The sequence below is a fragment of the Candidatus Chloroploca mongolica genome, assembly GCF_004762035.2.
GTDB classification, from domain to species: Bacteria; Chloroflexota; Chloroflexia; order Chloroflexales; family Chloroflexaceae; genus Chloroploca; species Chloroploca mongolica.
Window position 1 is genome coordinate 249,106 of record NZ_SIJK02000001.1, and the last position, 57,671, is coordinate 306,776.

Annotated in this window: 40 protein-coding genes (1 of these 40 running past the window's edge); 30 read left to right on the forward strand and 10 right to left on the reverse strand. The window is 60.9% G+C overall.

Annotated features, from left to right (window positions below):
- Positions 1 to 59 precede the first annotated feature (59 nt).
- From EYB53_RS01175 to ssnA, 10 genes are all read left to right on the forward strand, one after another.
- Positions 60 to 785: a peptidylprolyl isomerase gene (locus tag EYB53_RS01175; protein WP_135475856.1), complete on the forward strand. Its 726-nt coding sequence runs from the start codon at positions 60 to 62 to the stop codon at positions 783 to 785.
- A gap of 4 nt (positions 786 to 789) precedes the next feature.
- Complete coding sequence (locus EYB53_RS01180) at positions 790 to 1,080, forward strand: hypothetical protein (protein ID WP_135475857.1); 291 nt, start codon at positions 790 to 792, stop codon at positions 1,078 to 1,080.
- A gap of 64 nt (positions 1,081 to 1,144) precedes the next feature.
- A complete protein-coding gene (locus EYB53_RS01185; protein WP_135475859.1) occupies positions 1,145 to 1,861 on the forward strand; it encodes an esterase family protein in 717 nt (238 codons plus the stop codon).
- A 10-nt stretch (positions 1,862 to 1,871) separates the two neighbouring features.
- The gene (locus tag EYB53_RS01190) at positions 1,872 to 3,080 is read left to right on the forward strand and encodes a YgeY family selenium metabolism-linked hydrolase (RefSeq protein ID WP_135475862.1); all 1,209 of its coding nucleotides are present in this window, start codon (positions 1,872 to 1,874) and stop codon (positions 3,078 to 3,080) included.
- 180 nt (positions 3,081 to 3,260) lie between these two features.
- Positions 3,261 to 4,238, forward strand: coding sequence for an ornithine carbamoyltransferase (locus tag EYB53_RS01195; protein ID WP_135475864.1), 978 nt, complete (start codon positions 3,261 to 3,263; stop codon positions 4,236 to 4,238).
- A gap of 16 nt (positions 4,239 to 4,254) precedes the next feature.
- Positions 4,255 to 5,163, forward strand: coding sequence for a dihydroorotate dehydrogenase (locus EYB53_RS01200; RefSeq protein ID WP_135475866.1), 909 nt, complete (start codon positions 4,255 to 4,257; stop codon positions 5,161 to 5,163).
- A gap of 267 nt (positions 5,164 to 5,430) precedes the next feature.
- The gene (locus EYB53_RS01205) at positions 5,431 to 6,702 is read left to right on the forward strand and encodes a 4Fe-4S binding protein (protein ID WP_135475868.1); all 1,272 of its coding nucleotides are present in this window, start codon (positions 5,431 to 5,433) and stop codon (positions 6,700 to 6,702) included.
- The gene (locus EYB53_RS01210; RefSeq protein WP_135475870.1) at positions 6,699 to 7,028 is read left to right on the forward strand and encodes a hypothetical protein; all 330 of its coding nucleotides are present in this window, start codon (positions 6,699 to 6,701) and stop codon (positions 7,026 to 7,028) included. Before EYB53_RS01205 ends, EYB53_RS01210 begins: the two co-directional genes overlap by 4 nt.
- A gap of 431 nt (positions 7,029 to 7,459) precedes the next feature.
- A complete protein-coding gene (locus EYB53_RS01215) occupies positions 7,460 to 10,195 on the forward strand; it encodes a molybdopterin-dependent oxidoreductase (RefSeq protein ID WP_135475873.1) in 2,736 nt (911 codons plus the stop codon).
- 107 nt (positions 10,196 to 10,302) lie between these two features.
- A complete protein-coding gene (gene ssnA / locus EYB53_RS01220) occupies positions 10,303 to 11,640 on the forward strand; it encodes a putative aminohydrolase SsnA (RefSeq protein ID WP_135475875.1) in 1,338 nt (445 codons plus the stop codon).
- A 144-nt stretch (positions 11,641 to 11,784) separates the two neighbouring features.
- On the opposite strand, the gene EYB53_RS01225 is transcribed toward ssnA, so the two are convergent.
- Together EYB53_RS01225 and EYB53_RS01230 are read right to left on the reverse strand one after the other, a co-directional pair.
- The gene (locus EYB53_RS01225) at positions 11,785 to 12,540 is read right to left on the reverse strand and encodes an SIMPL domain-containing protein (RefSeq protein ID WP_135475877.1); all 756 of its coding nucleotides are present in this window, start codon (positions 12,538 to 12,540) and stop codon (positions 11,785 to 11,787) included.
- Between the two features lie 106 nt (positions 12,541 to 12,646).
- Positions 12,647 to 13,153 carry a DUF8738 domain-containing protein gene (locus tag EYB53_RS01230; protein WP_135475879.1) on the reverse strand — a complete coding sequence of 169 codons (507 nt, stop codon included), beginning with the start codon at positions 13,151 to 13,153 and terminating at the stop codon, positions 12,647 to 12,649.
- 183 nt (positions 13,154 to 13,336) lie between these two features.
- Between EYB53_RS01230 and EYB53_RS01235 the strand changes: the two genes are divergently transcribed.
- A complete protein-coding gene (locus EYB53_RS01235) occupies positions 13,337 to 14,818 on the forward strand; it encodes a ComEC/Rec2 family competence protein (protein WP_135475881.1) in 1,482 nt (493 codons plus the stop codon).
- Positions 14,819 to 14,886: 68 nt separating this feature from the next.
- Here EYB53_RS01235 and EYB53_RS01240 read toward each other — a convergent pair whose 3' ends face one another.
- The 3 genes from EYB53_RS01240 to EYB53_RS01250 all read right to left on the reverse strand — a co-directional run bounded on the left by EYB53_RS01240 (position 14,887) and on the right by EYB53_RS01250 (position 19,087).
- On the reverse strand, positions 14,887 to 16,089 hold the full coding sequence (locus EYB53_RS01240) for a lycopene cyclase family protein (protein WP_135475883.1): 1,203 nt from the start codon (positions 16,087 to 16,089) through the stop codon (positions 14,887 to 14,889).
- Positions 16,090 to 16,117: 28 nt separating this feature from the next.
- A complete protein-coding gene (gene rho, locus EYB53_RS01245; RefSeq protein WP_135475885.1) occupies positions 16,118 to 17,365 on the reverse strand; it encodes a transcription termination factor Rho in 1,248 nt (415 codons plus the stop codon).
- A 462-nt stretch (positions 17,366 to 17,827) separates the two neighbouring features.
- Positions 17,828 to 19,087 carry a lycopene cyclase family protein gene (locus tag EYB53_RS01250; protein ID WP_135475887.1) on the reverse strand — a complete coding sequence of 420 codons (1,260 nt, stop codon included), beginning with the start codon at positions 19,085 to 19,087 and terminating at the stop codon, positions 17,828 to 17,830.
- 382 nt (positions 19,088 to 19,469) lie between these two features.
- Here EYB53_RS01250 and EYB53_RS01255 point away from each other — a divergent pair, with 382 nt between their 5' ends.
- On the forward strand, positions 19,470 to 19,931 hold the full coding sequence (locus EYB53_RS01255) for a hypothetical protein (RefSeq protein ID WP_135475889.1): 462 nt from the start codon (positions 19,470 to 19,472) through the stop codon (positions 19,929 to 19,931).
- Between the two features lie 75 nt (positions 19,932 to 20,006).
- Here EYB53_RS01255 and EYB53_RS01260 read toward each other — a convergent pair whose 3' ends face one another.
- Positions 20,007 to 20,513, reverse strand: a complete 507-nt coding sequence (locus EYB53_RS01260) for a CIA30 family protein (protein WP_205712550.1) — start codon at positions 20,511 to 20,513, stop codon at positions 20,007 to 20,009.
- A 305-nt stretch (positions 20,514 to 20,818) separates the two neighbouring features.
- Here EYB53_RS01260 and EYB53_RS01265 point away from each other — a divergent pair, with 305 nt between their 5' ends.
- The 11 genes from EYB53_RS01265 (at position 20,819) to EYB53_RS01320 (ending at position 38,043) form a co-directional block, all read left to right on the forward strand.
- A complete protein-coding gene (locus EYB53_RS01265; protein WP_135475893.1) occupies positions 20,819 to 23,515 on the forward strand; it encodes a hypothetical protein in 2,697 nt (898 codons plus the stop codon).
- Between the two features lie 79 nt (positions 23,516 to 23,594).
- Positions 23,595 to 24,230 (forward strand): cyclase family protein, encoded by a 636-nt coding sequence (locus EYB53_RS01270; protein WP_135475895.1) that lies wholly within the window; start codon positions 23,595 to 23,597, stop codon positions 24,228 to 24,230.
- A 43-nt stretch (positions 24,231 to 24,273) separates the two neighbouring features.
- Positions 24,274 to 25,728 carry a circadian clock protein KaiC gene (gene kaiC / locus EYB53_RS01275; protein WP_135475897.1) on the forward strand — a complete coding sequence of 485 codons (1,455 nt, stop codon included), beginning with the start codon at positions 24,274 to 24,276 and terminating at the stop codon, positions 25,726 to 25,728.
- A gap of 9 nt (positions 25,729 to 25,737) precedes the next feature.
- Positions 25,738 to 26,070 (forward strand): circadian clock KaiB family protein, encoded by a 333-nt coding sequence (locus EYB53_RS01280; protein ID WP_135475899.1) that lies wholly within the window; start codon positions 25,738 to 25,740, stop codon positions 26,068 to 26,070.
- 152 nt (positions 26,071 to 26,222) lie between these two features.
- Positions 26,223 to 27,662 (forward strand): hypothetical protein, encoded by a 1,440-nt coding sequence (locus tag EYB53_RS01285; protein ID WP_167857192.1) that lies wholly within the window; start codon positions 26,223 to 26,225, stop codon positions 27,660 to 27,662.
- A gap of 15 nt (positions 27,663 to 27,677) precedes the next feature.
- Positions 27,678 to 28,307, forward strand: coding sequence for a hypothetical protein (locus EYB53_RS01290; protein WP_135475903.1), 630 nt, complete (start codon positions 27,678 to 27,680; stop codon positions 28,305 to 28,307).
- Positions 28,308 to 28,367: 60 nt separating this feature from the next.
- Positions 28,368 to 28,916: a shikimate kinase gene (locus tag EYB53_RS01295; RefSeq protein ID WP_135475906.1), complete on the forward strand. Its 549-nt coding sequence runs from the start codon at positions 28,368 to 28,370 to the stop codon at positions 28,914 to 28,916.
- Between the two features lie 4 nt (positions 28,917 to 28,920).
- Positions 28,921 to 33,075 (forward strand): DNA mismatch repair protein MutS, encoded by a 4,155-nt coding sequence (gene mutS / locus EYB53_RS25465; protein ID WP_371879046.1) that lies wholly within the window; start codon positions 28,921 to 28,923, stop codon positions 33,073 to 33,075.
- Positions 33,076 to 33,093: 18 nt separating this feature from the next.
- Positions 33,094 to 34,083, forward strand: coding sequence for a 3-oxoacyl-ACP synthase III family protein (locus EYB53_RS01310; RefSeq protein WP_135475908.1), 990 nt, complete (start codon positions 33,094 to 33,096; stop codon positions 34,081 to 34,083).
- Positions 34,084 to 34,462: 379 nt separating this feature from the next.
- Positions 34,463 to 36,571, forward strand: coding sequence for an alpha-galactosidase (locus tag EYB53_RS01315; RefSeq protein ID WP_135475911.1), 2,109 nt, complete (start codon positions 34,463 to 34,465; stop codon positions 36,569 to 36,571).
- Positions 36,572 to 36,843: 272 nt separating this feature from the next.
- Positions 36,844 to 38,043 (forward strand): hypothetical protein, encoded by a 1,200-nt coding sequence (locus tag EYB53_RS01320; RefSeq protein WP_135475913.1) that lies wholly within the window; start codon positions 36,844 to 36,846, stop codon positions 38,041 to 38,043.
- Positions 38,044 to 38,226: 183 nt separating this feature from the next.
- On the opposite strand, the gene EYB53_RS01325 is transcribed toward EYB53_RS01320, so the two are convergent.
- From EYB53_RS01325 to EYB53_RS01340, 4 genes are read right to left on the reverse strand one after another with little or no spacing between them, the layout of a single operon-like run.
- Complete coding sequence (locus EYB53_RS01325) at positions 38,227 to 39,384, reverse strand: Wadjet anti-phage system protein JetD domain-containing protein (protein ID WP_135475915.1); 1,158 nt, start codon at positions 39,382 to 39,384, stop codon at positions 38,227 to 38,229.
- Positions 39,381 to 42,719 (reverse strand): ATP-binding protein, encoded by a 3,339-nt coding sequence (locus EYB53_RS01330; RefSeq protein ID WP_135475917.1) that lies wholly within the window; start codon positions 42,717 to 42,719, stop codon positions 39,381 to 39,383. The genes EYB53_RS01325 and EYB53_RS01330 overlap by 4 nt, the downstream gene beginning before the upstream one ends.
- Positions 42,700 to 43,281 carry a DUF4194 domain-containing protein gene (locus EYB53_RS01335; RefSeq protein WP_135475919.1) on the reverse strand — a complete coding sequence of 194 codons (582 nt, stop codon included), beginning with the start codon at positions 43,279 to 43,281 and terminating at the stop codon, positions 42,700 to 42,702. The genes EYB53_RS01330 and EYB53_RS01335 overlap by 20 nt, the downstream gene beginning before the upstream one ends.
- Positions 43,271 to 44,734, reverse strand: coding sequence for a DUF3375 domain-containing protein (locus EYB53_RS01340; RefSeq protein WP_135475921.1), 1,464 nt, complete (start codon positions 44,732 to 44,734; stop codon positions 43,271 to 43,273). Before EYB53_RS01340 ends, EYB53_RS01335 begins: the two co-directional genes overlap by 11 nt.
- Before the next feature lie 617 nt (positions 44,735 to 45,351).
- Between EYB53_RS01340 and EYB53_RS01345 the strand changes: the two genes are divergently transcribed.
- The 7 genes from EYB53_RS01345 to EYB53_RS01375 all read left to right on the forward strand — a co-directional run.
- Positions 45,352 to 45,606 carry a GlsB/YeaQ/YmgE family stress response membrane protein gene (locus EYB53_RS01345; RefSeq protein WP_216863535.1) on the forward strand — a complete coding sequence of 85 codons (255 nt, stop codon included), beginning with the start codon at positions 45,352 to 45,354 and terminating at the stop codon, positions 45,604 to 45,606.
- A gap of 107 nt (positions 45,607 to 45,713) precedes the next feature.
- Positions 45,714 to 46,013, forward strand: coding sequence for a CsbD family protein (locus EYB53_RS01350; protein WP_135475923.1), 300 nt, complete (start codon positions 45,714 to 45,716; stop codon positions 46,011 to 46,013).
- A 126-nt stretch (positions 46,014 to 46,139) separates the two neighbouring features.
- Complete coding sequence (locus EYB53_RS01355) at positions 46,140 to 46,523, forward strand: hypothetical protein (RefSeq protein ID WP_135475926.1); 384 nt, start codon at positions 46,140 to 46,142, stop codon at positions 46,521 to 46,523.
- Positions 46,524 to 46,743: 220 nt separating this feature from the next.
- Entirely contained in the window at positions 46,744 to 47,169 is a 426-nt protein-coding gene (locus tag EYB53_RS01360) for an FAD-dependent oxidoreductase (protein ID WP_167857193.1), read from the forward strand.
- Positions 47,117 to 48,268 carry an FAD-dependent oxidoreductase gene (locus EYB53_RS01365; protein WP_135475930.1) on the forward strand — a complete coding sequence of 384 codons (1,152 nt, stop codon included), beginning with the start codon at positions 47,117 to 47,119 and terminating at the stop codon, positions 48,266 to 48,268. The genes EYB53_RS01360 and EYB53_RS01365 overlap by 53 nt, the downstream gene beginning before the upstream one ends.
- A 289-nt stretch (positions 48,269 to 48,557) precedes the next feature.
- Complete coding sequence (locus tag EYB53_RS01370) at positions 48,558 to 48,938, forward strand: hypothetical protein (protein WP_135475933.1); 381 nt, start codon at positions 48,558 to 48,560, stop codon at positions 48,936 to 48,938.
- Between the two features lie 239 nt (positions 48,939 to 49,177).
- On the forward strand, positions 49,178 to 57,671 hold the 5' portion of the coding sequence (locus EYB53_RS01375; protein WP_254150820.1) for a glycoside hydrolase family 94 protein. 146 nt of this gene lie beyond the right edge of the window; the window shows 8,494 of its 8,640 coding nt (coding positions 1-8,494); the start codon lies at positions 49,178 to 49,180; its stop codon lies beyond the right edge, outside the window.

Below are 57,671 nucleotides of genomic sequence, written 5' to 3' on the forward strand. Positions count from 1 at the left end.
AGCAGCAACGGTGCTCTCGCATCCAGTGAAAGGTAATCGAAGGTAATCAAGGAAACTTTATGAGTCAGTCACGTTCCAAAAATCCTGCCCCTCAACGGCCGGCGAATCCCATGCCCGGTGTCTTCTCGGCAGTCATTGTGGTTCTTGTCCTCATTCTTGTTGGCGCGGTTCTGCTCAACCGTTCTGGTGGGGGAAGCGCCTCGGTCGCACCAACGGCTGAACCCTCAGTTCCTGGCGAGACCCAGGCAACCCTGCCAACGGCTACCACCTACACCTTTAGTGCGCCGCCACCCTTGACCATCGATCCTGCCGGCAATTACCTGGCGACGATCATTACGCCACGTGGTGCGATTATCGTTGAACTCTTGCCCGACATTGCCCCGCAAACCGTCAATAACTTTGTCTTTCTGGCCCGCAACGACTTCTATAATGGGCTGACCTGGCACCGCGTATTGCCTAGTTTTATGGCCCAAGGTGGCGACCCCTCGGGTGATGGGACAGGTGGCCCAGGGTATAGCATTCCCGGCGAATTCACCGATCAGATCCTCTTTGATCAACCCGGCCTCCTCGCGATGGCCCGTTCAGCCGATCCGGATAGTGCTGGCTCGCAGTTCTTTATCACGACCGGTGCTGCGCCACACCTTAATAGCCAGTATACAATCTTTGGGCGCGTCATTGAAGGCCAAGAGATCGTCAATGGCATTCCGCTCCGTGACCCTCAGAACCCCGCCGACCTCAGCCGTCCCGGTGAGATGATCCTCGGGATAACGATTAGCGAAGAGTGAGCCGATGCTCCCGATCCCTCCGTTAATAACGATCAGTGTCTTTCGCCGCAACTATGGGCTGCGGTATACGGATTTGCCCGTGGATCACCGTGACGAACACGACGTGCTCATTGATTGCACCGGCAACTATACCCGACCCACGCATTATGATCTCCGCCCTGGTGATCTCGTGCGCTGGAAACATGAAGAACGTTTTATGGAAGCCGTCATTCAAGCCGTCTCTCGTGAGCCTGAAGCAGTGCGGGTGAGTCTCACGGGGGCGCACCTGTTGCCCGAGGATTTCTTTCCGTATTAGCTTGTTTCATCAGCACAATACCCGGTTGAGCACATAGTCTAGATATCTTGCGGGAGGTAGGAGCTTGCAGCGCACGTATCATCGTTGGCACAGCCCGTCGCTTGGGCGTGAGATGGAACTGGTCGTGTTTGGGCATAGTGGGGCACCGGTCATTGTCTTTCCGACCTCACACGGGCGTTTCTATGAGTTCGAAGATCGTCAGATGGTCGCTGCGCTTGAGTATCAGATCAACTCGGGTTGGTTTCAACTCTTCTGTGTTGATAGTGTTTTTGGGGAGAGTTGGTACAATTATGCGGTTGATACTGATGCGCGGATGTGGCGCGAAGAGCAGTACGAACACTATTTGTTGACCGAGTTGCTACCGTTGATTCGTGCACTGAATCCGAATCATTTCTTGATCGCCACCGGCTGTTCGTTTGGGGCGACCGAGGCCGTCATTTTTGCCCTGCGTCACCCTGGCGTGGTCAATCGCGTCATTGGCATGAGTGGTCTCTATGACCTGCGTCGCTTCTTTAGCCACTATACCCAGGGCCTCTATTTTCATAATCCGGTTGATTTTGTGCCGAATATCGGTGATGCCTGGACACTCGATCGCCTGCGCTCGACCGAGATCATCCTGGTGACTGGGCGCGACGACCCCAATGCCTGGTCGAACGAATTGCTCTCAAGGCAACTCTGGGAGCGCGGCATCGGCAATGCGCTCCGGCTCTGGGATGGCTGGTGCCACGACTGGCCCTATTGGATGCAGATGATCAATCGGTATATTGGTGGTCATCCCTAAAGGAACGCCTATGCCTTCCCCTTCCCAACTCGCACAACTGCAAGCCGCAGTTACGGCACGACGCGAGACGTTGATCGGTTTTTTACGTGAACTCTGTGCGATCCCAAGCATGGAGAGCCAGCTTGGGCCAGTCGGCGAGCGGGTGGCCGCTGAAATGCGCGCCCTCGGCTTCGCAGACGTGCGTTTTGATGTGATGGGCAACATCCTCGGGCGCATGGGGCACGGGCCAACCGTGATTGTCTATGATAGCCACCTTGATACGGTTGGTATCGGCGACCCGAATGCATGGCAATGGGATCCTTTTGAGGGCAAGATCGAGGACGGCGTGCTCTATGCACGCGGGGCCTGCGACGAGAAGGGTTCGACCCCTGGGATGATCTATGGCATTGCCCTGGGGGTGGAACTCGGCCTTATTGATCCTGACCGCTTTACCATGTACTACTTTGGCAACATGGAAGAGTGGTGCGACGGCATTGCCCCCAATAGCTTTGTCGAAGTTGACCCCAAGATCCGCCCTGATTTTGTTGTCATCGGCGAGCCAACCTGTATGCAGGTCTACCGCGGCCACAAAGGGCGACTCGAACTAAAGATCACCGCCCGCGGCAAGAGCGCCCACGCTGCCTTGAACCACCTTGGCGACAACGCGATTTACAAATTGCTCCCGATCATCCAGGCGATCAGCACGCTCGAACCTGCACTGGGCGATCATCCCTTCCTCGGGCACGGCAAAATCACCGTCAGTGACATGCACGTCAAAACCCCTTCGCTCAACGCCGTCCCCGACGAAGCCACGATCTTCATTGACCGTCGTATGACGTTTGGCGAAACCAAAACGATGGTCGTGGCGCAACTCGAAGCGCTGATCCCTGCCGAGCAGCGCGACAGCATCGTCATCGAAGAACTCTTCTATGACGAGCCGAGCTACACCGGTTTTGTTTTTCCCGTCGACAAATATTTCCCGGCGTGGGCGATCGAAGAAGAACATCCCCTGGTGCAGGCTGGCCTGCACGCCCGCGAGGCCATCGGGTTGCCCGCCGCACCGGCAGGCAAATGGAACTTTAGCACCAACGGCATCTACTGGGCGGGCAAGGCCGGTATTCCCTCGATCGGCTTTGGCCCTGGTGACGAAGTTACGGCCCATACCACCAACGATAGCGTCAGCCTCGACGAAGTGGTTCAGGCAACTGCCTTTTATGCCTTATTGCCGGCCTTGCTCTAAGACCAATACCTTGCACATAAGGTTGACCCGTGTTGACGCAAAGACGCGAAGGCGCGAAGGTTTGATGTATCTGGATGCACAGCTTTGCGCCTTTGCGTCTTTGCGTCAACCAATCAGTTTTGTTTGCAAGGCCCCACCGTTGGGAGGGGGGGAGTAGCAGATCCAGGAGAATGACAAGCAATGCAAACGAACCTACGCGGACGCGACCTCATCACGACTCAGGAATGGACGAAAGACGAAATTGATACGATCATCGAGCTGGCGATGGATCTCAAGCGTGCCCGGGCCGTCGGGCGCGAGCATAGCTACCTGCGCGACAAAGTGCTTGGCATGCTCTTCTTCTTTAGCAGCACGCGGACCCGAGCGAGTTTCGAGGCGGGCATTGCCCAACTCGGCGGCCACGGGGCCTTCATTGATAGCGTCACAACGCAGATCAGCCACGGCGATACGGCCCGTGAAATCGGCGAGATCTATGGGCGCTACTTCGATGGCATTGCGATTCGCCAGTGTGACTGGGGCGTCGGCAATGCCTATATCCGTGAGGTCGCCGCGGCGAGTCGGGTTCCTGTCTTGAATATGCAGTGCGATATCTACCACCCCTTTCAGATCCTGGCCGATCTGCTGACGATCATCGAGAAAAAAGGCGATCCACGCGGCAAGACGATTGCCGTCAGTTGGGCCTACGCCAGTAGCTACCAGAAGCCGCTCAGCGTGCCCCAGGATCTCATCCTGCTGATGGGCCGGTATGGGATGAATGTGCGCCTTGTGCATCCGCCTGAGTATGCGCTCATGCCTGAGATTGTCGACCAGGCCCGCGAAAATGCGCGACGGGCTGGCGGAAGCTTCCAAATCATGGACAATATGGATGATGGCTTTGCCGGGGCCGATATTGTCTACCCGAAGAGCTGGGGGTGTTGGCTGACGACCGAAGATACTGCGGCCAGTGCGGCGATTGGACACAAGTATACCAACTGGATCGCCGACGAACGACGGATGGCGCTCGCCCAATCCGATGCGATCTATATGCACTGCCTCCCCGCCGACCGCAATATCGAAGTCACCGATGCGGTACTTGATGGGCCACAATCGGTTGTGTATGATGAGGCTGAAAATCGCCTGCATGTGCAGAAAGCCGTGATGGCCCTGACAATGCGCTAGACGAAGGGATCTCGTTATGGCCGATCTTACCGTCGAAGTCTGCGGCCTCCGCTTTCGCAATCCGGTCTTGCCAGCGGCAGGGCCAAATGTGCGCGATGGGCGCATGCTGACCGAAGCGGCGCACGGTGGCGCCGGCGGGCTCGTTGCCAAGACGATCTCGGTTGATGCGGCCCCCGTGCCAATGCCGCATATGGCCGAAGTACGCGGCAGTATGCTCAATACCGAACTCTGGTCGGAAATGCCCCCCGAACGCTGGCTCTCCTATGAATACGCAGTGGCCCGTCGCGCCGCCGACGAGGCCGGGATTCCCTTGATCCTGAGCCTCGGCTATAGTGGCGAGGAGATCGCCCAGCTTGCGCCGCTGGTGCGCCCCTGGGCCGACGCGGTTGAGCTTTCGACCCACTATCTCGGCGAGGATGCGACGCCGATGATCCAGGCGATTGCCGCCGCCAAAGCAGCCCTTGATGTCCCTGTTTTTGTGAAGATGAGCCCACTTGGGCGCGAGATGCGGGCGGCCGCACGGGCAGCGCAGGACGCCGGGGCCGACGCGATTGTGGCGACCAATTCGCTTGGCCCGGCCTTCGGGCTCGATATCGAGACAGGCTACCCCTTGTTGGGGGGCAGCGATGGCTATGGCTGGCTCTCGGGCCCAGCGATCAAGCCTCTGTCGGTGCGCTGTGTCTATGACATTGCGCAAGCGGTTGACCTGCCCATCATCGGTGTTGGTGGGATCAATCGTGGTGAGGACGCAGTCGAATTCCTGATGGCCGGCGCGAGTCTCGTGCAGGTCTGTACCGCCGCGATCATCCGTGGCTCGACCGTCTATGGCAAAATTGCGAGCCAGCTTGGCGACTGGCTTGACCAGCACGGCTATCCATCACCTCATGCTATTCGCGGCCTGGCGATTAAAAAAACTGTTCCGTAGGGTGTGAACGACGTGTGCTGATGATGTGACGCAAAGACGCAAAGGCGCAAAGGCGCAATGTCTGGCGTCTGTGAACGACGTGTGCTGGCATTCCCGGGAGCGAGGGCGTCCCGCCCTCGAACACACCCACAGGGCGGCGCAAGACCGGAAACCGTCATCGTTCCTTTGCTGGCTTGCTTACTAGCGAAGCAGTGGGGGTGAGGGCTGTCGCTCTCACCAAGAATACGTTTGAGGGCGATAGCCCTGACATTGTGGAGGAGCCAGGCTATGGCCGATCTTTCTGTTGAACTCTGCGGACTCACCTTTCGCACGCCGATTATGCCCGGTTCGGGGCCGAATGTGGCCGATGGGACACTGTTGCGGGCTGCTGCCGAGGGTGGTGCCGGCGGGTTGGTGACCCATACCGTTTCGACGTTGCCAGCCCCCGCGTTGACGCCCTATCGCGAGGTGCGCGGCGGGATGCTCAATAATCAACTCTGGTCAGCCCACCCCGTTGAACGCTGGATCGACCGTGATTACGGCGAGGCCCGTGCGGCGGCGCACGCGGCTGGCATTCCGCTTATCATCAACATTGGGTATACTACCGCCGAAATCGCCACGCTGACCCCGAAGGTTGCTCGGTTTGCCGATGCGCTTGAGCTGTCACTCCACTATGCACGCACCTCGGGCGATCTGATGACCGATCCGGCTACGGCAGCCTATGCCGCCGCGCATCAACCCGCCGATTATCTGAGCCGCAGCCCCGAGATGCTCTTTGAGACGATCCGTATGGCAAAACGCCTGGCCCCGCTCCCCCTCTTCGTCAAACTCCCGATCCTTGGCAACGAACTGGTGGCGGTGGCACGGGCATGTGAAGAAGCAGGGGCTGATGCCATTGTCGCGGTCAATGCCTTTGGCCCATGTATGAGCATTGATATTGAGACCGCCGAGCCGGTGCTGACTGGGGACGGGATGGGTTGGTTGTCGGGGCAGGCGCTCAAGCCGCTGGCTTTGCGTTGCATCTTTGATCTTGCCCGCGCCGTCTCGCTTCCTATCATCGGCTGTGGTGGCGTCAATCGCCCCGAAGATGCGGTTGAAATGCTGATGGCCGGAGCCAGTGCCGTGCAAGTCTGCACCGCCGCCCTCCAGCGCGGGCCAAACATCTATGGCAGCCTCGCCGCTGGCGTAGAGGCCTGGCTTGATCAACGAGGCTATGCCTCGGTGCAAGCCATTGTGGGCCTCGGGGTGAAGCGCTGGCGCACCCTCGTTGCCCATCGCCAGAGCGTGCCTGTGCTCTACCAAGAGGAGGAGTGCATTGGCTGTAAGCTCTGTGAACGTAGCTGTCATTATGATGCTATCTATATGGTTGATAAACTTGCCGAATTCAACCCTGAGCGCTGTTTTGGCTGTGGCCTCTGTGTGACGCGCTGCCCAACCGATGCGCTATTGATGCCGCAGGTGACCCAGAGTGGGGTGCTGCATCCGCTGTTTGGAACGTCGGTGGAAGCCGGACGCGGTGGCGCTGGCCATGCCATTGAAACCACGGGGAGACAGGTATGACCCTTTCGCTGCGCACTCCTGCCGATCTGTTTGCCGAAGAGGATGACACGTTGCTTGCCACTGGCATCGCCGTAATCTGGGCCGATCCCGCTGGTTGGGGCGGCTGCTTTGAGCCTGAGACACCCGTTGAGGCGCTGCGCGAAGCGCTTGGCGCCGCCCCGCGCCGGGTACGCCTTGCCACTGATGACGGACGCCTGCTCACCGGCACCCTCAGCCTCTCCACCTTCCTCGCCGACGGCGTCCATCCCATCAACATCGAAGGCCACGGAACCTTTGATAGCGCAGGGTTTCACGCCTTTTCTGCGGCAGCGTTGCAAAATGAGTAGTGTGTAACAAAAGTTTTCTACTCTCGGGATTGGCTTCGACAAGCTCAGCCAACGAAAGTTTTCTGCTCTCGGTAGTGGCTTCGACAAGCTCAGCCAACGTTCGACAAGCTCAGCCAACGTTCGACAAGCTCAGCCAACGGCGGACGATGGGCGTTGCGAACGGACGGAAGCTGAGCCTGTCGAAGCTCCCGTTGGGATCAAGAAACGTAGGTTACACACTAATGAGGAGCCTGTGAACGAAATTCCCTCATGATTTTACGCAAAGACAAGGTTTCAGAAAGCGCCTTTGAGCGTGACCGTTGTAGTGCCGACTTTAGTCGGCCTCAGCCGACTAAAGTCGGCACTACGTAGGGCGCAAAGGGTTTTGTGACATTCCTGGGAGCGCGGGCGTCCCGCCCGCGCTCCCAGGGTGCGAAAGCGAGGAGCAAGCGATGGATCCAGCGACAACCTATACCCTGATCGTCAATGGTCGCCCCTGTGAGGTCACCGTCACACCTAAAACCACGTTGATGCAGGTGCTCCGTGAGCAGCTGCATCTGACGGGAACCAAAGATGGCTGTTCGACCGGGCATTGTGGCAGTTGCATGGTGCTGAAAGATGGCGAGCCGGTACGCTCGTGTCTGGTGCCGATGAGACGTGCTGACAACGCAACGATTACGACGATTGAGGGGGTGCGTCAGCCTGATGGCAGCCTCCACCCCGTGCAGCAAGCCTATCTTGACCAGGGGGCGACCCAGTGCGGTTTCTGTACTCCTGGCTTTGTTATGTCAAGTATAGCACTGCTCGCACAGAAGCCTGATCCAACCCTCGAGGAGATCTACGCGGCGCATCGCTGGAACATCTGCCGTTGCACGGGCTACAACGCGATTATTCGTGCCGTGCAGCAAGTCGCGGGGCAGCCATTGCCGCCGCCGCCCCCCGTCAAAGCACCGTTGCAGGTGGTCAGCCAGTATGTGCCACGCCCTGATGGTGAAGCGAAAGTGGATGGCACTGGCCGCTATGCTGCCGATCTTTTTGTCGAGGGCATGTTGCATGCGAAAACGCTGCGGAGTAGCGAAGCCCATGCGCGGATCGTGAAGATCGATCCAACTGCTGCCCGCAACCTGCCCGGGGTCGTGGCCGTTTTGACTGCCGACGATATCCCAGGGCGCAAAGACTGCGGGGTTCACGAGATCGACTGGCCGGTGCTCTGTTACGACAAAGTGCGCTATGTTGGCGATGCCGTCGCGTTGGTGATCGCCGAGAGCGAGGCGCTCGCCGACGCTGCCCTTGGTTTGATCAGCGTGACCTATGAACCCTTGCCGCTTGTCACTGGCCCCAAAGAGGCCGCCGCCCCCGGCGCACCGCTGATCCATGAGGGCCGCGAGCAAGGCAATTTCCTGGCGCACTACAACCTTGAACTCGGCGATGTCGAGGCCGGCTTTGTCGCCGCCGATGTCATCATCGAGCGCGAATATCGCACCCAGACCGTTGAGCACGCTTTTATCGAGCCCGAGGCGGGCCTGGCGGTGCCCGACGCCAATGGGCGCATCACTGTCTACTGTGGTGGGCAGATCCCCTTCAACGATCGCAAACAGATCGCGGCGACGCTCAATCTTCCCGAAGAACGCATCCGCGTGGTCAATTGTCTGATCGGCGGGGCCTTCGGCGGCAAAGAGGACGTCTCGGTACAGATCCTGGCGGCGCTGGGCGCACAGGCCACCGGTCGCCCAGTAAAAATGGTCTTTAGCCGGGAAGAGTCATTGCGAGTGCATCCCAAACGCCACGCCACGATCATCAGGATGAAGACCGGGGCGAAACGTGACGGCACCCTGGTGGCGCACGAGGTTGAGATCTATGGCGATGGCGGCGCCTACGCGAGCCTCAGCGGGCACGTGATGCTGCGCGCCACGACGCACGCCGCCGGCCCCTACGAAGTCGCGCATGCACGCGTCAATACCTATGCGATGTACACCAACAACGTGCCCTCAGGGGCATTTCGGGGCTTTGGGGTCACGCAGAGCGGCTTTGCGATGGAGTGTCAACTCGATGTGCTGGCGGAAGAACTCGGTCTCGCACCACTTGACATCAGGCGCAAAAACATCCTAGCCTATGGCAAACAGACCCTGGCCGGCCAGGTGCTCACCGAAAGCTGCGGCCTCGGTGAATGCCTGGAACTCGTCGCCGCTGAGGTAGCGCAGCGACCTGTCATAGCAAGCGACGGTGACAAACGGCGCGCGTGGGGCTTTGCTTGTGCCTACAAGAACACCGGCTATGGCAGCGGCGCCTACGATGCCGCCGGCGCCGAAGTTGAACTCTTTGCCGACGGACGCGCCATTGTGCGGGCGGGCGCAGCGGAAATCGGACAGGGCTTGCCAACCGTGCTGGCCCAGATCACCGCCGAAGAACTTGGCGTGCCGTATAACCAGATCGAGGTACTGCTCGCCGATACCGACTTGACCCCCGACGGCCAGGCGACCACCGCCTCGCGCCAGACCTACGTGACGGGCAATGCGGTGCGTCACGCTTGTCAAGAACTACGCACCCTGTTGCGCGGGACTGCCGCCGAAATGCTTGATGCCGCCCCTGACAGCCTGATCTTTGCCGAAGGATGCGTACGGAGTGGCACAAACAGCGCCCCACTGAGCGAAGTCGTGCGCGTGGCCCGGCACGAAGGGCGCACCCCCAAAGTCGGCTATCAATACGTCGCCCCAAAGGTCGCCCAGTACCAGCATGTCGCCTTTGGCTTCGCCGCCCAGGCCGTGCTTGTTGAAGTTGACATCAAAACCGGCGAAACCAGGGTTCTGGACGTCATTGCGGCCAGCGACGTTGGGCGTGCGATCAACCCATTGGGCTTGCAAGGCCAGATCGAAGGCAGCATCTCGATGGGGTTGGGCATGGCCTTGCAAGAGGACTTCGTTATGGAAGAAGGCCAGGTCAAAACCGACACCCTGCACAAATGCAAACTCCCCCAGATCAACCAGACCCCTGCGGTCACCCTCTTCTTTGTTGAAGACGAAACGCAGGAAGGCCCGTATGGCGCCAAAGGCGTCGGCGAACTCAACTCGATCCCAACGGCACCAGCGATCATCAACGCCATCTACAAAGCCACTGGCATCCGCTGCTACAGCCTGCCTGCGCACAAAGCTTGGCTGAAAGCAGCCTTAGAGGCAACACCTTGCACATAAGGTTGCCCCGTGTTGGCGCAAAGGCGCAAAGGCGCAACGCATTACCCTCGACTCGGAGTGCCGACTGACGTCGGCACTCCGAGTCGAGGGTAAAAAGGAACAAGCATATGCTCATTACAAACGCGACCGTCGTGACATGTGATGCCGATCAGCGGGTGATTCCTGTTGGTGCGGTCTATTATGAAGAGGATCGGATCGTGGCGGTTGGCTCGATGGCCGAGCTTGAGGCGGCCTATCCTGCGGTTGAGCGGCTTGATGCCCATGGCAAGCTGGTGATGCCGGGGATGATCTGTGCGCATACCCATTTTTATGGGGCGTTTGCGCGCGGTATGGCGATTCCAGGGCCAGCCCCGGCCAATTTTATGCAGGTGCTTGCACAGCTCTGGTGGAAGCTGGATCGGGCGTTGACGCTCGAAGATTGCCAGTATAGTGCGCTCGTTGGTCTGGTCGATGCGATCCGCCACGGGACAACGACGCTGATCGATCACCACGCCAGCCCGTCGGCGATTGATGGTTCGCTGGATGCGCTTGCTGACGCGGTGACAGCGTCGGGGCTGCGGGTGGCGCTCTGTTATGAGGTGACTGATCGCAATGGACCAGAGGGAAGTGTCGCCGGGTTGGCCGAGAATGTGCGGTTTCTGCGCCGCTTGCGTGAGCGGCCCGATCCAAAGCTTGGGGCCGCCCTGGGTTTGCACGCTTCGTTTACCCTGGATGAGGAAACGCTCACCCGTTGTGCCGAGGCAGCACACGAGCTTGAGGCGTGTGTGCATATTCATCTCGGAGAAGACCCGGCGGATCAGGCCGACAGCCTGGCGCGTTGTGGCAAACGGGTCGCCGCCCGCCTCGATGACTATGGCTTGCTTGGGCCAAAGACATTGGCTGCGCACGCCATCCACGTTGACCAGGGCGAACTCGAATTGTTGCAGGCTACCGGCACAATGCTGAGCCATCAGCCGCGGAGCAATATGAATAACGCCGTTGGCACCGCCGCCATCGAGCAGATGCTCGCAATGGGGTTAACGGTCGGGCTTGGCAACGATGGCTTCACGAACAACATGTTCACCGAAATCCACGCCGCCTACCTGCTGCACCGCGCCAGTAGTGGCGATCCGCGCACCTTGCCAGGGGATCGCCTGCTGAATATGGCTGTGGCAACCAACGCTCGCATTGCCTCGCGTTTCTTCCCGCAGGCGGTCGGGGTGCTGGCACCGGGGGCCGCCGCCGATCTAATCCTGCTCGACTACTACCCCTATACACCGCTCACCAGTGGCAACTACCCGTGGCAGATCGTCTTTGGCCTTGACGGTAGCCAGGTGACACACACGATCTGTGGCGGCCAGATGCTGATGCGTGACCGCGAAATCCTCACGCTGGACGAAATTGCCATTGCCGCCCATGCCCAACATCTTGCCCCAGCGATCTGGGATCGGGTCGCGTCCCTATAACAGTGAGCGTTGTGTGCGCTCAGGCCAGCATAGCTGGCCTGGGCGCACTACTTTTCAAATAAGCTCACGCGAAGGCGCGAAGACGCGAAGGGTTCGCTCACCTACGCGAAAACCTTTGCGCCTTTGCGTCAAATAGACAAGCCTTTAACGCAATTCATACGTCAACTGCACCTGCGCCGTGATCACCTGCTCGCCGGGTTGCACCGGGACTGGAGCACCAAGAGCTTCGCCGCGGGCACTCATCGCCATGTCGAGCATTGGGAAGGGCGAGGCCGAGCCGACGTTTTCGGTGATAACCAGCACCGTTCCGAGGGTTGCACCGCTGGTACGCGCCATCTGATCAGCCCGGTCGCGCCCATCAAGGATGGCGGCATCGCGAGCCTGGGCCTGGGCCGTCTTGAGATCGCTCAGGCCAAAATTGATCCCGTAGATCCGATTGGCCCCTGACTGCACAACCTGATCGAGCAGCGTGCCGGCATTATCGAGATCGCGGATCGTCACCATCACCATGTTGCTGACTTGATACCCTGTCACCGCACGGCCATTGGTATCATAGGTTGGTGAAATCGAGAAGCCGCTCGTCTGCAGATCTTTGTCGTCAATGCCAAGCTGCTTCATCTGATCGATGATCGCCTGGGCCTGCGCCGTATTCTGCGCCAAGGCCTCCTGGGTTGTTGGGGCACTTGTTTCGACCCCAATCTGGACGGTCGCCATATCGGGGGCCACCCGGACTTCGCCATTGCCAATCACCGTAATCTGGCGCATCCCGGCAACCCCTGCTTGCGCCTGGGCTGGGGTTGGTTGTTGCAGACTCATCGCGGCAAAGGCACCCCCGGCAAGGGCCAACACCAGCACGGCCCCGAGTAAAACCCCGATCAGGGTTGTTGAACGTGTTTGCATGATTGTTTCTCCTCTTCTATTTGAAATTCCTGGGGCACGGCGGCGCCGTGCCCGCACGGTGGTAGGGGCACGGCACCGCCGTGCCCCTACCGGCGCCACCGTGCCCCTACCGGGTCGGCGCAACGGTTGGTGGTTCGCCGACGGCATTTTCACAGAGCCGGAAGGCATCTCGGCTATCGACGCGGTAATCGTAGAAAACACCGGCTACATCAAAAACAACATGGTAGCCCTCAACGAGGGCCTGGGTATACATCATGCCTGGCTCGGGGCAGCCCAGTGAGCCATCCGACCAGACAACAGCCTCGTCGCGGACAACAACAATCGCCTCGCGCTCGGCACCTGTTCGGGCGATCACATCGGCCAGCAAGCGTTCCAGCAACTCGGCGGGGGCCTCACCCGTCACCGGCGGGGCCGTTGGTGGGATAGGCACTGGCGTTGCGCGTGGTTGTGGTGGAAGCGTTGCCTCGGGGACAGGCAGGGCCTCAGGGATGGGTGTACCTGTCGCTGGTTCAGGCGCAACTATTGTTGGCACGCCCGGTGCTGTACCGGCATCGAGACTCCCACATGCCGTGAGCACAAACAGGGCGATAATTATCAGACCAGATAAACGCATAGCAGACCTCCCTTTCCTATGCTTCTCTTCATAGGGTAGGACGTTGTGCCACCGCGATTCGTTCCGCCTTCATTCGCGAAAAAAAGTCAGCTACGCTGACTTTTTTTCGCGAATGAAGGCTTCCTCAACGTATCTTTTTGCCACCACCAGCGGTAGATCAGTCGGGCGCTAGAAAGAGGTGTTATGCTGATCCGCCTTGTGATAGCCTGGTTGTTAGGCATTGTTATTGCTGACATCCTAACCCCATCACTCGTGTTGATGTGGAGCATTGCGGGGGGCGCGTTGCTCGGTGTAGGTCTGTTTCGCCGGCAGCCGAACCTACGCCTGATGGCACTACTGGCACTCGTGGGGAGCCTGGGCGGGCTTCGCTACCAGACCGCGATCCCTCCCCCTGGGGCGGATCATGTTGCGATGCTGATTGGCCGTGGTGAGCAGACAATGATCGGCTGGGTTGCCGCTGATCCGCGGCGCAGCGATGATGGTCAACGGCTTGTCTTGCAGATAGAGGCAGTCCGCGTAGGAGACCAGGCCCGCCGGGCCCAGGGCCTGGTGCAACTTACGGTGGCACCGTATCCAGCTTACCGCTATGGACAGCGCCTGCTCGTCACTGGAGCCTTGCAACAACCGCGGCCTGCCGAACGTCCAGGAAGCTTCGATTACCGCGCCTATCTAGCGCACCGGGGCATCTTTGCGATCCTCAACCAGCCAGCGAAGCTTACCGTGCTCGAGGGTGACGCAGGATTGCCCCCACTGCGGATGCTGCTGCAATTTCGCGAGCATTGCCGCCAGTTGATGATCCGCATGCTCCCTGAACCGCAGGCGGCCATCGGGGTCGGCATTCTGCTAGGCATTCAATCGAGCATCCCGGACGAGACCTACACCACCTTTTCGGTGACCGGCACCAGCCACATTCTCGTCGTCTCGGGCTGGAACTTCACGATTGTTGCCACGTTGCTTGCAGGCGTCGCCACACGGCTCCGTCTGGGGCGCGGATCAGCCCTCGGTCTCGCCCTGAGCGTCATGTGGATCTACGCCTTTTTTACCGGTGCCTCAGCGGCGGTCTTACGAGCCGCAGTTATGGCAAGCCTGGCGGCAATTGGGCGGGCGGCGGATCGTGAGCGCGAACCGTGGCACCTGCTGGCGGGCGGGTGTGGTTTGCTTACCATCGCCGACCCGCATGCCCTCTGGGATGTTGGCTTTCAACTCTCGGCGCTGGCGACGGCGAGTCTATTTGCGTTTGCCCGCCCCATCGAACAGCGGCTCGCCCGTCACCGTCCCTTTAGATGGGCGGTCTTCGCCCCGCTCAGCGAAGCCTTCACGGCCACCATGGCGGCACAGGTACTGACCTTACCCTTGATCCTCTACCAATTTGGCAACCTGAGCCTCGTCGCCCCGCTCGCCAACATTCTGCTGGTGCCGATCGTGCCGTATGCGATGGCTGCATGCACCCTGGCCCTGCTCGCCGGATTGATCTGGCTCCCCCTGGGGCAATTCCTCGGCCCGATCGCGTGGCTCCCGGTTGCGTGGTTGACCGAAGGAGCACGGATACTTGCCATGCCCGCGTGGGCGGCGACCCAGATTCCGCCCTTTCCGCTCTGGATCGTGCTCGGCTCCTATGGGATCATTCTTATAGGCTGGATGCGGCGCCGAAGGAGCGTGCCTTGAGCGGGTTTAGCAACACGAAAGGCCAGCAATGCTGGCCTTTCGTGTTGACACGCGAAGCAGATGCGCGCCTAATCCGGAACGGGATACGGGCCATCGCCGCGACGCAACGGATCAATGAAATGATCGCGGAGGCGGATCCCAAGTAACTCAATTGCTGTAGCCAGAAACGCGGGCACATTGACCGTACCCATCAAGATTACATCTTCGAGCAGCATCGTCTCTTCATCGAGAAAACGGAGCACATGGCAAGGATCATTCCGCGAGAAGAGCTGGCTAAAGAAATCGGCCCCGCGCTCACGCCCGGTATCAAGCACCTTGAGCAAGACACTATCCATCGCCGCATGGCGATTCCAGGCGCGTTCGCGATAGAAAGGCTGCCCCGTCAAGGCCATGCTCGCGGCGATGCGAGCAGACTGGCGTTGGATCCGTTGGAAGGTATACCCGGTCGAAGCCTTGGTTTGCCCTCCGGCGGTGCCAATATTGAGCACATGGGGGCTAGGGCGGCGCACCAGGGGCGCATCACTCATCGGAATAACCCCGAATTCGCAATGCTCAATCGCATAACTCGTCAAGCCAAGGCGTTCGCTGATATAGTGTTTGAGTTGGCGGTCATACTCCTCTTGCGGCACCAGCGTAGGCGAAAAATAGGTAAACTCAACCAGGGCCGTATAGGGATCAAAGGGCAGCACATAGACAAAGCGCACATCGTGCTCTTGCGGTACACGGAAATCCATAAACGTTGGCGCTGCTGGCTCAAAAGCCGGCGCAGGCGTCCGAATGACCCACCCCTTGAAATGCTGAAGCCAATAGGTATAACCGGGTAGTTGGGGTTGCGGGCGCATCACGCTATTGAACGCCCAGTTTCCGTGATAAGCCTGGCCGTCAACCCAGACGGTCACGCCATCGGGCTGATCTTCAATGCGATCCACCGACCCGTGAAGACGCGTAATCTGTGGCTGGGTTTGCAGCCACTGCTCGAGGAACTGATAAAAATCGAGCCCCTGGATCATCTTGTAGCGATACGGTCCAATGGCGAGACGCTGCGAATGCGTCTCACTATGAAACCAGAGATGTTCCCAACTTCGGAACACCACCGGCTCAAAGGCGCCGTCCCCCACCTCCCAGAAGCACCAGGTACGGTCATTGCGAACCTTGACCTCGCGATCAACCAGAAGGATACGGTGATTATGCAAACCTGCTTTACCAAGGTGATACGCCAGGCTCAGGCCTGACGCACCACCGCCAGCGATAATAGAGTCAAAACGTTGCACAGAAGAAGCCTCATTTCAGCATGATGTCTTATCCGCCTTTACTTAGTGTAGCAAGAAATTCGATATTCGTCTTGGTTTTGGACATCCGGGTCAGCATCAACTCAGTGCCTTCGTTATCACCGAGCATACTTACCATCCGGCGGAGCGTCCAGACCTGGCGGAGCGCATCGGGCGGCAGCAACAATTCTTCGCGGCGGGTACTCGAGCGCTGAATATCGAGCGCGGGGAAAATCCGTTTCTCGGCGAGCTTGCGGTCAAGGTGCAGCTCCATATTGCCGGTGCCTTTAAACTCTTCGTAGATCACATCGTCCATGCGACTACCGGTATCGACCAGGCAGGTGGCAATAATCGTCAGCGAGCCGCCGTCTTCGATATTACGTGCGGCCCCAAAGAAGCGTTTGGGCGGATAGAGGGCGACGGGATCGATGCCGCCAGAGAGGGTGCGGCCACTGGGGGGCATATCGAGGTTATAGGCTCGGGCGAGGCGCGTAATCGAGTCCATCAAGATCACGACATCCTGGCCGCCTTCCACCAGGCGTTTTGCCCGTTCGAGGGTCATCTCGGCGACCTTGGTATGATCTTCAACAGGCTCATCAAACGTCGAAGAGATCACATCGCCCTTGACCGAGCGACGCATATCAGTCACCTCTTCGGGGCGTTCACCGATAAGCAGCACCATCAAATGGCAATCGGCATAATTGGTTGAAATGCCATTGGCGATCGCCTTGAGCAGCATCGTCTTGCCAGCTTTGGGGGGTGACACAATCAAGCCACGTTGACCGCGCCCAATCGGGGCAATCAGGTCAACCAGGCGTGTATGCAACAGATTCGGCTCGGTTTCAAGCTTCATCTGCTGATTGGGGAAGATGGGGGTCAACTGATCAAACAGGGGGCGTTTGCGCGCTGTTTCGGGATCAACGCCATTGATCAATTCAACCCGGAGGAGCGAATAGAAGCGCTCGCTCTCTTTGGGAGGGCGAATCTGGCCCCAGATGCGATCGCCGGTACGCAGCCCAAAGCGCCGAATCTGCGATTGCGAGACATAGACATCATCCGCGCCAGGCAGCATCCGTTCGCCACGCAGAAAGCCAAAGCCATCGGACACAACATCAAGAATACCATCACTAAACGTATTGCCCTGCTCTTCTGACTGAGCCTGGAGCAACTTGAAGATAAGATCCTGCTTTTTAAGACCGCTATAGCCTGTAATATCAAGCTTGCGAGCCATTTCGCGCAGATCATGCAGCGTTTTCAGCTCTAATTCACCAACGTTCACGATCGTGCTCTCCTTGGGGTTGGTCACATGCATCACATAGATTTGGCGGGAAGAAGATCGGGCGAGGATGTCGCACCACACACGAAGAAACGCACAGGCACCGTGGCGTGAGAGCGCGCCGCGTCACCTGCGGGTGCGCCAGAGGCGCAGGGGCGATAGACCCCAGCGAACAGAGTGGAGACACAAAGGCTCAAGAGCCGTAGTATGGCTCTACACATACACGTAACCAGCTACAGAGGTTATCTGATTGCACAAAAGAGCCAAGGGAATAAGGGAACCAATGGGGGACAATCGAGGCTGCCAGTTTACCAGGATTTTCCCAGTGTATAGACAGAACAAGCATCGGGCAGTCTGATTTCTCGGGATAGTATAGCATAGGTATGCACATTGCGCAATAGGATGTTGGGTTGTTGTATCTTTTGCGTAACGCAGTGCGGATGTTTTAAGTGACGAATTCGTCACTTAAAACATCCGCACTGCGTTATGTAACCACCCATCGCCTTCGGCATCATAGTGTTCGGGATGGGGATCATGCGGGGGTTGAATCAGCCGGGCAAAGGGATGCAAGGGTTTGTTATGAGTCCATTGCCATTGAAACGCGACCTGAATAAATTGCCAGGGCGGCATGGTTGCAATCAATTGAAGATTTTCGAGCGGGGTAGCTTCTTCATCCAGGAAACGCAAGATCCGTTGAATCGGATTACGCTCGAACATACTGGTAAAGACTGGTTTAAGTTCTTCACCATAGTGATCCATCATTTCGAGCATAATGGTATCGAGGATGCGATAGCGGCGGGCATCTTCAGGTACATCAAAGGGATGCCCATAGTAGATGAGGGACTGGATCATCGCGGCAGTATCTTGCTGAATGCGCACAAAGGCATACCCGGTTGTCGGCTTGACTCGCCCACCTTTGGTACCAATGGTCATCACGCGTTCACCAATGCGCCGTGGGAAGGGCTGATCGGTTGCGGGAATGACACCCTGTTCTTCAGCGACAATCTGGTAGGCCGTGACGTCCAGAACATGCGCGAGGTATTCATGCAAGGCATCCGCATACGCCTGGTTGCTAAAGCGCTGATCAGAGAAGACGGTGAATTCGACAAGCGCACGACGCGGCGAGAAGGGCAAGACGTAGAAGAAACGCGTTTCACCCGCCTGTGGGGTGCGGAAGTCCATCAATGTTGCTGCTTCGGGCCGAAAGACATCGGTCGCCGTCTCGATCTCCCAGCCCTTGAAATGGAGCTGGAGGTACTGGTAGCGCTCATCATTCAGACGTTCATTCGGGCGGAAAATGCTATCAAAAACCCATGTGCCGGTGTAGGTCTGATCGCCAACAATGACCTGTGCAACCCGGGGGCCATCAATGATCTGCTCGACATTGCCTTGCAACAAGGTCACATGCGGGCAAGCCTGCAAGGCGGCATGAACAAACTGATAAAAATCGATGCCGCGGATCATCTGATAGCGATAGTTGTCCAGGTCAAGAACCTGACCACGTTCGTCATCAGCCAGATGCAACTGTTCCCACGACCGATAGACAATCGGTTCAAACGGGGTGGGTTGGTCAGTCCAAAAGGCCCAGGTACGGTCATTGCGCTGCTTGTTGCCCTTATCAATCACCAGGATCGAGTAGTCACGTAAGGGACTATTGATCAACTGATACGCGAGGCTCAACCCGGCCGCTCCACCGCCCGCAATAATGACATCATAGTGCGTCATAGGCGTAACGCTCCTCACACGTTCTGCTCTGATCGCCGCAAGGCCATGATACTACATCGGCACCCCTCTATGCCTTGAGTCTCAGGGCTGATTATTGACCAGGTGAGTCGTCTTAGACGCAATACCTTGCAAATAAGGTGTTTTTTTTGACGCAAAGGCGCAAAGGCGCAAAGGCGTAACGGGGCACCCGCAAGGGGTGCCCGTACACCGGATTCGGCCTCGCCCCGGTACGGGCACCCCTTGCGGGTGCCCTTGCGGGTGCCTTGGCGGGGTGCATACACGGAAGATGCAATCGCCCTGCCTACAGAGAACAGGTAAAACCCCTACACAGAACAGGCGAAAGCAGGGTACAATAAAGATATGGGACAGAATGGAGAGAAAAATGACCTTGAATAATGCAAGCTTTCCCATTGTCGAGGCTCGTAATCTGAATGGGCGAACGCTCACCCTGCCTGCGGGTTTTGGGGGCGAGCGCAACCTGGCGCTAGTTGCTTTTCAGCGTTGGCATCAGGTACAGGTCGATTCCTGGTTTCCTTATCTTGAGCAGCAAATGGCCGCTTACCCTGATTTGCGTGTCTATGAGTTGCCGATTATTAGCAACTTTTATAACCTTGCCCGTCCCTTTATTGACGGGGGCATGGCTTCCACGATTGCCAATGCCGCCGTCCGTGATCGTACACTGACGGTCTATACCGACGTCAACCGGGTTCGTTCGGCGCTGCAGATCAAGTCAACAGCGTCAATTACGCTCTTGCTGGTTAACCGCGAGGGCACGATCTTCTGGCGCGAGAGTGGGGGTTATAGCCCTGCCCGTGCCGCATTACTCGAGCGTGCCCTAGGGTAGGCTTTCTTTTGCTGAAAAAGCCAGCAAAGCTGGCTTTTTCAGCAAAAATGATGGGGGGTATGAGAGCAAGCATCCCTACCACAATGCGACGCGTGCGATGGCGATGTCGGCATGAAACTGACGCCCGTAGGCGACGATGCCGAGGCGGGTCAGGGCGCCGGGGTTGAGGGGCGCTTCGAGCCATTTGGGGGCAAAGGCGGCGAAGGGCAGGTCCACCAGGTGCCACTCTGCGACGGCGCGAAACTCGGCCCAGTAGAATTGCTGTGGCCGACGGCAGGCACTGGTGCGCAGGTGAACCCGGTAGGTTTCGCCGTTACCCCAGACGCTCAGGCGTATGCCCGTATATGCCTGCGCATCGAGCGGGCCATCAGCAGTCTCCAATGGCAGTGCCATCTGCACAAAGCCACCCTGGTTTTCGAGGCGAACTTCGCCGCGTAAGCGGAGACAGCGCTGCCCTTCGATGGTATCAACGGTGACCTCTTCCCGCGAGATGCCGCCCATGACGCGATCACTAAACCCGCGCCATTGACCGGGGGCCGCCGGATCGTGCAGGTCGCTGATGAGGTAGGGGGTTGGTGGCAAGAGCTTCCTCCTTTGTTGTGCTACTGCCCCATTATAGATCAACAGTGCGCTGGATGGGCCGAAGCACGCGCTGGATGGGCCGAAGCACGCGCTGGGTGGGCCGAAGCACGCGCTGGGTGGGCCGAAGCACGCGCTATGCATGCTGGCCCGTTGCCATGCGTCTGGCGGGGCGGGTGCTTCGGCCTTACGGGGCGTTAGGTCACACCCAGCGGCTTTTGAGTCATGTGGTATACTCGTCTTTTACTCTTTTTTAACCTGCCTCGTTCGGCATGAAACATTTTTCTTTCTCTCATCAATTCTGGTTGATGTCCCTGCTCTATGTGGTGATCGCCATTGGGATGACCTGGCCGCTGGCGTTGCACCTCGATAGCGCACTCACCGAGAATGCTGATACGCTGCAGCAAACCTGGATTCTGGCCTGGAATGCGTATGCCCTGGCGCATGATCCGTTGCAAGTCTGGCATGCTCCGATCTTTTACCCCTATCCCTCGACAGCAGCGTACCACGACCATCATTTGATCCTTTCGCTGCTGGCCGCCCCGGTGATCTGGCTGAGCAATAATCCCGTGCTGGCGCATAATCTGCTGGTTTTGCTGAGTTTTGTGGTGGCCGGGTGGGGTGGGTACACGTTGAGCCGTGCCCTTGGGGCGCAGCCCGGGGCTGCATTTGTCGGTGGCCTTATTTTTGCCTTTTCGACCTATCGCTTTGCCCATATTATGCAGCTGAATTTGTTGCAGAGTGGCTGGATGGCCCTCGCGATGGCGGCGTTAGTGCGCTTCTTGCAGCCCGAGCAAGAGGGTGGGGGAAGCTGGCGCGATGCGTTGAGGGTCGGGTTCTGGTCGGGGTTGCAGGCGGCGAATGCTTTTTACTATGGCTTTTTTCTGGCCCCTTTGATCCTTGGGTATGTGGGGTTCTGGGTGCTCACTGTGCTCTGGGCACGGGTGCGCACGGGGACAGCGTTCCCGTGGATGTATCTCGGTCGGCTCAGCGCCGGGGGCGTGCTTGCGCTGCTGGTGTGTGTGCCCTTCTTGCTGCCCTATCTCGAAATCTATCGCACCCTGGGGATCGTCCGCACCATCCGTGAGCTTGATCACTGGTCAGCCCCATTGTCGGCTTTTTTTGCCGTACTGCCCGAGAACTGGCTCTATGGGCGCACTAAGCTGTTGCCGCAGGCGCCTCACGAACTGGCGCTCTTTGCGGGTTTTGTTACGCTCGGGCTTGCGATGCTCAGCCCCGTGATTGTGCCGCGTTCGTGGCGGACACGCTTCTGGTGGTTGACGTTCGCGGTTGCTATCCTGCTCAGTTTTGGCACTGGCTTGCGCTGGGAACGTGGCGATCCGCCTTTGCCGGTGCCGACACCCTACCCGTTGTTGTATCAGGTGATCCCCGGATTTGGTGCGATGCGCGTGCCGTCGCGCTGGGGGTTGATCGCGTTGCTTGCGCTTGCACCGCTCGCGGCACTGAGCCTGAGTCGCCTGATCGAACGACGCCCCTCCTGGCAACAGCTTGGGCTGGTTACGCTCTGTAGTGCGCTTATCCTTGGCGAGCACGGGGTGGCCCCGTTGACGCTTCGTGAACAAGCGCTCGGGCGGCTTGATCCGCTCTATGCGACCCTGGGGACACCAGCCTATGCGGATGTGCAGGTAATGATCGAGTTGCCCGTTGGTGCGCTGGCGCGTGGCGATGACCTGCAACGCACGACCGAGCGCCATTTTGCCTCGCTGTTGCATTGGAAGAAGTTGCCCATCGCCTATGGCGCGCTGATCCCATTTGGGACGCTCGATCTTTTGCGTAGCCTGCAGAGCTTACCAAACCCGCAGATTGTTGATTATCTGCGCTTGCTTGGCGTGGATACGCTCGTGATCCATGCCGACCAGTACAACCCAGAGGCGTTCGCCGCGTTGACAGGTGGGTTCGAAGCGCAGCCTGAAGTGACGATGCGGGGGCAGATTGGTGCAGCCTTGCTCTATCGGCTCACCCCTGATCCACGGCGGAGCCTTCCCCTCGATGCGACTCGGCCCCCGCCCCATGTGCTGATCAGCAACGACGAACGCATGCCAGGGCTGGCGGTACTCAGTCTAAGCCGGGCCTGGCAAGAGGCCGGGAGCACCATCTATGGGCCGGGGCGGATTCGCTACTATGGAAGTTTTGCGCCGCTTCCCGTTGGCATGATCCCTTCGTATGCGCTGCTTGCCAGTGCCGAAGATCCTGAACGCTACGGCTACCGGGTTGCCAATCAGGTGTGGAGTGCGCACGGGTTGACGTTGTATGCGGCTGATCCAACCCTGGTGGCAAACCTGGAACTGGGAGTGGTTGCGTCCGGCATGTTTCACCCGACCTATCCGAACCAGGTAACGATCAAGGTAGAGGAGGGTCGGATCCAACTCGGCAAAGTCACTGTGCCCCGTCGCGCTGCCGAACCAATGATGGTCGAGCTCGACATTGCAGCGCAACGGGCCGGCGAACTCACCGGGGGCAACGCGAGCCTCAGGTATGCGTCGGGGCTGAGTCGGCTTCGTCTGCCACTCACAGCTGGGTTGACGGCCTTGCACCTTGCCCCTGATGCGGTGTTCCTGCGCGTCCGCCTGCTGCATGATCAGCAACCGGCAACCGTTCAGAGCATCCCAGGACGAGCACTGACTAGCACCGGCGCTTTTGTCGGTTCCTCGCTCATCATCGAGAAGACCGCAAGTGGTACCGCGACCCTTGGTTTGCGCATCCGTGGGGCTGCGGCCTACGATGATCGCCCGATCCGCCTGGTCGAGGGCGCTCTGCCGGTGAAGGATGCGCGGGTGCGGTTTGAGGTTGATCTGCTCAACCCTCAGGGAGCCTGGTTGACCGAGCGTGGCAAACCTGAGGATGGTCGATACATCGCGTATCTGGTGAACCCTGACGACCCCGATGACCAGGGGTTGCCTGTGGCGCAATTTCAGCTTGTCGCAGGGGTGCTACAGGATGCACAGATTGTCGTCTTGCCCTTAACCGGGGTGGTTGAACGATAGACAGAAACTGCGGTCAGCAGAATCGTGCAATCCGGGGTACAATCTAGGCAAGAGAGAATGGGCCAGAAGGAAGCAGGGTATGAACATCCTTCATGATCTTTCGATGCTCATCAATGCGACAATGCCGGTCTATGCGGGCGACGCGCCGGTGTGCCTTGAACCGCACTGCACCATTGCTGCCGATGGCGTCAATATTACGGCGATCAAGAACGCAACCACCCACTTCGGGACGCACATCGATCTGCCACGGCACATTTTTGCCGATGGGGCGAGCCTCGATGACGTGCCCCTCGCCGATCTGTGTGGGCCTGCGCAGATCATCGCGATTGAGCATCCAACCGCGATTACCGCCGAAGAGGTTGCCCGCCATTGCTTCAAGCCTGGCGAGATGGTGCTCTTCCGTACCCGCAATACCAGCGATGGCTTGCTTGAGCGACCTGCGTTTTGCCATGATTATGTCTATTTGACGCCCGAGGCTGCGACCTATCTGGTACAGCAGGCGGTGCGACTGGTGGGCATTGATTATCTATCGGTCGACCCTCCGCATACGCCGACCCTGCCTGCGCATCATATCTTGCTGGGGCATGGCGTCCTGATCCTCGAAGGGGTTGTCTTGACCGACGTACAACCGGGAAAGGCAACGCTTCTCTGCCTACCGCTCAAATTGCAAGGTGTTGATGGAGCACCAGTACGCGCAGTCTTAGTTGAGGGGTAACAGGGCACCACACTGCGTCGTTGTGGACAAAGAGGAGAATCTTATGAGCAACACCATTCCTATTTCAACCCCTCGCCACCTTGCAAAAACGCCAACTGGCATTTATGGGATTGATGAAATCACGGCTGGTGGTCTACCGCAAGGGCGCCCGACGCTGGTTGCTGGTAGCGCAGGATGCGGCAAAACGCTTTTGGCAATGGAATTTCTCGTGCGTGGGGCCACCCTCTACGACGAACCGGGGGTCTTTGTGACCTTTGAAGAGACCCCGGAAGAACTGGTGAACAATGTGGCCTCGCTGGGTTTTGATCTCGACGATCTGCGCGAGCGTGGCTTGCTGTGGATTGAGCATATCTACCTGGAGCGGAGTGAAATTGAGGAGGTCGGGGCATATACGCTTGATGGGCTCTTCATTCGGCTTGAGCATGCATTTGACCGCATTGGGGCCAAACGCGTAGCGCTCGACACCCTGGAAGTCCTCTTCAGCGGGCTCCACGACGAAGCGCTGATTCGCGCCGAGTTGCGCCGCCTCTTTCGCTGGCTCAAAGAGCGCGGGGTGACTGCGGTGGTCACCGCCGAACGCGGCGACGGCACGCTCACCCGTCACGGGCTCGAGGAATATGTCGCGGATTGTGTCATCGTGCTCGATCACCGCGTCACCTCGCAACTCTCGACCCGCCGGATCCGCATTGTCAAATATCGCGGTACGATGCACGGCACCAATGAATACCCCTTTTTAATTGATCAGCACGGGTTCACGGTCTTTCCCATCACGGCGCTCGGCCTTGACTATAATGTAGGCACCGAGCGAATCAGCACCGGGGTGACCGGACTAGACGAGATGCTCGGGGGGAGTGGTTATTATAAAGGGAGTACGATCCTGATTTCAGGGACGGCTGGGACGGGGAAAACGAGTCTCTCTTCAGCGTTTGCGGCAGCGGCGTACGCACGTAACGAACATACGCTTTTTGTTGCCTTTGAAGAGTCGCCCGCGCAGATCATACGCAACGTGCGCTCGATTGGGATCGATCTGGAGCCTGCGTTTACCAAGGAATGTTTGCATTTCCACGCAGTACGCCCAACGCTCGCTGGCCTGGAATTGCATCTTGCGACGATTACCGACCAGATCGCCCGCATCAAACCGTCCGTCGTCATTATTGATCCGATCACCAGCCTGATCTCCCAGGGCTTCAACAGCGAAGTACGGGCTCTCTTCACCCGGCTCATTGATTTCTGCAAACAACATGGCATCACGCTCTTGCTGACTAGCCTGAGCGTGATGGGACAGGATCCTGAGGGCACCGATATCGGCGTTTCGTCGCTGGTTGATACATGGTTGCTCGTGCGCAACCTAGAGATGCACGGGAAACGCAACCGTGGGTTGTATATCTTGAAATCGCGGGGTATGGCGCATTCCAATCAAATCCGCAAACTCGTCCTCTCATCGGAGGGAATCAGTCTGATCGAAATACCTTCTTCCAGCCTGCAGCTATCATCATAAGGAGGATCTATGAGTGAGCAGAATGTGTCAAAGCAGTTACCGGATCTTCCCACCGACCAAAGCGAGTTCTGGATCCTTCGGCTCTATGTTGCGGGGCATGCGATGCGCTCACTGACGGCGATTGCCAATTTGCAGGCAATTTGCGAAGAGCATCTGCCTGACAAGCATCATATCGAGGTGATTGATGTGATCGATGATCCTGAGCGGGCCAGTACGGATCAGATCCTGGCTTTGCCAACCCTGATTCGTGCGTTGCCACCGCCCGTCCGGAAAATCATCGGCGATCTCTCCAATACCGAGCGGGTGCTGGTAGGGCTTGAAATTGCGCAACACTCACATTGACGCGCATGCGCGTCAATGTGGGGGTGAGGGCCACTACCTTTTGACGCAATGGCGCAATGGCGCAACGTTTGGAGCGGGACGGTGGTCTGGGTTCCCGCGTGCGCGGGAATGACAGGGGGGCGCTAGCCCTTCGCAAAGACGGGAGGTTGACGATGTCGAGACTCCACGCTCTTGTTGTTTGCTGCGTATGGATTGGTTTGCTTGTGCTGACCGGCACCCAGGCACGGGCCGCACCGTTCGCCCAGGCGCTTCCCACGTTCACATCCACCCCAACGCCATCATTTACCCCTTCACCAGACACGACACCGACACGCTTTGCCACCGTTCTCCCGAGCCCAACGCTTCCCTCATCACCGCCTGCAACTGCGACGATCACCGCCTCGGCAACAGCTACGGTTCGCCCTACGATGACGATGCCGCCACCTGAGGCAACGAGTGGCACTGTGACGCCGCTGCCGGCACCGGCACAGGAGGTAGGTCTCGAGATCAGCAAGACACTGCTTGGTAGTGATGAAGTTCAGGTCGGCCAGTACCTCACTTTTACGATTCAGATTCGCAATACTGGTTCAACCGTGATCACGGAACTGCCGCTCGTTGATGAGTATCAGACCGCGATCCTTGATCCGGTGGTTGCGTTGATGGTGCCGCCACCGACGAGTCAAGAACCAGGTATCTTACGCTGGGCAAATCTGAGCGATACCTTTGGTGATTTTGCTCCTGGCGAGACGATCGAAGTGATCGTCGTCTTTCGGGCGATCACGATCGAGGATGAGGTCATCAATCGGGTGCGCGTCGAGGCTGGCGAAGGACTGGGGGGCGAAGGGGGCGCGGCAGCCGAAGATAATGCCGGGGGTACGATCAAGGGTGGGCGCATTGTGATCGAGAAGGCACTTGTCGAGAGTTTTGTGCAACTTGATACGCCCGTGATTAGCTTTACGCTTTCGCTGCGCAACGACGGGTTCGCCGATATTGTCCGTGCGCCGGTCGTGGATTTCTACCGCCCCGATCTGCTCACCTTCACCGGGGCGAGTGTGCCGCCCGATTTCCATAATCCGGTGACTGGTGAGTTGCGCTGGGATGATCTGCTGGCAAGCCTCGGCATCGAACGTCTGGCCCCGCAAGCGATGGTCTCGTTTACGACGGCCTATCGGGTCAACGGGCCGATTGAAGATGCCGTCGTCAATCGGGCCAATGCCGTCAATGTGGCCGACGAGTTTGGCAATGCGGTCGTATCACCCCGCGAGGCCGAGGTACGCATTCGCCTGCGTGGCCCGGGTGGGGCCGAGCTGCCGACACCAACACCAGTCGTTGGGCCGATCGAAGACGAGCAGCCGACCCCAACCCCGGTCAGCGCGACGGCGACGGTGACGAGCACGGTTGCCCCTACGCCGACCCTGGAGACGACGACACCAACGCCGACAACGGAACCAACGCAAGGCAGTGCCGAGACAACGCCGACGGAGGCTGCGGGCCAGCCTGCGACGTTGCCGGTGACGGGGAGCCGCGGACTGACGACGGCACCGGTCTTCATTGCCGTGCTGATCCTGATCGCCGGAGTTGCCTTGCGTCGCGTCAGCCGACCACGAGGGTAGAGGGAGGATCAGATCATGCCACGATGGTTGAGCATATGGCGCTATGGCACCCTGGTGATGCTGCTCGCTCTGCTGGTCGTGACAGTGCGCGGCGAGGCGAATAGTGTTGCTTCCAGGGCATCTTTTGAGAATCTGCCGCTTGTCTGGCAGCGTGCGGCTCTTCACTCCACCGAACAACGCCCCTCGCTCTTGAGCACGACCCCAGGGCAAACTGCGCCACCTTCGCAGTCGGCCAGGGCGCCAGCGGGGCGGGGGTTGAACGAGCAGCCCTTTCAGGTCTGGATCCCAGTGATCGCCGAGGCACCGGGGCCAAGCGCGAGGGTGCGTTTTGGTGCAGGTCGCAATGGTGACGAACTGCTTGAAGAAGGCACAAGCTTCAGCTTTGGCCTGACGACCCTCTACTATGCTGTCAGCATCACCGACAGCAGCGAGGGCCGCTTTCGCGAAGAATGGATCATCAACGGGCAGCACCAACCAACGCTTGACCGGAGTGGCCTCTTGCCGCAGCCGGAAGGGGGCAATTATCTCAGTGGCATTACGCTCAGCACTGGTGCGCCGCTTCCCATCGGCGCGTATGAGCTCCATATTTTCGTTGATGAGCGCCTGGCGGGGATAGGGCGCTTGCAGGTTCTGCCGTCGCCATAAGAATGCTTTGGACAGAATGTGCTATCATATGCGGAAGCAGCAAAAAGGTGAGAGGACATCATGACGCAGGGGGCAGCTGAATGCCCAGTTGTGCTGGTAGGGCTAAGCGGGGCGGGCAAGTCTACGGTGGGGCCGGTGCTGGCGGCGCGGCTTGGGCGTCCGCTCTGTGATACGGATGCGCTTGTGGCGCACGCGGCTGGCATGCCGGTGCCGACGATTTTTGCGACCCACGGCGAGGCGACGTTTCGTGAGCGCGAGGCTCAGGCGCTCGCTGAGGCGCTTGCGGGTGAACTGGCCGTTGTGGCGACGGGCGGCGGCATTGTGTTGCGACCCGCGAATCGTCAATTGCTGCGCGAGCATGCGTTTGTCGTCTGGCTTGATGCGCCCGATGGGTTGCTGCTGGCGCGCCTGCGCACCGACGCGGAACAACGCCCGCTCCTTGGCGATGAAGCAGCGACCCGCCTCGCCGCGATGCGGGCGGCCCGGGCACCCTGGTATGCCGAGGTTGCCCATGTGACCGTTGAGACAAGTGGGCTCACGCCTGAGACGATTGCCGATCAGATTGTCGCTGCGTATACAGATGCACTGGTGCGTGGGAGACGGAGTTGACTTCATGGCGAGGATTGAGATTCATGCCTGGTATCGCCAGTATCGCAAGCTGAAGGATCAGGCGGCTGATGCGATCTTGCTCTTTCGTTTTGGCGATTTTTATGAGACCTTTGATGATGATGCCAAGCTGATCGCCGAATTGCTTGATGTGACGCTGACCCGCAAAGATTATGCGGTTGACAAGAGCAGGCCCCGTGATCAGCAGAAGCTCTATGCGCCAATGGCGGGGATGCCATACCACGCGGTTGAGCGTTATGTGACCGATCTGGTCGGGCGGGGCTATCGGGTGGCGATTGCCGAGCAGATGACGGAGACCGAGGCATCGCGCAATGATACGCGCCCGCGCTCGGTCTTTGCCTCAGGCTTGCAACAGACGACGCCGACGGAGCACGGCAGCAAGATGGTGCATCGCGAGATTGTCCGGGTGATTACGCCCGGAACCGTCGTTGATAGCTCGATGCTGGCCGCGACAACAAATAATTATCTTGCCGCCGCCCTGGTGGAAGGCGAAGCCATCGGGTTGGCCTATGCCGATCTGAGTACGGGTGAATTTGCGGCGGTTGAATTTCACGGCGAGCGGAGCGCAGCCCAGTTGCACGGTGAGTTGTCGCGCCTCCAGGCTGCCGAGGTGCTCGTGCCCGATCTTGAGAACCTGCGCCTGCCCGAGTTTGCCCCGTCGCAGTCCCGTTTGACCCAGGATCTCGCGCCGATGACCAAAGATGAGCGCGACATGCTCTTGCCCCACGAGCGGGTCGCCCGACGGCTTGACCAGGCGAGTGAGGCGCGCTGGACGCAGGGCCATGTGACGGCTTGGCCAGCCTGGCGCTGGGATCTGCGTGAGGCGACCGAGGTGTTGCTGCGTCAGTTGCGCGTTGGTTCGCTGGCCGCCTTTGGCCTCGATGCGCACCCCCTGGCAACCCGCGCTGCCGGTGCGTTGCTCCAATATGTCCACGAGACACAGCGCCACTATGCGGCCCAACTCAATACGCTGCGCGTCTATACAACAAGCAGTTTTATGCTGCTGGATCCCCAGACCCGCCGCAACCTTGAGTTGCTTGAGCCACAGCGCCAGGGGGCCAAAACGGCCCTGATCAGTGTGCTCGACCGCACGCGTACGCCAATGGGGGCGAGGCTCTTGCGCCGCTGGCTCAATCAGCCGTTGCTGGAACTGGAGCCGCTGCTGGCCCGCCAGGCGGCCGTGGCGCGGTTGGTCGAAGAAACGGTGTTGCGGGCTGCCTTGCGTGAGGCGCTCGGCCCGGTGGGTGACATGGAACGAGCGGTCAATCGCATTGCGCAGGGCACCAGTGTGGCAACCCCGCGTGACCTCGTGCAACTGCGCAGTTCGCTGCGGGCGCTGCCGGCGGTGCTTGCAGCGACTGGCGGTGTCCTCGCTGAGCTCTTGCCAGCGGAGGCAGCGCTCTTCGATGAGCGTGGCACTGACCCTGCGCACGCGGGGGCAGCGGCGTCCGCGGCAGGCGAGGATGATCTCTTTGGGGACGCTGAAGAGGCGGTGGTGGCGCAGCCGCCGCTGCTTGATCCATGTGGCGATCTGCTTGCCCTGCTCGAGGCGGGGCTTGATGATGATCCGCCGGCGCTGCTTGGGGCTTCCAATTATCTGCGGGCTGCCGAAGAGGGCGGCGAACGCCCGCGGCGCGTGATCCGTCCCGGCTTTGACCTGCGGATGGATGCGCTAGTGCAGGCGAGCCGCCACGCGCAGGAATTTATTGATCGGCTTGAGGGCAAAGAGCGCGAGCGTACCGGGATCAAAGCGCTCAAGGTTGGGTATAACAATGTCTTTGGCTACTATATCGAGCTCTCGCGCAACGTGGATGAGCGGCTGATCCCGAAAGATTATGAGCGCAAGCAGACGCTCGTGAGTGCCGAGCGCTATATTACGGCTGAACTGAAAGAGTACGAGCAGATCATTGATCGGGCCAGGTTGCAACTGACCGATCTCGAACGCGATGCCTTCGGGCGGCTGTGCGAGGCGCTGAGCAAAGGCGTTGACCGGCTGCGCAACGCGGCGCGGGCGCTGGCGCACCTCGATGCGATTGCCTCGCTCGCCGAGGCTGCGGTGCGCGGGCGCTATAGTCGCCCGAACCTCGAAGCGAGTACGCGCCTCCAGATTACCGCCGGGCGCCATCCCGTCGTCGAGCAGGTGCTCGAAGATGCGTTTGTCCCCAATGATCTGCGGCTCGATACCGACGAGGCGCAACTGCTGATCATCACTGGCCCCAACATGGCTGGCAAATGTGTGGTCGGTTCGACCCTGGTCTATAGCGAGCACGGCCTGGTGCGGATGGCCGATCTGATGCCACCTGGGGCAGTCGAGGGCACATTTGCGCCCCTTGGAAGAATCGTACAGGGCCTTGCGCAGCCCCGCGAGGCGACCCATTTTTATCGCGGGGGGCATCAGGCGACCATCAGGTTGACCACGCAGCACGGTTTTACGCTTGAGGGCACGCCCGAGCATCGCGTGCGCGTGCGACAACCCGACGGCCACGAGGTGTGGCGCTGTCTCGGCGACCTGCAACCCGGTGACTGGCTCGTCCTCGCATGCGGCATCAATCTCTGGGGGCGTGATCCAACCATTGCCCCGGCCCACGCCTATCAACTCGGGCATAACCTCGGAAGCCGGGGCAAGATTCCGACGGTGACCAGTGGGCGCTGTATGAAGGACGCAAGGTCACACCAGTGCCCTAACGCTTCACAGGTGGATAAGACCTTGCCTACGGCGGCTGATGACAGCCTTGCGCAGGCCCATTCAGAGCGAGATTGTTGCACGGCGACCGCCTCTGCCGAATGTGCCTGTACCCTACCGGATGCGTTGCTCGGTGCGCCCCGCGAGACCATTGTCGCCTTTTTGCAGGGTCTCTGTGCCAGCAAATACGCCTCCTTCAAGCCGTCCGGCATCCTTCAGTGGCTGATGCCATCAGCGACGATTGCGCAGCAGGTCCAACTCTTGCTGCTCAATCTCGGGCTTATTGCGACGGTCGAAGAGACGATGGTTGCGCTGCCGCTCGATGCGTTACCGAATGACGTGCTTTTGCATCACAACCGCAGCCTCCGCGTGCCGAAGCAACGCCCGTTCTATGACCCGGTGGTCAGCCTGACCCCCGGCGAGGCCGAGGTCTATGATCTGTCGGTTGACCACGATCACGCCTATCTTGCCAACGGCCTGGTGAGCCACAACTCGACCTGTCTGCGCCAGGTGGCCTTGATTGTCTTGATGGCACAGATAGGCTCATTTGTGCCCGCTGAAGCTGCAACAATTGGCCTAGTTGACCGAATCTTCACGCGGATCGGGGCGCAAGACGACATCGCGACCGGCCAGAGCACATTTATGGTCGAGATGACCGAAACAGCGGCGTTGCTCTTGCAGAGCACCCGGCGGAGCCTGATCATTCTCGATGAGGTTGGGCGCGGGACTTCGACCTACGATGGCATGGCAATTGCGCGGGCGGTCGTCGAATACATTCACAACGAGCCTCGCCTGCGTTGCCGCACCCTCTTTGCGACGCATTACCACGAACTGACGGCGCTGGAAGAGGTCTTGCCGCGTCTGCGCAACTATCATATGGCGGCGGTCGAACAAGAGGGGCAGGTCGTCTTTTTGCACGAACTGCGCCGGGGCGGGGCCGACCGCTCTTACGGCATTCACGTCGCGCAACTGGCCGGCATTCCCCAGGCCGTGATCGCACGGGCAAGCGCATTGCTGCGTGAACTCGAAGGAGCGCGGAGCAAGCAGTTGGGGAAAGAGTCCGGAGGGCATCCTGCCCCCGGCGAAGCAGGTGCTGAACAGGCGCATCCCGACCCGGCAGCGGGCGTTGCGTCGCCGTCACGAGGGCGCAGCGACGGCGCGACCGCGCCGAGTCTCCCAGTGGAGCAAGGGCCAAGCGACGAGCCCCCTGCCCACGATGAGACAGCAGCAGCGCCAAGAACACGGCCCACGACGCGACCTGCTGAAACAGTGTTGGAACCAGCGCCGGTCGCGCTCAGCGCACCGCCCTACGAAGGGCAACTGAGCCTCTTTGACCTTGCGCCGAGTCCCGTGATCGCCTACCTCCGTCGGCTCAACATCAACGAACTAACCCCTCTCGACGCCCTCAACCGGCTCGCCGAGTTGCAGCGTCTTGCCGGTGAAGAGCGCCGGCCATAGAAGCAGAGACACCATCCTATGTTGCATGTCAAAATCGCAGGGCTTGGCCACTACCTTCCCGAACGCATCGTCACCAGTGCCGAACTTGAAGCTGATTACGGCCTCGAAGCTGGGTGGATCGAGCGGGTCACGGGTATCAAAGAGCGGCGACGGGCGACCCACGAGACAACGGTGCGCATGGGGGCCATTGCGGGGCAGCGTGCGCTGGCTGCCGCAGGGCTTGCCATTGATGACGTTGACCTGATCGTCGCCGCAGCGAGCGGGCGACAACAGGCGATTCCCTGCACCGCCGCCTACCTACAGCGCGAACTTGGCGCACCCGACGGAGGCAGCACCTGTTTTGACATCGATGCCACGTGTCTCAGCTTTCTGGTGGCGCTGCAAAGCGTTGCGCACCTGGTAGCCGCCGGGAGCTACCGGACGGCGCTGATCATCAGCAGTGAGCGCGCAGGCTACGCACTCAACCCCAACCAACCCGAAAGTGCCGTGCTTTTTGGCGACGCGGCGGCGGCGGCGGTGCTTGTTCGCGCGCCCGCCAACGAAGCGAGTGCTGTCGTCTGGGAGCAATTTGCGACCTACAGCAGCGGAGCCGACCTGACGGCGATCCTGGGCGGCGGCACCCTGCACCACCCGAACGACCCGACGACGACCCCAGAGATGAACACCTTTGCGATGAACGGGTCAGCGATCTACAAAAAAGCCGCGCGGCTCTTTGAGCCCTTCTTCGACAGCTTTTGTGTCCGCACTGGCTGGGCGCGCGAAGAGATAGACGCCGTCGTACCCCACCAGGCCAGCGGCCATGCCCTTGAAATCCTCGCCCGGCGTTACGGCTTTCGCCGCGAGCAACTGATCATCAACCTGCCCTCACGGGGCAACTGCATTGCCGCCTCGATCCCACTGGCGCTCGCCGAAGCGGTTGCCGACGGACGGATCGTGCGAGGCAAGCGGGTGGTTCTGCTTGGCACGGGGGCGGGCCTCACCCTGGGGGCGATTGGGGTAATCTTTTAAGCAACCGTTCCGGGTTATACCAATTACACTTGAAGGTGCCACATGGTCATGCTGAGCGCAGCGAAGCATCGCTGCCGTGGGGACGCCTGAGACCCTTCGATCCGCTCCTGAGGAACAAATCTCATGGTCGGAGCGCAACACCTCTGCGGTCATTGCGAACGAAGCCGCAGGCGCAGTGAGGAATCTTCACGGATCTGCATGGAAGACCCCTCACGTTCGTTCGGGGTGACATGGGCGGGCCGGTGCAACAAACTGGTTGCTCACGGTGTCACTGGCCCGCGGGCCATGTGGTACTCAGGGTGACAAGGTGGCCTACTGAACGGTACATGGGGTTAGGGATCAAACGATTCCGGTAAGCTTCTTTTATGGGGTACTGCGAATGCCTATTTTCACCAACGCGACCGGCTGGATCTTGGCAACGACGTCAACTGCGTATGCGCTCGGCTTGAATGACGCCGGGGCGCTCACGCATCGCTACTGGGGACCACGGCTCCCCGCGCTGGCCGATTATCCGCCGCCGCCGAGTCCTGACGGTTGGAGTTCGTTTAACCCTCCGGCCCAACTGACGCCTGAAGAGTACCCCGGCTATACCGGGAACACCTTTGTTGAGCCATGTCTGAAAGTGACGTTTGCCGACGGTGTGCGCAATGTGGTGCTCGGTTATGTGGGGGCGACCGTAGCGTCAGAGCCGCTGCCTACGCTGGCGATCACGCTCGAAGATGGGTTCTACCCTCTGCGCGTCACGCTCTTGTATCGGCTCTATGAAGCCTATGATCTGCTTGAGCGGGCGGTGCGGATCGAGAACCTCGGGACGGAACCGATCCTGATCGAGCGGATCTGGTCGGCGCTCTGGCATCTGCCGCAGTACGGACGTTACCGGCTGCGGCAGATGGTCGGTCGCCATATGGACGAAGCGATCCTGCGGCACGAGCCGCTCAGCGAAGGGGTCAAGCGCCTGGAGAGCCGCCGGCTGGCGAGTAGCCATCACCATAGCCCCTGGTTTGCCGTTGATCGCGATCCGGCAGCAGATCTGGGTCCCGGGGCCGATGAACGCGCTGGGGAGGTCTGGTTCGGGGCGCTGGCCTGGAGTGGCAACTGGCAAATCGCGGCTGAAGTGACCGATTTTGGCTCGACACGCATCGGCATTGGCCTGAATGATTGGGATTTTGCCTGGCGCCTCGGCCCGGGCGAGGCCTTCACGACACCCGTGAGCTACGCCGGCTACACCGCTGCTGGCTTCGGCGCAATGAGCCGCTGCTGGCACACCTTTATCCGTGAGACGATCTTGCCCGGTGCGCGGCAAGTGCAAAAGGTCTTCTACAACTCGTGGGAGGCGACCCACTTTGACGTTGATGAAGCGTCGCAGATGCAACTGGCCGCAATCGCTGCGTCCCTCGGCGTAGAGTTGTTCGTGCTCGACGACGGCTGGTTCGCGGGGCGCAGCGATGACACAGCGGCCCTGGGTGATTGGCGCCCTGATCCGCACAAGTTTCCGCATGGACTGACGCCGCTGATCAGGCGGGTGCATGAACTCGGCATGGCGTTTGGCCTCTGGATCGAACCAGAGATGGTCAGCCCGAAGAGTGAACTCTACCGCACCCATCCCGACTGGGTGCTGCACTTTGCGACCCGTGCCCGCACCGAGAGCCGCCATCAACTGATCCTCAATCTGGCTCGGCCCGAAGTTCAGGACTATCTGATCGCCCAGTTTGATCGCCTGCTGACCGAACACCCGATCGACTTCATCAAATGGGATATGAACCGCAACATCAGCGAGCCAGGCTGGCACGATGCGCCGGGCGAACCGCGTGAAGTGTGGGTACGCTACATCGAAGGCCTCTACCGAGTCTGGGGGGCGTTGCGTGAGCGGCACCCGCAGATTGTCTGGCAGAACTGCTCAGGCGGTGGAGGGCGGGTCGATCTCGGCTTGATGCGGTTGGCCGATCAGTTCCAACTGAGCGACAACATCGATCCAACGCGCTTCCTGGCGATGCAGGAAGGGTTTTCACAGATCTTTCCAGCGAACACGATGCACGCCTGGGTCGCCGATCTGCCTGCCTCGCATCTCTCACTGCGTTTCCGCTTCCATGTCGGCATGTGCGGCATCCTGGGCCTTGGTGGGCACCTGGTGCGCTGGACGGCAGAGGAGCGAGCGGAAGCGGCGGCATTGATCGCCCATTACAAAGCGATCCGCACGATCGTCCAGTTCGGTGAATTATACCGGCTACGCTCACCGCAGCGCCACGCCTTCGCGGCGGTACTATACGTCGCGCCAGATCGATCCGAAGCAGTGCTGTTTGCCTTCCGCACCCACCTGCCGGCGCAGACGCGGCTACCGCCGCTGCGCTTGCAAGGGCTTGACCCGCAGCGAAGCTACAGCATCGAAGGTCAGCCCGAAGTGCGCTCGGGCGCGGCATGGATGCACCTCGGGATCGATCTGAGTCTCGGCGATTTCGAGAGTTGTGTGGTGGGGATACGGCAGGTGTGACAGCCATACCATTCAAATAAGGCGTTTTTTGACGCAAAGGCGCAAAGGCGCAAAGTTTTGAGCGGAGGTGCGCTCACCCTTCGCGCCTTCGCGCCTTCGCGTGAGCTTATTTGCAAGGTATTGGGGCTAGAGGGGAAACCGAGCGGGGAGCATTGGTCGCCCGGCGTGATGAGACACGCTAAGAACTAGCGCAAGCAGTTTTTCTTGCCGTTCGTTACTAAGACAGTGAGGTCAATTGTCTGCCCAGTGAACGGGCGGTGAAGGAAAATATTATGTCTACCCGTCGCGTTAGCACGCGCAACCCACTTCTTATGATTATCATCGCCGTACTCGTGCTTGCCGGGCTAGGCGGCGGTGCATACTGGTATATCGCCCAGCAGCAAGCGCTTCAGGCTGCGGCGACGGCAACCGAGGTTGCGCAGACAAGCGTAGCCCAACAGGGAACACTGGTGGCGCAGCAGGCGACGAGCGAGGCGGAAACACAAGCAACCGCGACAGCTCAGGCTCTTGTTGCCGCCCGCGATGCCGAGCTCGAGCGTCAGTACCAGGCGGGGGTAGCCTACCAGACTGTGCAGGACTACACCCAGGCACGGGCCGTCTTCCAGTCAGTGATCGAGGTCAACCCCAGCTACAAGGATACTGCCGACCGTCTAGGCCAGATCAACGAAGCAGAGGCCGATGCCTACTACCAACAAGGAATCGCCTCGTACCGTGCGGCACAATGGGCCGACGCCATCGAGCAGTTTGACCGTGCGCTGACGATCATCCCCAACTACAAAGACGCCGCAACCCAACGCGCCGAAGCGCGCCGTCGGTTCAACGCCACCCCGACCCCGACGCTCACCCCGACGCTGGCCCCAACCCCGACGCCCAACCCCGACGCCACGCCTACGCCCGACATCACGCCCACTCCTGAGCCTCCCAGCGCGAGTGCGGAAGAAACAGCAACGACGAAGCCCACGGGCAATGTGGCCTTCCGTGATGACTTCAATGCGACCATGCGCGAGGAGTGGGAGCCTATTCGCAGTGGGTTGGCGGTTGTCGATGGCAAGCTCGTAGGCAGTGAGGGTTTACTCATCTACAAACCTAGCGGTGACAATCACATCATTACGACAAATGTTACGGGAAAGATGTTTGCCGTGATCTTTCGCTTTACTGACACCGAGGGCTATGCATTTTTCTGCGATCAAGGAGACTGCGAGTGGCGCAAGTTTATAAAAGCAGACCCTAATAATGCGTATGGTTATGGTAACCGTTTCACTTCTCTTTCTAGTGTGGTTAGTAGTGCCGCACTCAAAGAAACCAGACCGCATACCCTGACGATTGAGGTTCGTGGCAACAACTTCCTTGCTTTAGTTGACGGCGAGCCGCTCAGCAGCATCCTCGATAACACCCACGCCACTGGCGGTGCCGGGCTGTGGGCTGGGGAGCCGACTGTATTTGACAGCTTCGAGGTCGAGTTACTGCCGTAAGCCTACGCAGATCTTCTGCACAGGCACTGACAGCCGCTGGGTGCCCGCGTGCGCGGGCATGACCATGCGGGCCGACGCACCCGGGATGCGCCGCTGGGTGCCCGCGTGCGCGGGCATGACATGTGTTCAATTCATTCATACAATCTTCATCAGCGTTTACTTCTAGACGCAGCGCCGCTGGGGTTATTGTGGCGCGGGAGCCGTGAGCGTTTGCAGCTGCCCGGCGGCGTACGCATGGCTGATGCGTTCTTGTTCGAGCCGCAGGTTGGTCTGGACTAGGTTGGCATAGACGGCTTGTTCGTCGGGGGTTAATTGGGGGAGGTCGGCTATTGGGGAGGGCGTTCCGGCGACGGCAAAGGCGCGGAAGGTTTCGAGGGTTGCGGCGTCCATCATGAGTGATGAGGCCTGGGGGAAGAGCGCACGGAGCCGGGCGAGCAACTGAAAGCCCTGGGCGTCAAGGTCGCCCCAGTACCAGATGCGGCAGTGGGCGAGCCAGGGGAGCTGTTGTAGGAGTTCGACTTGGAAGCCACTGCCAAAGATGGCGAGGGTCGCCGGTCGGTGCGGTAGCGTGAGAAAGACCATTTTGTTTTCGACAATGATGGTGTCAAGGCCAGCGCATGGCAGGGCGGCAAGCTCCGTTACCGGGGCGGCGAGATCGGTGAGCGGCAGCCCCAGGCGCTCGCCGAGCGATGGATCGAGCAGGCGGAGGCGTACCAGTGGCACATCATACCGCAGGCCGTAACGTTGTTCGAATTGCCTTTTGGTTAGGTCAATCTCGGTTTCAGGCAGAAGCACGTCGAGCAAGCGGGCGATGATCCCGGTGTGCTGTTCGATGAATTTGGTATGCACGGCAATGGGGAGTTCGCGGAGGTAACGTGCGGGGCGCGGGTTGGCGCGAAAATAGGTACCGACCCGTAGCAGATCTGGCCATAGGCCATGGTGTTCGATCACATGCTGCGGATTGGCAACGAGCCACGCTTCAAGCTCGGGCAGGGTGGCACGGATCAAGGCTACGTCGTCCATCAATGCGGCAAACTCTTCGCGTTTGCCCGCCAGGAACAACAGATCGTCAGCAGAGGCGATATGGATGCGCTGCGGCAGGGATTGCTGTCCAAACGCCCGCGTGGTGCGGACCTGGAGTTCAACGGTGTATCCCGCACCGCGCTGCGCTTGCGCCCCCTGCAACAGTACCTCGACGGCGCGTTGCAACGCACGATAGTCGGGAGGCAGACCACCCACCGGAAGATCGAGCGGAGTAAAGGGTTCGCCACGGAGCCAGGCCCGCACAAACGGGAGATAGGCCCGGTTCGCCTTGACGGCGATCTCGTCGGGCGTGATCATCGCTCGGCTCGCGACAACTGGGCAAACGCCGCTTTTTGCTCGTAATACTCGCGGATCGTCAGATTGACGACCCGCGAGTCGTTCTCGTCAAGCGTATTGCTGACAAAGTGGCACGCTTCAATATATGGTTCGACCACATGGGTTTTGTCGAGCGGTGTCACCACAAGGAGTTGCAGGTTCAACTGTTTGAAGAGGTTCATCGCATAGCGTGCGTTGTCTTCGTCGGATTTGCTAAAGGCTTCGTCAACCACCACAAAGCGGAAGGTGCGTGCGCGGCGTTCGTCCTGACCAAGCCCGTACTGATAGGCGATGGCCGAGGCCAGAATGGTATAGGCGAGTTTGGCCTTTTGCCCACCCGACTTGCCCGATGAGTCCGAATAGAAATTCTTCTCCTTATCGTCCTCACGGTACCGCTCCTCGGCGGCAAAATCGAGCCAGTTGCGCACATCAGAGACCTTGCTTGTCCAGCGTTCCTCGGTTTCGAAGCGTTCAATGAGGGCGCGGATGCGCTGAAAACTTATTTCGTTGGACTCGGCAGTGCGCTGACCAACATCGGGAATGCAGGCGCGCAGTTGGCGACGAAAGTCCTGGACTTCGGTGTCCCGCGTCTGGTCGGCACGCAGGCGGATATAGGTCGCCGGGGTGTAGTCAATCATTTGCAACGAGCGGTTGAGGGTTGCGATGCTCGCACGGATCGTATCAGTCTGTTGCTCAAGCGCCGTGTGAAAGCCAATAATTGAGTCGACGACTTTGCCATCAAGCCACTGTTTGAAGCGCTGGCGATAGACTGGCAGGTCGTCGCGTTCGATCCGTTCGCACATCCGCCGACATTCGCCAACTGCCGCAAGCGAGTTGTCGAGGTCAACGGTCTCGGCGGGGTAATCCCGTTTGAAGTTGACAATCTGGGCGATGACGCTGTTTTCCAATTTGCTGAGGTTGCTCCCGAGACTACGGGCACTATTGTTATAGAAGCGCTCGCTTTCGCTCTGTTGCTGGTCAATTGTCTCGAGGGTGAGCGTTTTGCCCTTCAGATCCGCCTCGATCCTGGCAAGCGCTGGCTCGTGCGCCGTCGCTGGGGGGCCAATCTGGGCAATGCAGGCGGCACGCTGCTGCTCAAAGCGCTTGAGATCGCTTTCACGCGTGCCGATCAGTTGCTGGATCTGTTCAAGCTGCCGATCATCAGCGGCAATCTGGTTGATCAGCGCCTCACGCTGCCGCTGCAACTGTTGCAAGTGGTCGGCAGTCGCTTCAAGTTCGCGCTGCTGTGCTTCAAGCGCGGTGATCTGCTGCTGGTCGGCGCGCCAGTCCAGTTCGGTGTAATGGTCGAAGGCGAGCAGATCGCGCAAGCCCTGGAGGCGCTGCTGCCATGCGCGGCGCTGCTGCTCATTGGTTTGAAGCGCCGCCCGTACCGTCTGGAGTTCGCGTTCGCGGGCTTGCAATTCGCGTTTGAGCGCCGCGATCTTGTCACGGTTATCCCAGCCAAGCACATACCGGGTGCGGTCATGCAGGGCAAACCGATCATCCTTTTCGTGGCGCGAAGCCCCGCTCTTGATCTGGCCGTTGAGGCTCAGCGCCCGACGCTCGCGCTGGAACTGTTCGATCTGATCGCAACAGACATAATTCCAGTGCTCAATCAGATCGCCTTTGAGCCAATCGTGCATGGCGCTACCGGGCTTGATCTCGAGTTTGAAGATCAGGGCATCGGCATCGAGGCCGGCGGTCGTCGGGGGAACACGGCGCTCGGTGACGCGGTGATAGACCAGGCGGCCACGCAGGTTGGCCCCATCAACATACCCGGCAACCCGTCGGTAGTGGGCTTCGGTGACGAGCAATTGCCGCCCGTAGCCGCGCAGCAACCGCTCGATCGCCCCTTCCCAGGCCTTTTCGCTGTCCCGGACTTTCAGCAACTCCCCGACAAAGGGCATCTCTTCCTCAGCAAGATCGAGGGCATCGGCAAGTTCGGCGCGTAGCCGCAAATCCTCCGACGGAATCCGGCTTTTGCGCTGCTGCAACGAGCTAATTTCATGCTGAAGCTGTTGGCGTTCAGCCGCTAGCCGCCCCTCCTCCTGCTTGATGGTATCTCGCGCAACTTCGAGCTTGTGCAGATCCTCGTCAATGAGCGGCAACTTCTGGCGACTGAGCCGAAGCATGTTCACAAAGGCAGCCTCGTCGGTGAGCGCAGGAATGTCGAGAGCCGCGGCGATGCGATTGTAGCGTTCGGCCCGCTTCTGACGATCGACCATGCGTTCCTGCACCCGGGCGCACTCTTGTTTGAGCGATTCGAGGCGTTGCCCAAGCTGATCATTGGTGATCGCAGCGTAGAGATCGCGTTCCTGCTGGCGCTGGCTAGCAAGTTGCGCCTGGAGCACCATCCGGTGCGAGGCATGCTCGGCGAGGTCAGCCCGTGCCACGGCAATGGCCCGTTCGAGCAGATCGAGCTTGCGGCGGGCGAAGAAACGGGGCACCTGTTCGGCGCAGCGCTCGGCTTCAACGATGCGCGCCTGGAGTTGGGCGTGCTGTTCGGCCTCGCCCAGCAGCAGACGCAGGCGCACAAGTTGCTGCTCGGCCTTGGCAATTGCATCGTGGGCACTGGTCAGGTTCTTATAGTGCTCGCGCAGCAGATCGATGCGCCCCTGGGCGTCGGTCTTTTCCAGCATATGCTGGCGCACAAACGTATTCAGCCCGCCAATCTCTTTGATCGCCACGGTCTGATTGAAGAGATCGAGCGCCTTTTCTGAGCGCAGGCCAAAGCGTTTGAGAAAATCGCGGCTGTAGCGGGCGAACTCGTCATAGACTTCGGCCCCCAGGTTGCGCAGGGCGCGCTTGATCTCATCGGCCTTCGCAAGCTGGAAATGCTCAACAATCGAGAGCGAGCGCGGCGCAACACAATAGATCTTCTTGAGCTCATCATCCTTGCCAAAGAAGAGCACCTGAGCCAGCGTCACCGTCTGCCCGGCCTGTTCATGCCTGAAGCACGCCAGCAAGACACTGTAGCTCTTTTTGTCGCGCAAGTACTGCACAACCCCGTGGTGGCTCTCAAGATCCTTGATGCGACCATACGCGCCACGGACATAGGTGCGCTCATCGCGCTCCTTCTTCTGCGAGCCCGAGGCCTGGTTGTAGCTACGCGGGCGGGGAGGCACCAGCAGCGTCAAGAGCGCATCGACAAGCGTTGATTTGCCCGAGCCATTCGCCCCTGTCAGCAGGGCCGTGCCCCCGTGCGGTTCAACAGTCCAGACTCGTTCATGAAACGTACCCCAGTTATAGACTTCAAGGCGCTGCAGGCGAAAGCCCTCACGTGATTGGGGTTGCTCATCAAGCATCGGTAGCTGCATACTGCTCCAGTCGCGCAAGCACCTCGGCCAGGATTTCAGAGCCAATGCGGGCCTTGATGACAGGCCGAACCTCGTAGCGGGCCTCGTTGGCAAGCCGCCGCAGAAAGCCGAGCTCGACCACGCGGCTGGCCGTTTCGTCAATTTTCCGCACGAGGGCGCGTTCATCGCCGCGTTCACGCAGGAAGGGACGCATCATCTCATACAGATCATCGCTCGTCAGGATCAGACGGTCGGCCTCGGGCGTACTTGCCTCAAACTGATCAATGCGTTCGCGCAACAGCGCACACATCAAGGTCACATAATAGGTCAAGCGATCGCGTCGCGTCAAGCGCGGCAGCGTAAGCTTCTCGCCCTCTTCACCCTCGAGTTCAGGTTGACGCAAAAACGCGTACCCATCGGTCTCATGCAACACCAATTCCAGCCCGATCTTCGCCAGATAGTCGCGCACCGGCGTTTCATGGTGCAGCAAGAGATTCCAGGTACCAGGATCATCGGCGGAAAGGACGCCCTGCAACAGGCGAATCACAGCGGGGGCATACGGGGCAAGCTGCTCAGGACGCATAGGCACTCCGAAAAGTAACGCGGGGCACGGCAAGCTCGCGTTCGGCGAGCTCGGGAGTCGTTGGCAACGTGATCAGATCGGTAAGCTCATCTTCAATCGAATGACGCGGATCGCGGCTCGCCAGCGAAAGATACGCGATCACCTCGGCCAGCCCTTTTTCAGCCGGATAAGCCACAAGCACCTCGGCCAGCGTACACGAAGGCTGCGTGGCAAGCAGCGTCTCGATGCGTTGCTGGAGCTTCTGCTCGTCCACATAAAACTGGCGATACAAAACATCAATGCTCAACTCAGCGTCGAGTTCACCCGTTGCCTGGGGCTGGGCCGTAAAAACCGTCGCCACATTCGGCTCCCAGAGGGGGCGTTCCAGCGGCACATTGACCTCAGGCGAACCTTCGAGCACCAGCAACGAACCCTCGGGAGGCGGCGCATCGGCCAGGCGTGCCGCGTGCCGCTTGATCGCATCAATCAACTCGCGCACGCGGCGACTCTCGGCCAGCGCCCGATCGTTGAGCAAACGGCGCAGTTGCTCGGCGAGGCGATGGTTCGACTGCACAATCTTTTCGCCGGCCTCGAGCAACGCCGGCGTCATCCGATAGAGCAGCGGATGGGAAGGGGCCAGATCGCTCAGCGCCGGCAAGCCATAGACCTGATCGAGCAAATGGCGCAATGTATCCTGTTGATCAGGCACCGTCAGAAACTCCCAGAACGCATAGAAACTCTGGCCCTGGTCAGAAGCGTGCAACGCCTCATCTGCATCGAGCACATAGCCCACAACCGAACCCTTGCGGGCCTCGGGATGGAGTTGTTGTTCTTGCACATTGCGGGCAATCGCCCGGAAATTCTGTTCAACGGCGGCAAAATCGCGCAACAACTGGCGCGCCACCTCACCCGCCTGCAGAAACCGCTCTCTAATCTGGGTTGAAGTCAGCGCCTCAACGCGACCCGTCTCACGGATCCGGGTCATCTCGGCCTCAATCGCCGCACGCTCCTGCGCGAGTTGAGCCAAGCGCTGTTCAACATCTTCGGTACTCCGCACCGCGATCTCTTCAAGCAACTGAAAGATCGACAAAAAGCGCGACTCAGTCCCAACAAACTCGCGGCGATACAAATCCTCAACCCAACCCAAGGCGCGCTCGGCCTCGGCAGTCAATTCAACGGTTGTTGCGTCGTCGCTCCCGCGGACAATAATGCGAATAAGCTGATGTTCATCATCACTCCACTGCTTGAGATACGCCGCCGCACTGAGCGGATAGAGCCCGGGATGGCGTTCATTCAGCGTCTCAAGGGCCGTCTCCAGCCGATCAAGCAGGGCGGCATAGGGCACAGCAGCGTGCTGTTCGGACTTAAAGGCACAATACAAAAAACTCACCATCAACGGCGCATGCGGACTCTTCAACATCCGGACACTTGCCGCCTGGCGCAGATCAAATTGAAGTTGATCGTGATCCATCATGCCTGCTGCTCGACTCCCATCTTCCAGCTATCCTCCCATTGTACCGCATGGTGCGCTTGGTTGCTTGTGCAGCAGGGATGCACCCAGGGCGATTGCATCATACGAAACCGGATACAAACATACGCGCTATGTGGCAGCATGTGCATGCAACCAGCGGCGCAAACGGCGGTACCCCTTGCGGGCACCCGCAAGGGGTGCCCGCAAGGGGCACCCGCAAGGGGTGCCCCTACAGGGCCGGGGGCCGGGCCCGGTGTACGGGCACCCGCAAGGGGTGCCCTGGTGGGGCGCATGCACGGAAGTTTGAGGGAAGTGCATGCGCAGCTTTACGCCTTTACGTCAACACGGACCAAAAGACAACGCTGGCGGCTGATTGGGCTACCCCTGAAAATTCTCCATCTACCTGCGCTTCGATGAGGACAAAATCTACCTGATGGGCGAAGGGGCAACGTAGCCTCAACGGTATCCCTCACGCTGTCAGGGATACTCCTGACACTCCATGCGGAATTTTTCGGCTACCGGCGCTGGCGCATAGCCGCTATACTCAAGAGTACAAGCCACATTCCCTATCGCAATTTAAACGTATATCCAACGGCGTATGCCGTTGAAAGGGCAAATCGATGATTAATCTTCTTGTATGGCTCATCGTCGGCGCGGTGATCGGTTGGGCTGCGGGTCTCGTGCTGGGCGACCGCAACAGTGTCTTGGTCAATATCATTGTTGGCATCGTGGGTGCCATGATCGGTGGGCTTCTCTTTGGTGGACCAACGATTAACGAGAGTGCCCTAAATCTGACCGCGATGCTCATCTCGCTGGTTGGCGCGATCATTCTTCTCGGCGTGGTCAATCTTGTTCGCCGTGGACGCCTGGCATAGGACGATAAAACGGAGGTTGTGGTGCGTCTCAACCTCCGTGTCCGCATATTGTTGCTGCGCCGGATCGCTAGAACGATGCGGCGCAGCGCTAGAGAAAGGACTCGACAATGAGCAACGGAACCGAACGGGTGAAGGGTAAAGCAGAGGAAATCAAGGGAGCCGTGAAGGCGACTGTCGGCGATGTGGTTCATAACGAACAGTTAGAGGCGGAAGGCCATGCCGAGCAGGTTGAAGGTCAGGCTCGCCAGAACCGCGCGAAGGCGGAGGAGCGGGTCAAGGGCACGGGCGAGGAGCTCAAGGGCGAGACCAAAGACGCTGTTGGCGGCCTGATTGGCGACGATCACATGAAGGCGGAAGGCAAGGCGGAAGCCCAGAAGGGCAAAGCTCGCCAGAACGTCAATAAATAGGGATAATCACATGCCACGCGGCGGTTCTGCTCCTCAGACCCGTCGCGTCGCAAAGGCTGGCCAGCAGGCTCTGCGCACAGGATGATGCGCTGTATGTGTGCCAGAGCGCAAGAAAAGGAAAGTCCTATGCAAAATCTTGTTACATCGCTCCGCTGCAGCAACTGCGGCACGCCGCTGGATCTGCCTGCCAAGGGTACATTTGGCGTTGTCTGCCCGGTCTGCCAACTCCTCAACACCTTTGGTGTGCTCCTCCCCGATTCCGACCTCACCGCCGAGACGTTTGAGGCACAGCTTGGTGTTCTAGTCGCCCAGGCCCGCACAAGCGGTATCCCGCTCGATGTCATTGTTCACACCCTGCGCGACGAGCTAGAGTTCTCGGCTGAGCTGGCGAGCCGTGGGCGGGATTTGTATGTGCAGATCGTCGATCTTGGCCCCAGCATAAGCCAACCCCTGCGTCGATCCCAGCGTGACGAGAGCGCCATGCTGCGCGGCCGCAGCGTCGGAGGCTAGGGGGCTACTTTGCAAAGAAGGTGGTTTTTTTGACGCAACGGCGCAAAGGTTTTCGTGTAGGTGCGCTCATCCTGCGCGGCTTGGCGTGCGCTTCTTTGAACGGTATTGAGGGTAGGGGGGGGCGCAGGCCCCAAACATACTTATTTTGCTCGTGGCCGACATGACCAGCTTTACTGGCCATGTCGGCCACGAGGGATGGCGAGAATCTCAGGAGAACCGAATGCAGAGACAGATCATCCAGACCACCTCAATTTGGCACGACGGCTTCAATCTTCCCACGTATAGCCCGCTGACCACGGATCTGCGCATCGCAGTTGCAGTCGTGGGTGCAGGGATCGCGGGCCTCTCGACCGCCTATCAACTCGCCAAGCGTGGCATCCAGGTTGCGGTTTTCGACGACGGGCCGATCGGTGGTGGCGATACCGGCAACACCACCGCCCAGCTGACTGGTATGCTCGACAAGGGCTACGCCGAGACCGAATATCTGCGCGGTACCGATGGCACGCGCCTGACCGCTGAGAGCCATCTTGCCGCAATCGACATGATCGAGCGCATCATTCCGCGACGAGGCAATCGCCTGCGACTTTGCCCGCATGGATGGTTACCTCTTCCTCGCCCCAGGCGGCGAGTTGCGCACCCTCACTGAGGAGCGCGACGCCGCCCAACGCGCTGGGCTCAACGATGTCGCGCTGCTCAGTGAAGGGGTCACGCTTGGCAACGTGCGCCTCAGCCCGGCCCTGCGCTTTCCACACCAGGCCCACTTTCACCCACTGAAGTATCTCGCCGGGCTCTGCCACGGGATCGAGCGTATGGGCGGCCAGATCTTCTGCGGCACACACATCACGCGCGTGAACGCCGAGGCGATCGTCACACTCGAGACCACTGACGGCCCGGTGATCCGCGCCGACTCGGTGGTGCTGGCGACCCATATGCCGATCGACGACACGCTCGGCTACTCGTTGCGGATCTTCCCCGCGCTCACCTATGTGATCGGCCTCCACATCCCCACCGGCAGCCTGCCAAACTTTCTGGCCTTTGACACGGCCGACCCCTATCACTACGTCCGCATCCAGGCCGCAGAAGATCACGACGTGCTGATCGTTGGCGGTGAGGATCATAAGACGGGCCAGGCCGATGATATGGATGCACGCTACCAGCGCCTCGCACAGTGGGCCCGCACGCAATTTCCGCTGGCCGGTGAAGTGCTCTACCGCTGGTCGGGTCAGGTGGCGAACTCCTTCGACGGCCTGGCGCTGATGGGGCATGATCTGGTCTCGCCGCACGTCTACGTGATCACCGGGCAGACCGGCATCGGCATGACCCACAGCACCATCGGTGCCATGATCATCGCCGACCAGATTGTCGGAATTCCCAATCCATGGGCGGAACTCTACGCGCCGGGGCGGGCGACGGGGCATAGCTTCGGCGAGGTCGTAAGCGAGGGGCTGAATGTGCTGTCGCAGTATACCGATCTGCTCAAGGGCGGTGAAGTCGCCTCCGCGACCGAGATCCCTGCCGGGAGCGGGGCCGTAGTCGGCTGGGGGCCGATGAAGGTAGCCACCTACCGCGATGACCAGGGGAGGCTCCACCACTGCTCGGCGCTCTGCACCCACCTTGGCTGTGTCGTGGCGTGGAACGACTCCGCGAAGACCTGGGACTGTCCGTGCCATGGCTCACGCTTCGACAGCTATGGCACGGTGATCAACGGCCCCGCTCCCAGCGATCTTCTCCCAGCTGAGGAGTGAGCATTAGGCTCATTGGGAAGATCCGTGTGGAATACCTGACAGTGTCAGGTATTCCAGCAACTAAGAGGTCCTGAAAGCCCGCTTTCTACGCTGTCACATCTTTGCTATGATATTCAGAGATGGAAGAGCAAACTGATCGGCCCCGATTCACCCCCACGCAGTCCTGTTGTTGCAATAATCATCTCCTCCCCGGTTCTGTCGCGTCGACAAGGCTGGCCAGCAGGCTCTGGGCACAGGGTGATGCGCTGTCCGTGTGCCAGAGCGCAAGAAAAGAAGAAAGGAACGCCCTATGGAGAATCTTGGATCGCTCCGCTGCAGCAACTGCGGCACGCCGCTGGATCTGCCTGCCAAGGGTGTATTTGGCGTTAACTGCCCGGTCTGCCAACTCCTCAACACCTTTGGTGTGCTCCTCCCCGATTCCGACCTCACCGCCGAGACGTTTGAGGCACAGCTTGGCAATCTGGTCGCCGAGGCCCGCGCAAGCGGCATCCCGCTCGATGTCATTGTTCACACCCTGCGCGACGAACTAGAGTTCTCGGCTGAGCTTGCGAGCCGTGGGCGGGATTTGTATGTGCAGATCGTCGATCTTGGCCCCAGCACAAGCCAACCCCTGCGCCGATCCCAGCGTGACGAGAGCGCCATGCTGCGCGGCCGCAGCGTCGGAGGTTAGGGGCAATGCAAAGAAGGCGGTTTTTTTGACGCAAAGGCGCAAAGGCGCAAAGGCGCAAAGGTTTTCGTGGAGGTGCGCGTATCCTGCGCGGCTTGGCGTGCGCTTCTTTGAACGGTATTGAGGGTAGGGGCGCAGGCCCCAGACATACTTATTTTGGGCGTGGCCGACTTTGCCAGACAAGCTGGCAAGGTCGGCCATTAGGTGCGAGATTCTAGAGTGCCAGCAAGGAGGGTCTCATCATGATTCGCAAGACGTGCGCATCACTCGCGGATGGCGTTCGGTCACTCGGTGCAAGTCTGTTCCCACACCCCGCACCGGATCCTCTGGCTGAGCCGACCTTCGCCCCCTTGCTCGGCGACCTGCTGAGTGCCGAGCAGTTGGATGCGCTTGCCCTCGCCCTCGCCAGCGACCAGGCTGACGCTACCGTGCGGACGCACGGCGGCAACATCCTGCGCAGCGCGCTCGATCATGATGAGCGGCAGATCGCCGGGGCGCACCGGAGCCTCGGCGAGGACATCCGGCTGAGTGTGCCGATCAGCCCGGCCGCCGAGTGGCTGATCGATAATGCCTATCTTGTCAATGAGCAGATCCGCACGATCCGCCACGATCTGCCACCGGGCTACTACCGCCAATTGCCGAAGCTACGGCATGGCCCGTTCGCCGATCTGCCCCGCGTCTACGCCATCGCGCTAGAGCTGATTGGCCACACCGATGGTCGAGTGGATGCCACAGTGTTGCTGCGCTTCCTCAGTGCCTACCAGTCAATCACCCCGCTCCAGATGGGTGAGCTCTGGGCCGTGGCGATCATGCTGCGGATCGGATTGGTCAAGAACCTCAGCCGACTATCGGCCCAGGTACTCCAGGTGCGTGCGCTCCGCCACGAGGCCGACACCTGGGTCGAGCAGTTGCTCGGTGCGCCAGGCGAGGCTATGGGCGCAGATGTGCTGCGTGCGCTCACGCGCCGTCACCCGGCCCTGCCCATCACGCTCGCCGCCCAACTGCTGCGTCGCCTGCGCGCCCACGAGGGCGAGCACGACATCGGTCGGGTGGTGACCTGGCTGGAGACCCAGCCCGTCACGCCGCACACGACGATCGAATCGCTCATCCACGAGGAGCACCAGCGTCAGGCCGCGAATCAGGTCTCGGTCGGCAACACCATCAGCAGCATGCGCGCCCTGGGCGCGATCAACTGGCCAGACTGGTTTGCGCAGGTGAGCCAGATCGAGCATCTGCTGTGTCGTGACCCGGCGGGAGCCTATGCGCGCGGCACCAGCGCAACCCGCGACCGCTACCGCCACGCGGTCGAAGATCTGGCCCGCGGGGCGCGCATGAACGAGGTCGAGGTCGCACGCCGCACGGTCGCCCACGCCCACGCGGCAGTCGGTGCCGACGCACGCCAGCGCCACGTCGGCTACTATCTGGTGGGCGCAGGGCGCCCGGCGTTTGCGGCCCAACTTGGCTACCGTCCGTCACCCCTGGAGCGCGCCCGCAATGCGGCGATGGCACACCCAACGGCGTGCTACCTGGGGGCTGTCGGCGCGGCCACGGCCGCAATTGTGGCCACCGGGCTGCGGCTGGCGCGGCACGGCTATGCCATAGGGGGGAAGCATCGGCAAGGGATGGGTGCTGGCCAGCGCCCATCCCTTGCCGATGCTTCCCCCCTCCTACCCATCGCCCTGGCGCTCATCCCGGCCAGCGCACTGGCGGGCGAGTTGGTCAACCGCGCCATCACGACGTTCTTGCCACCGCGCGTGCTACCGCGCCTCGATCTCTCGGCGGGCATCCCCGCTAAGCTGACGACCGTGGTGGTGATGCCGACACTGCTACTGACTCCAGACAGCGTGGGCCGCCAACTCGACACCCTGGAGGTGATCGCCCTGGCGAACCAGGATCCGAACCTGCACTTTGCCCTGCTCACCGACTTCGCCGACGCGCCCGAGGAGAACATGCCCGAGGATGCCTCGCTGCTCGATGCCGCAGCTGAGCGCATGCGCCAACTCGCCGAGCGCCACGGCGCGGATCGCTTCCTGCTGCTGCATCGCCACCGCATCTGGAATGAGCAGCAGGGCCGCTGGATGGGCTGGGAGCGCAAGCGCGGCAAGTTGGAGGAGTTCAACACACTGCTGGTCGGCGCGGGCGAGACATCCTATGGCGTAATGGTCGGCGACCTGCGCGTATTGGAGCGCGTGCGCTATGTGATCACCCTTGACGCCGACACACAGATGCCGCGTGACGTCGGCCAGGCCCTGATCGGCACGCTGGCCCACCCGCTCAACCAGGCCCGGTTCGACCCGCTGACCGGGCGAGTGGCTGAGGGCTACGGCATCCTCCAGCCGCGGGTCGGCATCGACCTGCCCAGTGCCACGGCCAGTCGCTTCGCCCGCGTCTTCGCTGGAAATATTGGCGTTGACCCCTATACAACCGCCGTCTCGGATGCCTACATGGATCTGTTTGGCGAGGGTATCTTCGCCGGCAAGGGCATCTACGACCCGGCGGTTCTACGCACGGCGCTGCACGGGCGCTTCCCCGAGAATGCCCTGCTGAGCCACGACCTGATCGAGGGCCTCTACGCCCGCGTCGGGTTGCTCTCCGATGTGGAGGTAGTGGACAGCTACCCGACCACCTACGCGGCCTGGGCGGCACGCCAGCACCGCTGGGTACGCGGCGACTGGCAGATCGCGGCCTGGCTGCTGCCTCGCACACCGTCGGCCGAGGGCTGGCGGGCGAACAGCCTGCCAGTGATCGCGCGCTATAAGATCTTGGACAACCTGCGACGCAGCCTCACCCCAGCCGCAACGGTCGCCCTGCTCGTCGCCGGCTGGCGCTGGCTGCCCGGCCGCCCGGCGGTCTGGACATGCCTGGCCCTGGCGCCCCTAGCCGCGCCGCTGGCGTTCGACCTGCTAGCCGCCGCCCGCGCCGCCGTGCTGGAACCGGGCAATATGGGTGCGCTGCGGGCCAGGCTCCGCGAGCTTCAACTCAGCGCTCTGCGTCTGGTTCTCAACGTCGCCTTTCTGCCCGACCAGACCTTGCTCAACCTTGATGCGATCGTCCGCACCCTGACCCGCACGCTGATCACGCGGCGCAACCTGCTCGAGTGGGAGACCGCCGCGCAGTCGCAGGGCCGGCTCCAGCGCTCCCATATGCCGGTGCTGCGCCGAGGCGCGCCCATGCTCATCGTCGGCGCGGCCCTGGCGACTGCCCCTGGTCGCCGGCACGCCGAGGCCCTCTCTGCGCTGCCGATACTTGCTGACTGGCTCGCTGCGCCAGCCCTCGCCGCCTGGCTCGACCAACCACACATTCATGCGGTACTCCCAATCAGCGCCGAAGATCAGCTTCTGTTGCGACGGCTGGCCCGTGCCACCTGGACCTTCTTTGAGCAGTTCGTCCGCGCCGAGGCCAACTTCCTGGCCCCCGATAACTTCCAGGAGACACCGCGCCCCCTGATCGCCGACCGCACCTCGCCCACAAACATCGGGCTCCAGCTACTGGCCGATCTGGCCGCCTACGACTTTGGCTATATCGGCGTGCTGGAACTGACCGAGCGCACCGAGCGGGTATTCGCGACGCTGGCGCTCCTCGAGCGTTACGAGGGCCACCTGCTGAACTGGTATGATACCCGTACGCTGCACCCGCTGCCGCCAGCCTATGTCTCGACGGTGGACAGCGGCAATTTCGTGGCGACCCTGCTCACCCTGCGCCAGGGCTACCTGGCCCTGCGCAATACGCCGCTGATCGGCCAGCAAGCCCTCGTCGGGATCGAGGATTCCCTCGCGCTGATGGAGCAGGAGCTTGGGGACCATGGGTCGGCGCGCAAGGCGGTTGCCACCCTATCCGAGTTCCTCCGCGATACGCCTGCTACGGTGGGCGGTTATCGCGATCTGCTCGGCGAGGTACTAGAGTGGGCGGAGGATCTAGGCGACGTCGGACCTGTCGCCATGTGGGGTGCTCGCATTGGCCGCCAGGCTCGCAGCCTGCTGGAAGATATTGATAGCCTCGTGCCCGCATTGGATCACCGTGACCGGCCACCGACCCTCGGCGAACTGGCTGATACCGGCGTCTCCACGGCCACCACCCTGCTTGCACGCCATGCCTGGATCGCCCGCGCTTGCACCGATCAAGTTGAGGCGATGCAGTTTGACTTCCTCTACGACAGTCAGCGCCACCTCTTCTCAATCGGCTATCGCGTGTCCGATGAGCGGCGCGACAGCTCCTTCTATGACCTGCTGGCCTCCGAGGCCCGCCTGGGCAGCTTCCTGGCGATCGCCAGAGGCGATGTGCCGCAGGAGCACTGGTTCCGCATGGGACGTGGCCTCACGGCGGTGGGCTTGGGCGCGACGCTGCTCTCGTGGAGTGGCACTATGTTTGAATACCTGATGCCGCTGCTGCTGATGCGCCGCTACCCCGAGACACTGCTCGACTCCACTTACGCCGCCGCCGTTGCCCGCCAGATCGCGTACGGCAAAGAGCGTGGCGTGCCATGGGGCATCTCGGAGTCGGCCTACAATGCACGCGACCTGGCGATGAACTATCAGTACCACGCCTTCGGTGTGCCTGGCCTGGGGCTGAAGAGCGGCCTCGACGACGATCTCGTGATCGCGCCCTACGCGACGATGCTGGCCCTGCCGGTGCGCCCAGCCGAGGCCCTGGACAACCTGCGGGTGCTGGTCGCCGATGATATGTTTGGCAGCTACGGGCTGTACGAGGCCGTCGACTACACGCCAAGCCGCCTGCCGCCCGGCCATCGCCGCGCGATCGTGCGCTCGTTTATGGCCCACCACCAAGGCATGAGCCTGCTCGCCCTGGATAACGTGCTCCACGCCAATGTGATGCAGCGGCGCTTCCACGCCGAGCCGCTCGTACAGTCAGCCGAGACCCTGCTCCAGGAGCGGGTGCCCCAAACGCGCCCGGCCCAGACGGCGCGGACGGCCGCACGCGATCCCCAGATCGCCTTTGCGGCCCCACCATCGCCGCGCCAGTTCAACACGCCCTTCACCAGCGTGCCCTACAGCCACCTGCTCTCCAACGGTCGCTACCGCCTGATGCTCACCACTGCTGGCGGTGGGAGCAGCAGCTTCGATGATCTGGCCATCACGCGCTGGCGCTCTGACGTGAGCCGCGACGACTGGGGTAGCTTCATCTATATCCGCGACGCCCGCAGCGGCGCGGTCTGGTCCACCGCTCACCAACCAACCCGCCACCAGTCACAGAGTTACCAGGTAACCTACGGCCTAGATCGGGCCGAGTTTCGGCAGCGGGTGGCCGGGATCGACACGCGCATGGAGGTCGTGGTCTCGCCTGAGGAGCACGCCGAGCTGCGTCGGGTCACGCTCACGAACCTCACCAGTGCGCCACGCGAGCTAGAACTGACGAGCTACAGCGAGGTGGTGCTAGCCCCGCCCGCCGCCGACGAAGCCCATCCCGCCTTCTCGAACCTGTTCGTCGAGACCGAGTTTGTGCCCGAGCACGACGTGCTGCTGGCCGTGCGCCGCCCGCGTGCTGCTGGTGCCGCCCGCATCTGGGCCATCCACAGCGTGAGCGTGCGGGGCCACCCCCTTGGTGCCACCCAGCACGAAAGCGACCGGGCCGCCTTCGTCGGGCGCGGGCGCAGCATGGCCGACCCGCAGGCGCTCCACATACCCCTTGGCGGGCACACCGGCGCCGTGCTTGACCCAGCGCTGAGCCTACGCCGGCGCGTGCGGATCGCGCCTGGGGCCAGCGCCCAAATCACCTTCGTCACCGGCGTGGCCGAGGGACGAGCCGAGGCGCTGGCCCTGGCCGCCCGCCTGCGCGACCCGGCCGCCGCAGAGCGGGCCTTCGAGTTGGCCTGGACCCAGAGCCAGGTGGAGTTGCACGATCTTGATATTGACGCCGACCAGGCCCACCGCTTCCAACGCCTCGCCAGCGCCGCGCTCTTCCTCGACGTGCGGCGGCGGGCCTCACCCGAAACCCTCACGGCGAACACCAGAGGTCAGCCCAGCCTGTGGTCTTACGGCATCTCCGGTGACTTCCCGCTGGTGCTGGTGCGTGTCGGCGTAGACGACGAGTTAACCCTGGTGGCCGAGTTGCTGCGCGCCCACGAGTATTGGCGGCTCAAGCGGCTAACACTGGATCTCGTCATCCTCAACGAAGACAGCGGAGGCTACGCGCAGGGACGCCAGGATCAACTGCTCAGCCTGGTGCGTAGCAGCCGCGCCGGGGCGCTGCTCAACCAGCGTGGTGGCGTCTTTCTCCTGCGTGGCGATCTCGTGCCCGCAGCCGACCAGGTGCTGCTGGAGGCAGTAGCCTGCGCCTTGCTGTCCACCCGCCGGGGCGACCTGGCCCAGCACCTGCGCCGTCGCGAGTCTGATGCTGGCCAAGCCCCTGCCGTGCCAATCATCTCCGTCATAGATGACGCACCACTCCCGCCCGTCACCCTGATCCAGCCCTCGCCCTACGGCGGTTTTACGCCCGACGGGCGCGAGTATGTGATCGACCTGATCCCCGGGCGGCCCACCCCTGCGCCCTGGATAAATGTGGTCGCCAACCCTGGCTTCGGCTGCATCGTCACCGAGAGCGGCGGCGGCTACACCTGGGCCGGCAATAGCCGCGAGAACCGGCTTACCCCCTGGGCGAACGACCCGGTGCGCGACCCCCTGGGCGAAGCGCTCTACCTACGCGATGAGACCAGCGGCGCGATCTGGTCGCCCACACCGCGCCCCGTCGGCGCAGGCCATGTGCGTGTGCGCCACGGCTTTGGCTACAGCAGCTTCACGCGCCAGCGCGGCGACATCGCTAGCGATTTGACGATCACTGTGCCCAGCGATGACCCGGTGAAGATCTTCCGCTTGCGGCTGCGCAATCACGGCGACCAACCCGCGCAGCTGACGGCGACGCTTTACGCCGAGTGGGTGCTGGGCGTCTTCCGCGCCCAGATGGCCCCCTACATCGTTACTGCCTATGACGAGGAGTGCGCCGCGCTGCTGGCCCACAATGCCTACAACGTCGAGTTCGGCGGGCGGGTGGCGTTCCTCGCCGCGAGCGAGCACGTGCTGAGCTACACCGGCGACCGCACCGAGTTCATCGGGCGCAACGGCGACCTCGGACGCCCAACAGGCATGGCCGCCCGCACCCTCTCAGGTCGCGTCGGCGCAGGGCGCGACCCATGCGGCGCCATTCGCTGCGCACTCGATCTGGATCCCGGCGAGGAGCGCGAGCTGGTCTTTCTGCTTGGTCAGGGCACCGACACCGCTGAGGCGCGGCGGCTCGTCGAGCGCTACCGCACACCGAACGCGGCGGCCCGCGCCCAGCAGTCCGCCGTCGCGGGATGGCACACGCTGCTCGGCGCGACTCAGGTACAGACGCCCGACCCGGCCCTCGACCTGCTCTTAAACGGCTGGCTGCTCTACCAGACCCTGGCCTGCCGGGTCTGGGCGCGCTCGGCCTTCTACCAATCGGGCGGGGCCTACGGCTTCCGCGACCAACTCCAAGATGTGATGGCCCTGACTCAGGCCGCGCCTGAGGTGGCTCGTGCCCAGATCCTGCGCGCCGCCGCACGCCAGTTTGTCGAGGGCGACGTCCAGCACTGGTGGCATCCGCCGAGCGGGCGCGGCGTCCGCACCGGCTTCTCCGACGACTACCTCTGGCTGCCCTATGTCACCTCCTATTACTGCGAGGCGACGGGCGACCTCGCGCTGCTCGATGCACCGGCACCCTACCTGGAGGGCCGGCCCTTGGAGCCGGGCGAGGCCGAGTACTACGACCTACCCACGGTCTCAGCGCGTCAAGCCAGCCTGTACGAGCATTGTGCGCGGGCGATCGACTATGGGCTAGGGCGGATGGGCGCTCACGGCCTGCCGCTGATGGGTGCTGGCGACTGGAACGACGGCATGAATCTGGTGGGTGCCGGCGGCACCGGCGAGAGCGTCTGGGTCGGCTGGTTCCTGATCGCGGTGCTGCACCCGTTCGCCAATCTGGCCGCAGCCCGCGGCGACACCGAGCGCGCTACACACTACCGGGCCGAGGCCGAGCGGCTACGTGTAGCCATCGAGACCAGTGCGTGGGACGGCGGCTGGTATCTGCGCGCCTTCTACGACGACGGCACGCCGCTTGGTGCGCAGGCCAACGCAGAGTGCCAGATCGACTCGCTGACCCAGTCCTGGGCGGTGATCTCAGGTGTCGGCGACCCGGCCCGCGCACGGGCGGGCATGGAGGCGGTGGACAACCTGCTTGTCGACCGTGAAGCCGGGCTGATCCGGCTCTTCACTCCGGCCTTCGACCAGGGCGACCATAACCCAGGCTATATCAAGGGCTACCTGCCGGGGGTGCGTGAAAACGGCGGCCAGTATACCCACGCCGCAATTTGGACGATTTGGGCATGGGCGCTGCTGGGCGAGGGCGAGCGAGTGGCCGAACTGCTGCAACTGATCAGCCCGGTACACCACGCCGCCGAGCACAGCGCGCGCTACATGGTTGAGCCCTATAGCCTCGCCGCCGATGTCTACACCGCCATCGGCCACGCCGGACGCGGTGGCTGGACGTGGTACACCGGATCGGCGGGCTGGTTCTACCGGCTGGGCATCGAGCAGTTGCTCGGCCTGCGCCGCCGCGGCGACACCCTTACCGTCACCCCATGCCTACCGCCAGAGTGGCCCGGCTACACCGCGAACTACCGAGTCGGCACGGCGACCTACCAGATCACGGTCGAACGCGGAACCGATGCACTGGTGACGCTTGATGGCGTGGAGGTGTATGACG

Excerpts from the sequence above, each read along its gene's own strand:
- EYB53_RS01175 (WP_135475856.1), top strand. The coding sequence starts at position 60 with ATGAGTCAGTCACGTTCCAAAAATCCTGCCCCTCAACGGCCGGCGAAT.
- EYB53_RS01180 (WP_135475857.1), top strand. The coding sequence starts at position 790 with ATGCTCCCGATCCCTCCGTTAATAACGATCAGTGTCTTTCGCCGCAAC.
- EYB53_RS01190 (WP_135475862.1), top strand. The coding sequence starts at position 1,872 with ATGCCTTCCCCTTCCCAACTCGCACAACTGCAAGCCGCAGTTACGGCA.
- EYB53_RS01195 (WP_135475864.1), top strand. The coding sequence starts at position 3,261 with ATGCAAACGAACCTACGCGGACGCGACCTCATCACGACTCAGGAATGG.
- EYB53_RS01200 (WP_135475866.1), top strand. The coding sequence starts at position 4,255 with ATGGCCGATCTTACCGTCGAAGTCTGCGGCCTCCGCTTTCGCAATCCG.
- EYB53_RS01205 (WP_135475868.1), top strand. The coding sequence starts at position 5,431 with ATGGCCGATCTTTCTGTTGAACTCTGCGGACTCACCTTTCGCACGCCG.
- EYB53_RS01210 (WP_135475870.1), top strand. The coding sequence starts at position 6,699 with ATGACCCTTTCGCTGCGCACTCCTGCCGATCTGTTTGCCGAAGAGGAT.
- EYB53_RS01215 (WP_135475873.1), top strand. The coding sequence starts at position 7,460 with ATGGATCCAGCGACAACCTATACCCTGATCGTCAATGGTCGCCCCTGT.
- ssnA (WP_135475875.1), top strand. The coding sequence starts at position 10,303 with ATGCTCATTACAAACGCGACCGTCGTGACATGTGATGCCGATCAGCGG.
- EYB53_RS01225 (WP_135475877.1), bottom strand. The coding sequence starts at position 12,540 with ATGCAAACACGTTCAACAACCCTGATCGGGGTTTTACTCGGGGCCGTG.
- EYB53_RS01230 (WP_135475879.1), bottom strand. The coding sequence starts at position 13,153 with ATGCGTTTATCTGGTCTGATAATTATCGCCCTGTTTGTGCTCACGGCA.
- EYB53_RS01235 (WP_135475881.1), top strand. The coding sequence starts at position 13,337 with ATGCTGATCCGCCTTGTGATAGCCTGGTTGTTAGGCATTGTTATTGCT.
- EYB53_RS01250 (WP_135475887.1), bottom strand. The coding sequence starts at position 19,087 with ATGACGCACTATGATGTCATTATTGCGGGCGGTGGAGCGGCCGGGTTG.
- EYB53_RS01255 (WP_135475889.1), top strand. The coding sequence starts at position 19,470 with ATGACCTTGAATAATGCAAGCTTTCCCATTGTCGAGGCTCGTAATCTG.
- EYB53_RS01265 (WP_135475893.1), top strand. The coding sequence starts at position 20,819 with ATGTCCCTGCTCTATGTGGTGATCGCCATTGGGATGACCTGGCCGCTG.
- EYB53_RS01270 (WP_135475895.1), top strand. The coding sequence starts at position 23,595 with ATGAACATCCTTCATGATCTTTCGATGCTCATCAATGCGACAATGCCG.
- kaiC (WP_135475897.1), top strand. The coding sequence starts at position 24,274 with ATGAGCAACACCATTCCTATTTCAACCCCTCGCCACCTTGCAAAAACG.
- EYB53_RS01280 (WP_135475899.1), top strand. The coding sequence starts at position 25,738 with ATGAGTGAGCAGAATGTGTCAAAGCAGTTACCGGATCTTCCCACCGAC.
- EYB53_RS01285 (WP_167857192.1), top strand. The coding sequence starts at position 26,223 with ATGTCGAGACTCCACGCTCTTGTTGTTTGCTGCGTATGGATTGGTTTG.
- EYB53_RS01290 (WP_135475903.1), top strand. The coding sequence starts at position 27,678 with ATGCCACGATGGTTGAGCATATGGCGCTATGGCACCCTGGTGATGCTG.
- EYB53_RS01295 (WP_135475906.1), top strand. The coding sequence starts at position 28,368 with ATGACGCAGGGGGCAGCTGAATGCCCAGTTGTGCTGGTAGGGCTAAGC.
- mutS (WP_371879046.1), top strand. The coding sequence starts at position 28,921 with ATGGCGAGGATTGAGATTCATGCCTGGTATCGCCAGTATCGCAAGCTG.
- EYB53_RS01310 (WP_135475908.1), top strand. The coding sequence starts at position 33,094 with ATGTTGCATGTCAAAATCGCAGGGCTTGGCCACTACCTTCCCGAACGC.
- EYB53_RS01315 (WP_135475911.1), top strand. The coding sequence starts at position 34,463 with ATGCCTATTTTCACCAACGCGACCGGCTGGATCTTGGCAACGACGTCA.
- EYB53_RS01320 (WP_135475913.1), top strand. The coding sequence starts at position 36,844 with ATGTCTACCCGTCGCGTTAGCACGCGCAACCCACTTCTTATGATTATC.
- EYB53_RS01325 (WP_135475915.1), bottom strand. The coding sequence starts at position 39,384 with ATGATCACGCCCGACGAGATCGCCGTCAAGGCGAACCGGGCCTATCTC.
- EYB53_RS01330 (WP_135475917.1), bottom strand. The coding sequence starts at position 42,719 with ATGCAGCTACCGATGCTTGATGAGCAACCCCAATCACGTGAGGGCTTT.
- EYB53_RS01335 (WP_135475919.1), bottom strand. The coding sequence starts at position 43,281 with ATGCGTCCTGAGCAGCTTGCCCCGTATGCCCCCGCTGTGATTCGCCTG.
- EYB53_RS01340 (WP_135475921.1), bottom strand. The coding sequence starts at position 44,734 with ATGATGGATCACGATCAACTTCAATTTGATCTGCGCCAGGCGGCAAGT.
- EYB53_RS01345 (WP_216863535.1), top strand. The coding sequence starts at position 45,352 with ATGATTAATCTTCTTGTATGGCTCATCGTCGGCGCGGTGATCGGTTGG.
- EYB53_RS01350 (WP_135475923.1), top strand. The coding sequence starts at position 45,714 with ATGAGCAACGGAACCGAACGGGTGAAGGGTAAAGCAGAGGAAATCAAG.
- EYB53_RS01355 (WP_135475926.1), top strand. The coding sequence starts at position 46,140 with ATGCAAAATCTTGTTACATCGCTCCGCTGCAGCAACTGCGGCACGCCG.
- EYB53_RS01360 (WP_167857193.1), top strand. The coding sequence starts at position 46,744 with ATGCAGAGACAGATCATCCAGACCACCTCAATTTGGCACGACGGCTTC.
- EYB53_RS01365 (WP_135475930.1), top strand. The coding sequence starts at position 47,117 with ATGGATGGTTACCTCTTCCTCGCCCCAGGCGGCGAGTTGCGCACCCTC.
- EYB53_RS01370 (WP_135475933.1), top strand. The coding sequence starts at position 48,558 with ATGGAGAATCTTGGATCGCTCCGCTGCAGCAACTGCGGCACGCCGCTG.